This is a genomic window from Prevotella sp. TCVGH, from assembly GCF_023522295.1.
GTDB lineage: Bacteria > Bacteroidota > Bacteroidia > Bacteroidales > Bacteroidaceae > Prevotella > Prevotella timonensis.
Window position 1 is genome coordinate 1 of record NZ_QFFX01000009.1, and the last position, 57,671, is coordinate 57,671.

The 57,671-nt window shown below is 41.3% G+C and carries 51 protein-coding genes, 1 tRNA gene and 1 pseudogene (1 of these 53 running past the window's edge); 22 read left to right on the forward strand and 31 right to left on the reverse strand.

All coding sequences use genetic code 11. From position 1 onward, the window contains the following. The first annotated feature begins 1,064 nt into the window (after positions 1-1,064). On the forward strand, positions 1,065-1,334 hold the full coding sequence (gene rpsO, locus DEM91_RS02760) for a 30S ribosomal protein S15 (protein ID WP_008122789.1): 270 nt from the start codon (positions 1,065-1,067) through the stop codon (positions 1,332-1,334). Between the two features lie 85 nt (positions 1,335-1,419). Here the strand turns inward: rpsO and folK are convergent, their stop codons facing one another. The 6 genes from folK to DEM91_RS02790 all read right to left on the reverse strand — a co-directional run bounded on the left by folK (position 1,420) and on the right by DEM91_RS02790 (position 5,930). Beyond that, positions 1,420-1,851 carry a 2-amino-4-hydroxy-6-hydroxymethyldihydropteridine diphosphokinase gene (folK, locus tag DEM91_RS02765; protein WP_249857918.1) on the reverse strand — a complete coding sequence of 144 codons (432 nt, stop codon included), beginning with the start codon at positions 1,849-1,851 and terminating at the stop codon, positions 1,420-1,422. Positions 1,852-1,871: 20 nt separating this feature from the next. Beyond that, positions 1,872-3,038, reverse strand: coding sequence for a tRNA preQ1(34) S-adenosylmethionine ribosyltransferase-isomerase QueA (gene queA, locus DEM91_RS02770; RefSeq protein ID WP_249857919.1), 1,167 nt, complete (start codon positions 3,036-3,038; stop codon positions 1,872-1,874). A gap of 3 nt (positions 3,039-3,041) precedes the next feature. After that, entirely contained in the window at positions 3,042-3,749 is a 708-nt protein-coding gene (truB, locus tag DEM91_RS02775) for a tRNA pseudouridine(55) synthase TruB (protein ID WP_249857920.1), read from the reverse strand. 132 nt (positions 3,750-3,881) lie between these two features. After that, positions 3,882-4,733 carry an undecaprenyl-diphosphate phosphatase gene (locus tag DEM91_RS02780; RefSeq protein ID WP_008122796.1) on the reverse strand — a complete coding sequence of 284 codons (852 nt, stop codon included), beginning with the start codon at positions 4,731-4,733 and terminating at the stop codon, positions 3,882-3,884. A 15-nt stretch (positions 4,734-4,748) separates the two neighbouring features. After that, the gene (locus DEM91_RS02785) at positions 4,749-4,973 is read right to left on the reverse strand and encodes a DUF3098 domain-containing protein (RefSeq protein WP_008122798.1); all 225 of its coding nucleotides are present in this window, start codon (positions 4,971-4,973) and stop codon (positions 4,749-4,751) included. A 75-nt stretch (positions 4,974-5,048) separates the two neighbouring features. After that, positions 5,049-5,930 (reverse strand): cell division protein FtsX, encoded by an 882-nt coding sequence (locus DEM91_RS02790; protein WP_249857921.1) that lies wholly within the window; start codon positions 5,928-5,930, stop codon positions 5,049-5,051. A 534-nt stretch (positions 5,931-6,464) separates the two neighbouring features. On the opposite strand from DEM91_RS02790, the gene DEM91_RS02795 reads away from it, so the two are divergent. From DEM91_RS02795 to pdxT, 3 genes are read left to right on the forward strand one after another with little or no spacing between them, the layout of a single operon-like run. Continuing rightward, the gene (locus DEM91_RS02795; RefSeq protein WP_249857922.1) at positions 6,465-7,532 is read left to right on the forward strand and encodes a hydroxymethylpyrimidine/phosphomethylpyrimidine kinase; all 1,068 of its coding nucleotides are present in this window, start codon (positions 6,465-6,467) and stop codon (positions 7,530-7,532) included. An 8-nt stretch (positions 7,533-7,540) separates the two neighbouring features. Continuing rightward, positions 7,541-8,413, forward strand: coding sequence for a pyridoxal 5'-phosphate synthase lyase subunit PdxS (pdxS, locus tag DEM91_RS02800; RefSeq protein ID WP_008122804.1), 873 nt, complete (start codon positions 7,541-7,543; stop codon positions 8,411-8,413). Positions 8,414-8,417: 4 nt separating this feature from the next. Further along, complete coding sequence (gene pdxT / locus DEM91_RS02805) at positions 8,418-8,990, forward strand: pyridoxal 5'-phosphate synthase glutaminase subunit PdxT (protein ID WP_102187615.1); 573 nt, start codon at positions 8,418-8,420, stop codon at positions 8,988-8,990. A 53-nt stretch (positions 8,991-9,043) separates the two neighbouring features. Here the strand turns inward: pdxT and lpxA are convergent, their stop codons facing one another. The 5 genes from lpxA to DEM91_RS02830 all read right to left on the reverse strand — a co-directional run bounded on the left by lpxA (position 9,044) and on the right by DEM91_RS02830 (position 17,979). Next, a complete protein-coding gene (gene lpxA, locus DEM91_RS02810; RefSeq protein WP_249857923.1) occupies positions 9,044-9,826 on the reverse strand; it encodes an acyl-ACP--UDP-N-acetylglucosamine O-acyltransferase in 783 nt (260 codons plus the stop codon). Between the two features lie 83 nt (positions 9,827-9,909). Then, on the reverse strand, positions 9,910-11,301 hold the full coding sequence (locus DEM91_RS02815; RefSeq protein ID WP_249857924.1) for an efflux transporter outer membrane subunit: 1,392 nt from the start codon (positions 11,299-11,301) through the stop codon (positions 9,910-9,912). A gap of 13 nt (positions 11,302-11,314) precedes the next feature. Beyond that, positions 11,315-14,512: an efflux RND transporter permease subunit gene (locus DEM91_RS02820; protein WP_249857925.1), complete on the reverse strand. Its 3,198-nt coding sequence runs from the start codon at positions 14,510-14,512 to the stop codon at positions 11,315-11,317. Positions 14,513-14,588: 76 nt separating this feature from the next. After that, positions 14,589-15,779, reverse strand: coding sequence for an efflux RND transporter periplasmic adaptor subunit (locus DEM91_RS02825; protein ID WP_249857926.1), 1,191 nt, complete (start codon positions 15,777-15,779; stop codon positions 14,589-14,591). Positions 15,780-16,551: 772 nt separating this feature from the next. Then, on the reverse strand, positions 16,552-17,979 hold the full coding sequence (locus DEM91_RS02830; RefSeq protein WP_249857927.1) for a CCA tRNA nucleotidyltransferase: 1,428 nt from the start codon (positions 17,977-17,979) through the stop codon (positions 16,552-16,554). Positions 17,980-18,160: 181 nt separating this feature from the next. On the opposite strand from DEM91_RS02830, the gene DEM91_RS02835 reads away from it, so the two are divergent. From DEM91_RS02835 to DEM91_RS02865, 6 genes and pseudogenes are all read left to right on the forward strand, one after another. After that, positions 18,161-18,598: a hypothetical protein gene (locus DEM91_RS02835; protein ID WP_249857928.1), complete on the forward strand. Its 438-nt coding sequence runs from the start codon at positions 18,161-18,163 to the stop codon at positions 18,596-18,598. A gap of 179 nt (positions 18,599-18,777) precedes the next feature. Next, the gene (locus DEM91_RS02840; protein WP_008122821.1) at positions 18,778-19,320 is read left to right on the forward strand and encodes a DUF1599 domain-containing protein; all 543 of its coding nucleotides are present in this window, start codon (positions 18,778-18,780) and stop codon (positions 19,318-19,320) included. A gap of 1 nt (position 19,321) precedes the next feature. Continuing rightward, positions 19,322-21,406 (forward strand): annotated as a pseudogene (locus DEM91_RS12645) (BT_3928 family protein). Between the two features lie 84 nt (positions 21,407-21,490). Then, positions 21,491-22,162 (forward strand): SPOR domain-containing protein, encoded by a 672-nt coding sequence (locus DEM91_RS02855; protein ID WP_249857930.1) that lies wholly within the window; start codon positions 21,491-21,493, stop codon positions 22,160-22,162. Positions 22,163-22,183: 21 nt separating this feature from the next. After that, positions 22,184-22,777, forward strand: coding sequence for a GTP cyclohydrolase I FolE (folE, locus tag DEM91_RS02860; protein WP_008122827.1), 594 nt, complete (start codon positions 22,184-22,186; stop codon positions 22,775-22,777). Between the two features lie 90 nt (positions 22,778-22,867). Continuing rightward, a complete protein-coding gene (locus DEM91_RS02865; protein WP_249857931.1) occupies positions 22,868-23,617 on the forward strand; it encodes an exodeoxyribonuclease III in 750 nt (249 codons plus the stop codon). Between the two features lie 73 nt (positions 23,618-23,690). On the opposite strand, the gene DEM91_RS02870 is transcribed toward DEM91_RS02865, so the two are convergent. From DEM91_RS02870 to DEM91_RS02880, 3 genes are all read right to left on the reverse strand, one after another. Further along, entirely contained in the window at positions 23,691-24,374 is a 684-nt protein-coding gene (locus DEM91_RS02870) for a glycoside hydrolase family 25 protein (protein ID WP_249857932.1), read from the reverse strand. Between the two features lie 212 nt (positions 24,375-24,586). Next, positions 24,587-25,093 (reverse strand): DUF4251 domain-containing protein, encoded by a 507-nt coding sequence (locus DEM91_RS02875; protein ID WP_249857933.1) that lies wholly within the window; start codon positions 25,091-25,093, stop codon positions 24,587-24,589. A gap of 183 nt (positions 25,094-25,276) precedes the next feature. Further along, entirely contained in the window at positions 25,277-26,821 is a 1,545-nt protein-coding gene (locus DEM91_RS02880; protein WP_249857934.1) for an endonuclease, read from the reverse strand. Between the two features lie 31 nt (positions 26,822-26,852). On the opposite strand from DEM91_RS02880, the gene DEM91_RS02885 reads away from it, so the two are divergent. Next, positions 26,853-27,011 (forward strand): hypothetical protein, encoded by a 159-nt coding sequence (locus DEM91_RS02885; protein ID WP_249857935.1) that lies wholly within the window; start codon positions 26,853-26,855, stop codon positions 27,009-27,011. A 272-nt stretch (positions 27,012-27,283) separates the two neighbouring features. Here the strand turns inward: DEM91_RS02885 and tsaE are convergent, their stop codons facing one another. The 7 genes from tsaE to DEM91_RS02920 are packed head-to-tail and all read right to left on the reverse strand — an operon-like array spanning position 27,284 to position 36,306. After that, a complete protein-coding gene (gene tsaE / locus DEM91_RS02890) occupies positions 27,284-27,697 on the reverse strand; it encodes a tRNA (adenosine(37)-N6)-threonylcarbamoyltransferase complex ATPase subunit type 1 TsaE (RefSeq protein ID WP_249857936.1) in 414 nt (137 codons plus the stop codon). A 12-nt stretch (positions 27,698-27,709) separates the two neighbouring features. Beyond that, on the reverse strand, positions 27,710-29,293 hold the full coding sequence (locus DEM91_RS02895) for a bifunctional response regulator/alkaline phosphatase family protein (protein WP_249857937.1): 1,584 nt from the start codon (positions 29,291-29,293) through the stop codon (positions 27,710-27,712). A 2-nt stretch (positions 29,294-29,295) separates the two neighbouring features. After that, a complete protein-coding gene (locus tag DEM91_RS02900) occupies positions 29,296-32,667 on the reverse strand; it encodes a tetratricopeptide repeat protein (RefSeq protein WP_249857938.1) in 3,372 nt (1,123 codons plus the stop codon). Next, positions 32,648-33,478 (reverse strand): metal ABC transporter permease, encoded by an 831-nt coding sequence (locus DEM91_RS02905; RefSeq protein ID WP_249857939.1) that lies wholly within the window; start codon positions 33,476-33,478, stop codon positions 32,648-32,650. Before DEM91_RS02905 ends, DEM91_RS02900 begins: the two co-directional genes overlap by 20 nt. Before the next feature lie 2 nt (positions 33,479-33,480). Next, positions 33,481-33,873, reverse strand: a complete 393-nt coding sequence (locus DEM91_RS02910) for a hypothetical protein (protein WP_249857940.1) — start codon at positions 33,871-33,873, stop codon at positions 33,481-33,483. 17 nt (positions 33,874-33,890) lie between these two features. Beyond that, positions 33,891-35,144 (reverse strand): 3-phosphoshikimate 1-carboxyvinyltransferase, encoded by a 1,254-nt coding sequence (locus DEM91_RS02915; protein WP_249857941.1) that lies wholly within the window; start codon positions 35,142-35,144, stop codon positions 33,891-33,893. A gap of 10 nt (positions 35,145-35,154) precedes the next feature. Continuing rightward, positions 35,155-36,306, reverse strand: coding sequence for a zinc-dependent metalloproteinase lipoprotein (locus DEM91_RS02920; RefSeq protein ID WP_249857942.1), 1,152 nt, complete (start codon positions 36,304-36,306; stop codon positions 35,155-35,157). 166 nt (positions 36,307-36,472) lie between these two features. On the opposite strand from DEM91_RS02920, the gene DEM91_RS02925 reads away from it, so the two are divergent. Further along, positions 36,473-36,545 (forward strand) — tRNA-Pro (locus tag DEM91_RS02925). Positions 36,546-37,210: 665 nt separating this feature from the next. Then, positions 37,211-38,350 (forward strand): acyltransferase, encoded by a 1,140-nt coding sequence (locus tag DEM91_RS02930; RefSeq protein ID WP_249857943.1) that lies wholly within the window; start codon positions 37,211-37,213, stop codon positions 38,348-38,350. A 102-nt stretch (positions 38,351-38,452) separates the two neighbouring features. Here the strand turns inward: DEM91_RS02930 and trxA are convergent, their stop codons facing one another. Further along, on the reverse strand, positions 38,453-38,767 hold the full coding sequence (trxA, locus tag DEM91_RS02935; protein ID WP_036928313.1) for a thioredoxin: 315 nt from the start codon (positions 38,765-38,767) through the stop codon (positions 38,453-38,455). Positions 38,768-38,842: 75 nt separating this feature from the next. Further along, positions 38,843-42,550, reverse strand: a complete 3,708-nt coding sequence (gene dnaE / locus DEM91_RS02940; protein WP_249857944.1) for a DNA polymerase III subunit alpha — start codon at positions 42,548-42,550, stop codon at positions 38,843-38,845. 128 nt (positions 42,551-42,678) lie between these two features. Here dnaE and DEM91_RS02945 point away from each other — a divergent pair, with 128 nt between their 5' ends. From DEM91_RS02945 to DEM91_RS02955, 3 genes are all read left to right on the forward strand, one after another. Next, a complete protein-coding gene (locus DEM91_RS02945) occupies positions 42,679-43,371 on the forward strand; it encodes a phosphatidylserine decarboxylase family protein (protein WP_249857960.1) in 693 nt (230 codons plus the stop codon). A 69-nt stretch (positions 43,372-43,440) separates the two neighbouring features. Beyond that, on the forward strand, positions 43,441-44,196 hold the full coding sequence (gene pssA, locus DEM91_RS02950) for a CDP-diacylglycerol--serine O-phosphatidyltransferase (RefSeq protein WP_249857945.1): 756 nt from the start codon (positions 43,441-43,443) through the stop codon (positions 44,194-44,196). A 21-nt stretch (positions 44,197-44,217) separates the two neighbouring features. Beyond that, complete coding sequence (locus DEM91_RS02955) at positions 44,218-44,508, forward strand: DUF4834 family protein (RefSeq protein WP_249857946.1); 291 nt, start codon at positions 44,218-44,220, stop codon at positions 44,506-44,508. A 170-nt stretch (positions 44,509-44,678) separates the two neighbouring features. On the opposite strand, the gene pyrH is transcribed toward DEM91_RS02955, so the two are convergent. Genes pyrH through DEM91_RS02970 form a run of 3 tightly spaced genes read right to left on the reverse strand, consistent with a single transcriptional unit; the run spans position 44,679 to position 46,532 of the window. Further along, positions 44,679-45,389 carry a UMP kinase gene (pyrH, locus tag DEM91_RS02960; RefSeq protein ID WP_028901284.1) on the reverse strand — a complete coding sequence of 237 codons (711 nt, stop codon included), beginning with the start codon at positions 45,387-45,389 and terminating at the stop codon, positions 44,679-44,681. 13 nt (positions 45,390-45,402) lie between these two features. Then, the gene (locus tag DEM91_RS02965; protein WP_249857947.1) at positions 45,403-46,155 is read right to left on the reverse strand and encodes a biotin--[acetyl-CoA-carboxylase] ligase; all 753 of its coding nucleotides are present in this window, start codon (positions 46,153-46,155) and stop codon (positions 45,403-45,405) included. 2 nt (positions 46,156-46,157) lie between these two features. Next, the gene (locus DEM91_RS02970) at positions 46,158-46,532 is read right to left on the reverse strand and encodes a YraN family protein (RefSeq protein ID WP_008122860.1); all 375 of its coding nucleotides are present in this window, start codon (positions 46,530-46,532) and stop codon (positions 46,158-46,160) included. A 97-nt stretch (positions 46,533-46,629) separates the two neighbouring features. Between DEM91_RS02970 and DEM91_RS02975 the strand changes: the two genes are divergently transcribed. Then, the gene (locus tag DEM91_RS02975; protein WP_249857948.1) at positions 46,630-47,085 is read left to right on the forward strand and encodes a nucleoside deaminase; all 456 of its coding nucleotides are present in this window, start codon (positions 46,630-46,632) and stop codon (positions 47,083-47,085) included. Between the two features lie 148 nt (positions 47,086-47,233). Here DEM91_RS02975 and DEM91_RS02980 read toward each other — a convergent pair whose 3' ends face one another. Together DEM91_RS02980 and rsmI are read right to left on the reverse strand one after the other, a co-directional pair. Beyond that, a complete protein-coding gene (locus tag DEM91_RS02980; protein WP_249857949.1) occupies positions 47,234-48,091 on the reverse strand; it encodes a hypothetical protein in 858 nt (285 codons plus the stop codon). Then, positions 48,088-48,789, reverse strand: coding sequence for a 16S rRNA (cytidine(1402)-2'-O)-methyltransferase (gene rsmI, locus DEM91_RS02985; RefSeq protein ID WP_025073016.1), 702 nt, complete (start codon positions 48,787-48,789; stop codon positions 48,088-48,090). The genes DEM91_RS02980 and rsmI overlap by 4 nt, the downstream gene beginning before the upstream one ends. Before the next feature lie 157 nt (positions 48,790-48,946). On the opposite strand from rsmI, the gene DEM91_RS02990 reads away from it, so the two are divergent. The 3 genes from DEM91_RS02990 to DEM91_RS03000 all read left to right on the forward strand — a co-directional run bounded on the left by DEM91_RS02990 (position 48,947) and on the right by DEM91_RS03000 (position 51,497). After that, entirely contained in the window at positions 48,947-49,528 is a 582-nt protein-coding gene (locus DEM91_RS02990; RefSeq protein WP_028901285.1) for a thymidine kinase, read from the forward strand. Positions 49,529-49,598: 70 nt separating this feature from the next. Next, a complete protein-coding gene (locus DEM91_RS02995; RefSeq protein ID WP_249857950.1) occupies positions 49,599-50,708 on the forward strand; it encodes an AI-2E family transporter in 1,110 nt (369 codons plus the stop codon). 315 nt (positions 50,709-51,023) lie between these two features. After that, positions 51,024-51,497: a hypothetical protein gene (locus DEM91_RS03000; protein ID WP_249857951.1), complete on the forward strand. Its 474-nt coding sequence runs from the start codon at positions 51,024-51,026 to the stop codon at positions 51,495-51,497. Here the strand turns inward: DEM91_RS03000 and mutY are convergent. Together mutY and DEM91_RS03010 are read right to left on the reverse strand one after the other, a co-directional pair. Beyond that, positions 51,443-52,477, reverse strand: coding sequence for an A/G-specific adenine glycosylase (gene mutY, locus DEM91_RS03005; protein ID WP_249857952.1), 1,035 nt, complete (start codon positions 52,475-52,477; stop codon positions 51,443-51,445). The two genes, DEM91_RS03000 and mutY, sit on opposite strands and share 55 nt — an antisense overlap. A 575-nt stretch (positions 52,478-53,052) precedes the next feature. Further along, positions 53,053-53,535 carry a ferritin gene (locus DEM91_RS03010; protein WP_025071969.1) on the reverse strand — a complete coding sequence of 161 codons (483 nt, stop codon included), beginning with the start codon at positions 53,533-53,535 and terminating at the stop codon, positions 53,053-53,055. A gap of 270 nt (positions 53,536-53,805) precedes the next feature. On the opposite strand from DEM91_RS03010, the gene DEM91_RS03015 reads away from it, so the two are divergent. Together DEM91_RS03015 and DEM91_RS03020 are read left to right on the forward strand one after the other, a co-directional pair. Continuing rightward, positions 53,806-55,968 carry a helix-turn-helix domain-containing protein gene (locus DEM91_RS03015; protein WP_249857953.1) on the forward strand — a complete coding sequence of 721 codons (2,163 nt, stop codon included), beginning with the start codon at positions 53,806-53,808 and terminating at the stop codon, positions 55,966-55,968. 185 nt (positions 55,969-56,153) lie between these two features. Further along, positions 56,154-57,089: an endonuclease/exonuclease/phosphatase family protein gene (locus DEM91_RS03020; RefSeq protein WP_249857954.1), complete on the forward strand. Its 936-nt coding sequence runs from the start codon at positions 56,154-56,156 to the stop codon at positions 57,087-57,089. A gap of 76 nt (positions 57,090-57,165) precedes the next feature. Here the strand turns inward: DEM91_RS03020 and DEM91_RS03025 are convergent, their stop codons facing one another. Further along, a protein-coding gene (locus DEM91_RS03025; protein ID WP_249857955.1) for an acyl-CoA dehydrogenase family protein crosses the window boundary here: on the reverse strand, positions 57,166-57,671 show its end. The gene runs 1,222 nt beyond the window's last position; the window shows 506 of its 1,728 coding nt (coding positions 1,223-1,728); its start codon lies off the right edge, out of view — the gene reads right to left on this strand; the stop codon is at positions 57,166-57,168.

A 57,671-nucleotide genomic window follows, 5' to 3' on the forward strand; every position in this document is an offset into this window, starting at 1 on the left:
ATATACAATCCAATTATTATCGTACCAACTTTTTCCTTGCAGACTATGAAAAACACCGCGGTGGTTTGCCATGCGGCCGGAGGCGCGAAGCCTCCGAAGAGCGGCATCCGACTTGTCTCCGTGTGTTAGCCTTTGCAAACATAGTAACTTATTTCATCATTCATATTTATAACTGCTACAACATATTTTTTCTATTTTTTTAATGTTCAGAAAGTGCCATACAAGAATTGCATGAGGACACGGTTCTTACAATTAAGAAAGGTGATTAGAGATGAAAAGAACCTTGGCTCTTTTGTTTCAACAAAAAAATGTAAAGCTGAAATCGATTCACATGGCTTGCGTCCATTGCTTACCTCATTTGCTTTGTTTGTGGTAACAACAATGACCTTTCAAAGAAAGAGCTACGTCGCTTCTCACATGACCATCATCGGCAAAGACATCTGTTGCTTTTGTCCTATTATTTTACCAAAAAACGACCATCTAAAATCTTCAAAATAGAAAAATTTAATAGGCAAACGCTCTACAAAAATGGGCTGATTTTACCAAAAAAGATGTCTTTTCAAGTTAGAACATTGATTTAACGGTCTTGGAAACATACAATAGAGGTGTTATTCACATGCTTCAGCAGCATTAAAGCATGCAAATTGTTAGCTTAACTCAATGGGTTAGCAGCCAAGAAAGGGTAAAAAAGGGAATGAAAAGATGCACAATAAGCGCAACACATTAAATAACAACAAATTACAAACCTCGCTCATTTTTAGCGTATTTGCGACCAACTTTGCTGTTGGTGATTTATACGCGAGTTTTGAGAGGCGCTTTGTAAATAAAATTCAGCATTAATTATTAGTCCGTGTAGCGTGCCAGCAAGTTTACAGCTGCTGTATTGTTGTTGCTTTTAGTCGTAAAATATCATTCCATGAAAGAGGCGCAGAATAAGAGTAATTAAATGTTAAAAAGCGACTGCTTTCGGAGAAATTATGAATGACAAAAGTTGGAGTATGAATAAAAAGTATTACCTTTGCACCGCATTATTGCATTATCATTAATTTTTAACAACAAGTTCTATGTATTTAGACAAAGCAAAAAAAGAAGAGATCTTTGGCAAATACGGAAAGTCTAACTCTGATACTGGTTCACCAGAGAGCCAGATAGCATTGTTCTCATACCGTATTTCCCACTTGACGGAACACCTTAAGAAGAACCGTAAAGATCATAACACTGCACGTTCATTGACGATGTTGGTAGGTAAGCGTCGCGCTTTGCTCGATTATCTCTATGATAATGACATTGAGCGTTACCGTTCTATCATCAAAGCTCTTGGCTTACGTCGATAATTACCAAGTGCATTTAAGCTTAAGGAAAATTAAAAACTCCTCTGTAACAATGGATTACAGAGGAGTTTTTTTATGTGTCAAACATTCAAGTTATATCACTTTCGTCTAAAATTTCCAATAGAGGCTTCATCACAAAGTCTCGTTCATGCATGAAAGGGTGTGGAATTGTTAGCGCTGGCGTGTGGATATGTAGGTTGTCATACAACAAGATATCAATATCAATAACACGATCTTCGTAGACTCCATTGTGCGATTTTTCGGTTCGCCCCATAGCCGTCTCTATCTTCTGGGTTGCTTCTAACACCTCTTCAGGACTCAAGAAGGTACGACAACGAATGCAAGCATTCATAAATAGATGGTCGGACGAAAAGCCCCAAGGCTTTGTTTCGTACAATGAAGAGCAACGGTCGACAGTGCCTATCGATAGTTTTATCTGCTCTATCGCTTGTTGGATAGCTTCTTCTCGGCGCCCCAAATTAGACCCAAGCCCTAAATATACAATGTGTTCTGTGGACATAGAGCGCAGATTATTGATGACTAATCGTTCAGTATCAGCATCGAATCGCCATAACAACCGAACTTATAACCGTTCTTAACTGCCAGGTCATAAGCCTCCATCACTAATTCGTATCCACCGAAAGCTGCCGTTTCCATGAGCAAAGGTGACATACTGTGATAGAAATTGGCTATCATCGTGTCTGCCAAACCAAAATCATAAGGCGGGAAAATAAATTTACTGGTCCAGCCGTCATATTCTTTCAGCAGTCCATCGGTGCCAACTGCAGTCTCTGTTGCCTTGACAACACTTGTCCCAACGGCACACACATGATGCCCTTCCTGTTTGGTTCGGTTGACGATTTCACAGGCTTTGGCATCAATCTTCATTTGTTCCGAATCCATTTTATGTTTGGTCAAGTCTTCCACCTCAATGCTATTAAACGCACTCAAGCTGCAGTGAAGCGTGATATAAGTGTCATGAATCCCTTTAATCTCCATACGCTTGAGCATTTCTCTACTGAAATGAAGCCCTGTAGAAGGTGCTCTGACAGCTCCTTCATGCTTTGCAAAAATGGTTTGAAAGTCTTCCTGATCATGCGCATCTGCATGAGGTACTTCACGTCGATTGATGATGTAACGAGGTAAAGGCGTTTCACCCAGCGCAAAAAGTTCACGCTTGAACTCCTCATGCGGGCAATCGTAAAGAAATCGGAGTGTACGACCACGACTCGTTGTGTTATCGATTACCTCCGCCACCATCGTGCCGCTTTCATCAAAGAAGAGCTTATTCCCAATACGAATCTTACGGGCAGGCTCTACTAACACGTCCCAAAGGCGCATTTCCTGATTGAGTTCACGAAGCAAGAAGACTTCAATCTTGGCATCTGTCTTTTCCTTTGTACCATATAACCGAGCAGGAAATACTTTTGTGTCATTAAAGATAAAAGTATCACCTTCATCAAAATAATCAAGTACATGTCTAAACTCAAGATATTGCCCCTTGACATCTTTCCCTTTTTTGTCCTTTTGAAACATATCAATGGTCTGTGATTTTCGGTGTAACACCATCAATCGAGATTCGTCACGACGTGTCATTCGCGAGATTTCTTTCTTGCCGTGAGCATTCTTTATCTCATGATAAACACTATGAGGGTAAAGAGCAATGAGCTCTTCTGGCAAATTAAATTTGAATTGTGATAGCTTCATTGATTAATGTCCTTCATCTATTTCTTGTTCATTCAGCCACTCTTTGAAGTGGTCGAAATTAATACTATTCTCTATTGTCAATGCACCAACACGGGTTCTTCGTAGTTGTGTCAGATATGCACCACTGTCTAAAGCACGTCCAAGATCACGCGCAAGTGCTCTAATATATGTTCCTTTTCCGCAAACGATGCGCAGTTGTAGTTGCATGGTATTGGAGTCGAAATGAATAAGCTCTATTTCATCAATACGCACCGTTTTCGCTTGCAGTGCTACCTCTTCGCCTGCTCGCCTTAAATTGTATGCTCTTTCACCAGCAACCTTGCATGCGCTATAGGTTGGAGGTGTTTGCTGAATCTCTCCAACAAAGAGTTTTAATACCTGCTCTATGCGCTCAAGTGTGATATGCTCCGTAGGATAGGTAGCATTTACAGGATGTTCGCAATCGTAACTGGCGGTAGTAGCCCCCAATTGTATCGTACATACGTACTCTTTCGTATGCGCTTGTAACTGCTCTATTTGTTTGGTAGCCTTCCCCGTACACAGCACTAAAACGCCTGTTGCTAATGGATCGAGTGTTCCAGCATGTCCTATCTTAATGCGCTTGATGCCCAACTTTCGAGATATGACATAGCGAACGTGTGCCAATGCCCCAAAGCTTGTCATACCGTACGGCTTATCTATAGCAAATATCTCTCCTTTATAAAAGTTCATGTTGTGCGTTTTTGAGTTGACAAGTGGGTGAGTTTTTCGACTCATCGGCATGTAAGCATTCTCCAAAGTAAGCAACTCCATTTATTCATGTGTACAAAACAATATTACTAAAAAGCCTCTCAACTTAAGGACTTAATCGACCATTGCCAAACTATGTCCCATCATGAGCCAAATCAAGATGAAACCTCCGACGATGATTCGATAAACTCCAAAAACCTTAAAGCCATATTTCGTCAAGAAATTAACAAACCACTTCATTGCCAATAGCGCAACCACAAAGGCAACAGCACTACCCAACAGCAAGGTGGGGACATGAGATGACAAGGCATCTACGCCTCCGTTTTTGATGAGTTTGAATACATCAAGACAAGTAGCTGCAAACATGGTGGGCACAGCTAAGAAGAATGAGAACTCCGCTGCACGCTTTCTGGTTAGTCCTTGCGCCATACCTCCTACGATAGTTGCCATTGACCGCGACACTCCCGGTATCATGGCAATACATTGAAACACACCTATCATAAAGGCTTTCTTATCTGTCAACGAGGTTGACTCTTGACCATGATTAAAGATTCTATCGCAAAAAAGCATAAAGATGCCACCAACTACCAACATCACAGCCACGACAATGACACTCCCCAGCATTTTTTCAATCAAATGATTGGCTAACAATCCGATAACAGCAGCAGGAATAAAAGCCACCAATAGCTTCCAATAGAAATTCCAACGATGAATAAATGCTTTCACAGCTGGCGTTCCTTCAGGCACAGGGGTGTTATCTAAGCGAAAAAAACGCTTCCAATAAAGTGTCACCACCGAAAGGATAGCACCAAACTGGATAATGACAATAAAGGCATTGATAAACGGATCGTCTGCCTGCATGCCTAACAAGTCGCGGGTAATAATCATGTGTCCTGTCGAAGAAACAGGTAGAAACTCGGTCAAACCCTCAACGATTGCCAGAATAATGGTCTCAAGTAAGCTCATAAATCAAACAACGTATTAGTCTTTTGGCTTTCTGATAATTGCAAAAATAATAGATACAAAGCCCAAGAAACATACTACTGGAGCTACTTTGATACGTCGCACACTAAAGATGTCAGGATTGTATGCTGTCTCCGTAGAGCCACTTCCACTCATCAACAAAAATCCGATAATCACGACAACGACGCCAATCGCCAATAACATAAAGTTGACTTTATCGAACGCAAAATTTCTTTTATCCATCTGATAGATTTGTTTATTCGAACTTACCTATATATAATAAGGTGGAGTTCTGAATTGATTTTCAACGTTATTTTCTTAAATCTTATATAAATCTCCTGCTTTCATTCGCAAGAATTTGTTTACTGAAATGTGGGCGCAAATAGCCGTTATCACGAGTCCGAACAAGAATACGGCTGCACCAGTAATTACCATGTCGCGCCAAGTCACAACGGTCAAGATACCAGGCTCGGATAGATACAACGCATAAATACAGCCCGCCAACACTGCATTGGCTATCAAACCAGCTATCAAACCAGTCCAAACGGCTCTACTTACAAAGGGTCTGCGGATAAATCCCCATGAAGCACCAACCAACTTCATCGTGTGTATGGAGAATCTTCGGGCATAAATATCCAGTCGTACGGTGTTGTTGATGAGGGAGAAAGATACAAAGGTAAGCAACAATGCCAACACTAACATTACCAAACCTATTTTGGCAAGGTTGCGGTTCACGCTGTCTACTAATTCTTTCTGGTAATTAATTTGGTTGATTTGTGGATATTTTTCAAACTCACTCACTATCCATTTCAGAGAATCGTTGTTCGCATAAACCGATTTTAAGGTTACTTCGATAGATGCAGGGCAAGGATTTTCACCATCTGTAAACTCCGATGGGTCGCTCCCCATAGTGGATGTAATCTCCTTCAGAGCTTGTTCCTTACTAATATATTCGAGCTGTTTGATATATGGACGCTTCTGAATCACCGCACACATTCGCTGTGCTTCAGAATTTGTCATCTCATTTTCTAATATCAACTGCACAACTAAATTCTCTTTTACATAAGAGGAAAGGTTTCTTCCTGTTAAGGTTGAAAATACAACTAACCCCAACAAGATGAGTACCAAAGCTGTGCTTATACAAAGAGTAATAGCCTGTAATCCATGATGATTACTGGTCTTATTTTGTTTCTTTCCCATTCTTTTATGGATATAATGCACCAAATTTCTCGCAAAGTAACAAAAAAATTAGGGATAAAACGATGCTTTAACTACTATTAACGTGATTGCTCAATAAAAATAACGCTTACATTTCGGATTGATTTTATCCATATAAGAGTGAAGGTTGTAACACCCTATCTTAGCGATGACCAACACATAGGTTCTTTTATACCAACCATTTGAAACAAGTTCGTCGTTAGGTTCAATAAGAAGTCCTTACTTCAACCGCATTACCCATAGAGATTAAGAAGACTAAAGCAATACTCCAATTTCTGTAGGTTATCGCCCTATTAGACCTTTTCCTTTTCATCAACCTTTTTTCATGAGTTAGAGAGACTAACAAACATCCTGCTTTCAAGCCTCGTGTTTCATGTCACAGCTTATATAAAAGTACCTATTCATTGTAAATTTGCGAACTATATTTGTGGCATTCATATTTTTTCATTTCCTTTGTACGAGCAGAAAATGACAGCTTATCAAACTGTCAAATCTGCTCGTTGAGAATAATTAGCAATGAAAAATCGACATACCATACTAACGATTACAGGTTCGGACGGAACTGGAGGTGCAGGAGTACAAGCCGATATCAAAACTATTACGGCTTTGGGAGGTTATGCTGTGTCGGTAATTACTTCTATTACGATTCAAAACACCTTGGGCATTCAGAGCTTTTACGATATTCCTGCTGACATTGTAGCAGGACAGTTAACAGCATTGATTGACGACCTTGAACCCGCAGTTATCAAGATTGGAATGGTTCGCAATAGCAAAACGCTGGATGCTATCATTGAGATGTTACATCAGCATCACGCTTCCACCATTATTTACGACCCCATTGTAACCTCCAGCCAGGGTGAGCCATTGATGACACCCGACATGATTCATGCCGTGAAAGATCGTCTCTTCCCACTCTGTTCATTGGTAATTATGAAACAAGAGGATGCTGCTGTGTTCATCAACAGTGCCGAAGTAACAAAAGAAACCATGAAAGCAGGAATGACACAATTTCTGAGTTTAGGTTGCAAAGGGGTTATGTTACATAGTGGAAACATGAACGACACGCTGATATGGCGTTCAGGTGAGCAAATTAATCAACATGAATTCCCAACATTAAATCTCACAAATTCACACGGATTGGGTAGCAGCCTATCTTCCGCAATAGCCTATTACCTATCCGTATCAACAGATATTCATGAAGCAGTATGCGAGGGAAAAAGTTATATCCAACAACAGTTGAGTCACTTTGGAGCCTTAAAAGGTCGAAGTAGCGAGCTATACAACGAATTTATACAAGCCATAGAACTTCATTGTACAACCAATAATGATGTACAATTTTATGCCCATCGCTTGGGCGTAAGCAGCCGATATTTGGCACAGGTCACCAAACGAATTGGACAGAAGACACCCAAAAGTCTTATTGATGAGCATCTATTGACCAAGAGTAAATTGCTCTTAGACACCACAAGTAAGACCGTTCAAGAAGTTGCATACGCATTAGGATTTCATTCGCAATCACACTTTAGCAAATTCTTTAAGAAGGCTGAAGGAATAACACCGAGTATATATCGAATCAATAAATAATAAACAAAATGACAGAAAGACAAATTTTAAATCGAAACTTAGCCCAGATGCTCAAAGGAGGAGTTATCATGGACGTTACAACACCCGAACAAGCTCACATTGCAGAAGATGCAGGAGCCTGTGCAGTAATGGCACTTGAGCGTATTCCCGCTGATATTCGTGCTGCAGGAGGCGTGTCGCGCATGAGCGATCCACACATGATTAAGAGCATACAAGAGGCGGTTAGTATTCCTGTAATGGCAAAATGCCGTATCGGACACTTTGCTGAGGCACAAATTTTACAAGCAATTGAGATTGATTATATTGATGAGAGCGAAGTTTTGTCACCCGCTGACAATGTTTACCACATTGATAAAACCCAATTCGAAGTACCTTTTGTTTGCGGTGCCAAGAACTTAGGAGAAGCTTTGCGACGCATTGCAGAAGGCGCAACCATGATTAGAACCAAGGGCGAACCTGGCACTGGAGACGTTGTACAGGCAGTAACGCACATGCGCATGATGCAATCAGAGATGAGAAGAATAAAGGCTATGGCTGAAGACGAGCTCTTTGAAGCTGCCAAACAATTGCAAGTCCCCTACGAACTAATAAAGTATGTTCATGAAAATGGTAAGCTACCTGTCGTTAATTTTGCTGCAGGAGGCGTAGCCACACCAGCTGATGCCGCCTTAATGATGCAACTTGGAGCCGAAGGAGTCTTTGTAGGATCGGGCATATTCAAGTCTGGCGACCCTGTTAAACGGGCAGCTGCCATTGTTCAAGCAGTAACCAACTACAACGATCCGAAGCGATTAGCTGAGTTATCCGAGAACTTAGGCGAAGCCATGGTTGGCATCAACGAACACGAAATAGAAGTGTTGATGGCAGAAAGAGGTAAATAGAGTAATGAGAATAGCCGTATTAGCTTTACAAGGAGCATTTGCTGAACACCAGCAAATGCTTCACTCTTTGGGGGTAGAAACATTCCAAGTGCGAAACAAGTGCGATTGGGAAAAGCCCAAAGATGGACTTATTCTCCCTGGAGGAGAGAGTACAACCATGACAAAACTCTTGAATGAGTTGGATTTACTGATACCTATTCAAGAAGAAATCCGCCAAGGATTGCCCGTGTTTGGTACTTGTGCAGGATTGATTATGCTGGCTCGCAAAGAGAACGGAAAGCCATCAAACCGACTTTCTACCATGGATATCGACGTTTGTAGAAATGCCTATGGCAGACAATTGGGGAGTTTTCATACAGAAGAGGCTTTCAAGGGAATCGAAGGAACGATACCTATGACCTTTATCCGCGCACCTTATATCAATGAAGTATTTGGAGACGCAGAAATATTGGCAACCGTTGATGGGAATATTGTCGCTGCAAGGCAGCATCACCAAATGGTAACAGCCTTTCATCCAGAACTGGACAATGACACCAGAGTTCACGCTTACTTCTTGAATAGCATTCTGAAAAAGTAGGTCAGCAACTCGCTGAACGACCCTATAAAATTGTAACAGCTCGCTTAGGACTGTTACAATTTTCCAATAATCCCAGCCTTTGTCGCTTGTATAAAGCGCACTATCTCATCAATTTCCTCACCATTAGGCACCTGTTCTTGTACTTGTAGAACGGCATCGAATACGCTTGTCTGACCATGGAACACCAATCTATAAGCATTGGCTATATGCTTTTGCACCCTTTCTGAGATGCCATAGCTTTGTAACATCATACTGTTCAGTCCAGCATATTTAGCAGGTATGCCACCAGCAATAATATATGGTGGAACATCTTGATAGAGAGTAGTGCCTGCTTGTATCATTGCATAATCGCCAATGCGTGTATTTTCGCTTTCGATGACACTTGAACTAAAGATCACCCCATTCCCTATTTCGCAGTTGCCTGATATCTTTGTTCCATATCCCAACACACACTGGTTTCCCATTTTGGTGTCATGAGAGATATGCGATCCTTCCATGAGGAAGTTTTCATGACCTATAATGGTTTGTCCACCTTGATGAGTAGCTCGGTTGATCACTACATTTTCTCGAATAATATTATGGTCGCCAATGCGCAATTCGGTATCATCGCCTTTGAATTCAAAGTCTTGTGGAACCGCTCCTAACACAGAACCTTGATAAACCTGATTATCATTACCCATACGAGTTCCATGCATAATACTCACAAAGGGATACACCACGCAGTTGTCACCTATCACCACGTCATCCTCGATATATGCAAATGGATATATCTTACAATTGTTCCCTATCTTTGCACCTTTTGCTATTTGCGCTTTTTCACTGATGTCGCTTGCCATATCTGTTAATGATCATTGAATGAATAAATAAATTGATAAGGCTCATGAAATATTCACTTTTTGCCTTTAGTCATCTTAAACCGCTATTGTACGCCACCTCCAAGAGCCTGATAGAGATTTACAATGGCTTGCATCTTATTGAAGTCGTCTCTTATCTTCGCTGTTTGAGCATTTAAGAGTGCTTGCTGCGCTGTTATTACCTCAAGGTAAGTGCTGTTTGACTGATGCAACAGAAGTTTGGTATCTTCTACATTTTTTTGCAACACTTCTATTTGTTTCGCCTCTATCTTGCTCTTTTCATCGGAAGAATGATAAAGTACAAGTGCATTGCTTACCTCGTTTCCTGCCTTTAGAATACTATTTTGCCACGTATTATAGGCTTTTTCGTATTGTGCATTGGCAACACGCAAGCCCGCTACTATCTTCCCTTGTTGGAAGATAGGCTGTACCAAACTACCCACAGCTGATAGCAACCATTTGCCTGGATTCACCACCATGCCGCCCATACTATTGGTAAAAACGCCTGTAGGTGAGATGGATAGACTGGGATAAAATCTGCTACGAGCCGTCTGCACGTTATAGAAACATTGAGCTAATTGCATCTCCGCCGCATGAACATCAGGACGATTGTTGAGCAACTGGAGACCTATCCCTGTGGAAAAACGCTGCGGTAAGGTTTGATTTTCAAGCTTTCCACGCACAATACTCTGTGCAGGTTGCCCCATGAGGAGTGACAGTGCATTTTCTGTCTCTCGTATTTGTCGCAACAAATCTGCACGTTTTGCCTCAACAGCATAATAATTTGCCTCGGCACTCTGTACGCCAGTAGATCGGATTCCACGTCCTAAATCCATCAATACCTTCATCTTTTCCCACGTTTCTTTCGTCAATCCGTGCATGTCATCCACAATAGCAAGCTGCCTATCCAGCATCAACAAGGTATAATAGAAATTGGCTACGCCACTGATGATGTTAATCCTAACCAACTTCTGATAATCTTGTGACGCTAATAAAGCAACCTGCGAGGAACGCTTCTGACTTAAAAGATTTCCGAAAAGGTCGACATTCCAACTCGCCGCAATGGGCAGTTGATAGGTTGTTATAGCACTTCCGCCATCCCATGAAGCAATAGTTCCTTGGGGTGCGAAGGTGAACGAGGGCAGAAAAGACAATTTCGCAGCCTTGAGCTGGGCTTCTGCCATTTTCACATTCTGTGCTGCATTGAGCAAATCCAAGTTATTGGCAAGTGCTTGCTCTATATGTTTTTGCAGCTGAACATCTGTAAACACTTGACGCCATGGCATGCGACCGAAACTCAAAGTATCGGTCACTACCAATGTATCTGTTGGAGATTGAACGTCACGCACTATTCCTTCGGTCTTCACAGCTGGTCGGTCGTACACCCCATAGAGACTTTTACAGCCTGTCAAACTCATTGCAGAAATAGCAATCAAGAGGATATTTTGTATTTTCATTTCTTTCTATTTTTTACACTTCAACTTGTTTTGGCAAAGGTTTCCGTGCATATTGACGCAACTCAGCTGTCGCTTCCAAATTTTCTTCATCTTCAAATTTTAATGGCTTTATCTTCTCTTGAAGAGCTTGGAAGATGACAAACAAGACGGGAACTACAAACAACTGGCAGAACGTTCCTATCAACATACCGCCCACAGCTGCTGCACCTAAGGTTTGATTACCATTCTTACCAACGCCCATGGCAAACATCATAGGGAGCAAACCTATCACCATTGCCAAAGATGTCATCAAGATTGGGCGCAAACGTGCACCTGCACCGAGAATAGAAGCCCAAGTGATAGCCATACCTGTTTGTCGCCTTTCCAGTGCAAACTGCACAATCAGAATGGCATTCTTTGCTAACAATCCTATCAACATAATCAAGGAAATCTGCATATAGATATCATTGTTATGCCCAAACAGTTGTGTAAACAGGAACGCTCCTGCTAAACCAAAAGGAATGGAAAGGATGACAGCGAAGGGCAAAAGATAACTCTCGTACTGTGCCGCCAAAATGAGATAAACAAACAACAGACACAATCCAAAGATCATCACCGTTGAGTTACTTGAGCTGTTTTCAGACCTTGATAAACCAGAGAAATCATATCCATATCCCTGTGGCAAGGTAGTAGCCGCCACCTCTTTAATAGCTTCGATAGCTTCACCCGATGAATAACCGTCATTGACGGTTACGGTTGCGTTGATACTGGTAAACATATTGAAGCGATTCACATTGGACGGGCCATACACTCGTTTGATAGAACAGAATCCATTGATAGGAGCCATGCCAGCAGGAGTACGCACAAAGATGTCATTCATGCCCTCTGGTCGTGCACGACTATCCACATCTCCTTGTATCATCACACGATATAACTTGCCGTAAGCATTGAAGTTAGACACATACATACCTCCATAATACCCCTGAAGTGTGCTTAACACCGTGGCTGGCGATATGCCTACCTGTTTACATTTAGCCACATCAACGTCAATCATATATTGAGGATAATTAGGATTGTATGAGGTCATCGCCATTTGTATCTCTGGGCGTTTGTTCAATTCTGCCAAGTATTGCTTCGTAATGTCAAAGAACTTGCTCAAATCTCCACCCGTCTTGTCTTGCAACACCAATGACACACCATTGCTAACCGAGAAACCTGGTATCATTGGAGGCGCAAATGCCAAGATTTGTGCATCTTTTATTTGAGCCGTTTGCTTATATATCATACCCAAAACAGCCATGGCACTCTGCCCCATGTTGCGATCCTTAAAAGGCTTCAACTTAATGATAAACGTGGCTTGGTCAGAGCCTTGCCCTGCAATGAAGTTGAATCCTTGCAATTGTTCACGGCTCTGAATAGCTGGATTGCTTGCCAACATAGCATCAATCTGGTTTATTACCTCTTGCGTTCGCACTGCACTTGTGGCAGGAGGCATAGACACCGTACAGAACAATGTACCCGTATCTTCATTAGGAACCAATCCTGTTTTAGTGGTTTTCATCGTTAAGATCAGGGCAATGGCACCCACCAAAACAAACACTCCTGTAAGGATAGGTTTTCTGACGAGCTTTTCTACCCTGTTTTTGTACTTACCCAAAACCTTGTCATAACTCGTATTAAACGACGCATGGAAACGGTCTATCCTACTCATCTTACGCTCCGACCCGTCCTCATTCTTTGGTTTGAGGAAAATGGCACATAGGGCTGGCGAGAGCGTCAGTGCATTGAGGGCAGAGATGAGGATAGAGACTGCCATGGTCACTCCAAACTCTCGATAGAACGTACCTGATGTTCCGCCTATAAAAGATACGGGGACGAACACGGCAGCCATCACCAACGTAATGGATATAATGGCACCCGCTATCTCGCTCATGGCATCAATACTGGCGGTCATGGCACTCTTATAGCCCAAATCCAACTTGGCATGAACCGCCTCTACCACCACAATGGCATCGTCAACCACAATGGCGATAGCCAGTAACAGTGCCGACAAGGTGAGCAGGTTGATAGAAAAACCAAACATCTTCAAGAAGAAGAAAGCACCAATTAATGACACTGGAACTGTTATCATCGGGATGATGGTCGAGCGGAAGTCTTGCAAGAAGATGTACACCACCAAGAAAACGAGCAACAAAGTGATAACAAGTGTCTTGACAACTTCTTCAATGGAGGCATACAAAAACTCGGTTACGTCATAGTTAATCTTATATTCCATGCCCGGAGGGAAGTTTTTAGCCTGCTTGTCTAATTCTTCTTTCACCGCCTTAGCAATGACATTGGCATTCGACCCCGCAATTTGTTGCACCATACCCATAGATGAAGGGTTGTTGTTGTTACGCATACTCACCGCATACGTCAGTCCTCCGAGTTCAATCTTTGCAACATCTTTCAGCTTTAAGGTTTGTCCTGTCTGTGTACTATGCAAGATAATATTGCCAAACTCCTCTGCTGTCTTCAGTCTACCTTTATAGCGCATCACATATTCGTACGCCATATCGCTTTGCTCACCAAACGAGCCAGGTGCCGCTTCGATATTCTGTTCTGCCAATGCACCCGCAATATCGGTAGGAATTAAGCCGTATTGTTTCATGACATCTGGCTTTAACCATATACGCATAGAATAGGTTTTCATGCCTGGGCTCTGCACATCGCCGACCCCTTGGATACGCTTAATGGCAGGAACAATATTGATATTGTTATAATTGGTCAAAAACCTGTCATCATATTTACCGTCTTCTGAAGTGAGCGTGTACATAATCACCTGCGAGGTTTGACGTTTAGAAACAGTCACACCGACACGGTTCACTTCTGCTGGCAATAGTCCCTGGGCTTGAGAAACACGGTTTTGAACATTGACGGCACACATGTCAGGATTAGTTCCCTGTCGGAAGTAAATGGTAATTTGTGCACTTCCTGCATTGGTAGCCGATGATGTCATGTACTCCATGTTCTCCACTCCGTTGATACTCTCCTCAAGAGGAGCCAAGACAGAGTTTTTCACTGTTTCAGCATCTGCGCCAATATAAGTTGTCCATACCGAAATGGTAGGAGGAGCAATGTCTGGATATTGTTCTATAGGAAGCGTTGCCAATCCAATAAATCCCAAGATAACGATGACCACCGAGATAACCGTTGAAAGAACTGGCCGCTTAATAAATCTTGTTAATGTCATAATTTATAGTATGTTGTCGTTGGCTTAATCGCCAACATTTTTGCCTTGTCAACGAAACACGACACTTGAAATATCTTTATTTGAAAGCCTCCTTCATCTTACCATAGTCACCTTGTATCTCCCCCAACTTCTCGGCTTCAGCTATTTTCTTTGCATACTGTGCCTCGGTAATGGGCTTAATCTCCATGCTATCAGTTAGCTTCGTAATGCCATGGGTAACGATTCGGTCACCCACTTTCAAACCTCCAGTGACAATAAAGTTTTTCCCATCATTCTGTGGAGCAACCTTAATCTCCTGATACTTCACTTTGTTGTCCTTGCCCACCGTGTACACAAATACCTTATCTTGTACCTCTGCGGTGTAAGACTGTGGAATGACAATGGCACCTTGGCTCACCTTTGGCACAACAATAGAGCCTGCCCCACCACTCTTCAGCAGTTTGTCAGGGTTGGGAAAGCGTGCTATCATAGACAGTGTTCCTGTCGCTGGATCGATGACACCGCTCATCTTTACCACCTTACCCGGCTGATTGTAAATTGTGCCATCTGCCAGTTGTAACTTTACCGTTGGCATAGAAGCAATGGCCGCCGACACATTGCCAGCAGTCTTTGTCATTTCTAAAACATCTTTTTCGGTCATAGAAAAGTACACCTCCACAGTACTAATATTAGAAACCGTTGTCAATGGCTGTGGACTGGATGCGCTGACCAAGGCTCCTTGCTTAAAAGGAAGGCTACCAACCACTCCTGCCGCAGGACTTTTCACATAACAGAAGTTGAGCATCTCTTTTGCAGAGGCTAAACTTGCTTGTGCTTGAGCCACCGCACTCTTTGCCGTTTCGTACGTGTTCTGTGCAGATTGCAACTCGTATTGCCCTATGACATTACGCTTAAACAGTTGCTCACTATTCTCATACGTTAGCTTTGCGGTCCGCAGTTGCGACTTTGCAGAGTTGACCGCTGCCTGTGCTTGGCGCACTGAGGCTTGGAAAGTGCTGTTATCTATCACGAACAATAGTTGCCCAGCCTTCACAGTTTGTCCCTCTTGTACGAGCAACTTCGTGATGAAACCAGAAACTTTAGGACGAATCTCCACATCCTGAATGCCCTTAATGACCGCAGGATAAGTGGTCTGAGTGGATGAACCTGTACTCTCAACCGTTTGTACTGGAAATTCGTTGTCGCCAAACTTTAGATTCGGTTTACCTCCGCAGGCGGCTAAAAGCACAGCAAAAGCAGCCAACAAAAACACGTTTTTTCGTCTCATATCCTATTTATTTTTTATTATTTCTTCGTTTCTTTCTTTGTCATCCTAAATCGAATACAATAGAAAACTCAAATATGTATTCAAGTTTTTACTTTGTAAAAGTACTTGTTTTTTATGAGAAATGCCGTACCCCTTGGGTACTTTTAACAAATATTGCATTGATTCTAATAAAAAAACGAACAGTTTTATACATCATTACTCTTTACTATATGATTATCTAATAGCGTTGAACGTGAGGACAAGTAAGGAGTTTTATCCGCCAACCAACTTATTCATTGGCGTTGCAAAAAATAGGACAAAAGAACTTCTTTATAGTTCACAAAAATGGTAAAAAATCTTGATTTGCTTGTCAAATACTCGCATATTTGGAAACAGGTGCACCTTTGCTCGCAAATACGCGAATTTTACAACTCCTTAAACCTCAATAGATTATAAAAATAATGCCATATTTTCTTGGATTGAAGACATGCTTTAGTCTTTTTATCTCATTACTTCAAGCCCACTAATGTATGTTCATAATGGCCTTAGAGTGTGTCTTTAGACGGACTAACCCATTGAGTTAACAACACAAGAGCTAAAAAACGTGTCTATTGAAGCTTTGAGACACCTCCAAAAATTCTATTTTGCAGAATTGAAAACTACCAAAAAAGTTTACAAAATTAAGATTGCCTTTTCGTCAAAAATCTACACAAAAAGCAGATGAAATAGCACCTAATAAAGACCTACCTGCATAAAAAATCATAGCTGACAGTTGACGATCGCTTGAAAAGCATTACTTCTCAAGCCCCATCTTTTTGGCTTTTTCTAAAAGAAGTTTCATCAAGGGTTCGCGTTCGTTAGGCACTTTGTTATCTAATACCGCATCCTTTAACGCCTGCTTCAGCGCTCCCACCTCTTGAGAAGGCTTGAGATGAAACAGCTCCATGATTTCATTTCCATCAATACAGGGTTGCAGCAAGCGTTTGTAATCACGCTCCTTCAAGTCATCAAGCTTTGCTCTGACAATTCTAAAATTATCCAAAAAGCGCTTTTTTCGCTGTGAATTTTTGCTGGTAATATCGGCTTCGCATAAAGTCATCAAATCATCTATATCGTCTGCGGCATCATTCATCAACCTGCGTACAGCACTGTCCGTTACCTCGTCATCAGCAATTGCAATAGGTCGCATGTGCATATCCACCAGCTTTTGCACATATTTCATTTTGGCATCCAACGGGAATTTAAGTCGTCTAAAAATGCCAGGAACCATTTTAGCCCCAATAAAATTGTGGTTATGGAATGTCCACCCCACCAACGAGTCCCAACGCTTGCTGCGTGGCTTGCCTATATCATGAAACAAAGCAGCCCACCGCAACCACAATTTGTCGGTGTGCTGGCAGATATTATCCACCACCTCCAACGTGTGATAAAAATTGTTTTTGTGTGCTCTGCCATTTCTGGTGTCTACTTGATCCATTGCCACCAGCTCGGGTAAGATTAACTCTAACAAGCCACAGCGATACAATTCTATGAATCCTCGACTGGGATGATCGGTCATCATGATTTTGTTCAGCTCGTCAGCAATGCGTTCACCACTCACAATCTTTATACGTTCGGCATTGCGCCTCAATGCTTCAAAAGTTTCGTCTTCAATAAAGAACTTGAGTTGGGTGGAGAAACGAACACATCGAAGCATACGAAGAGGGTCGTCAGAGAAGGTAATATCAGGGTCAAGAGGTGTGCGTATCAGTCCGTCTTCCAAATCTAACAATCCATCGAAGGGGTCTACCAACTCTCCAAAACGTGCCTGATTGAGACAGACCGCCAACGCATTAATAGTAAAATCTCGACGATTCTGATCGTCTTCTAATGTACCATTTTCCACCACAGGCTTACGCGAATCGTGGCTGTAACTCTCCTTTCTGGCACCCACAAACTCTATCTCCATTCCCTTGAACTTAATCTGAGCCGTACCAAAATTGCGAAACACCGAGAGATAGGCACGTTTGCCTAACTTTTGTTTCAATGCAGCTGCAACCTCAATTCCGCTACCGACAACAACCACGTCAATATCATTGGATGGACGTTCCAAGAAAAGATCGCGGACATAACCACCCACCACGTAACATTCTACATCTAAATGGTCGGCAACAGCGGATATTTGATGAAAGATATCATTATCTAAAAGATGCGCCAAATCGGCATTCGAAAGATTTCGCATAAGTCAAACGAGAGACTATCCCTGTCTCTTTCGGGATGAAGCTCTCAAGGTTATTTTAATTTTAATAATGAAGACAGACAACAACCGTCTTGAATGATAAAACTTCTTAAGTGGCTGCAAAGTTACTAAAAATAAGCAACGTTTTGGATGCGTTCATGCAGAAAATTACTATTTTTGCGACATGAAGATTTTTACATGGTTGATATTGTGCGCCTTGACCATCGTCTCGTGCGCTCCATCAGAAGACGAACAGGCAGCCCACTTGCTCGCTCAAATCAAAGCTCTCTATGAACGAGGCGAATATATGCAAACACTCGACTCTATTACCGCTTTGAGAATGCAGTTCCCGAAAGCGATAAAGAGCAGGAGAGAAAGCTTGCGTCTATGGCAACAAGCATCACTGAAGTTAGCGCAACACGACATTGCGCAAACCGACTCTGCGCTTCAAGCTATCCTAAGAGAGATTCCTGGGGAAGACAACTTGTACAAAGCCAACATGATGAGAGTAGAGCGCGACTCCCTGAAAGCCAGATACGAAGCCATGTGTGGCGTGGTGAGAATGATACGAATGAGGCAGAAACAAGATACAAAAGAATATCAGCACGCAGCTAACCAGTAACCATTTCTGTCAGACATCATACGAATTGAAGAAAGATTGTTAATCAATAGGGCATCCAACGCTTTCTTCATTTTTTGTATCTACACACTTCAAGACTTCTACCCGATAACAAACACAAAATTCACTCGTCACATTCTTTGGCTATTCCAGTAGAATTGATTAAATTTGCACACTATAATATGAACCATACAAAGACAGAAGAGCAGTTTAAGGATGTACTGGCAGAATGCCGGACACTGTTTGAGAATAAGCTCCACGACTACAGTGCATCGTGGCGAATCCTGCGTCCGTCTTCATTGACAGACCAGTTGTTTATCAAAGCCAAGCGCATTCGGTCTATCGAGATGAAAAAGAAAGCCATGATAGAAGAAGGCATACGACCTGAATTCATGGCATTGATTAATTATGGTATTATTGGATTGATACAATTAGAGAAAGGCTTTGTCGACGAAGTTGATATCAATACCACGGAGGCCATGACGCTATACGACCGACATGTACAGGAAGTTTTAGAACTGATGCTCAAGAAAAATCATGATTATGATGAGGCTTGGCGAATGATGCGTGTGAGTAGCTACACCGATTTCATTCTTACAAAAATTCAAAGAATGAAAGAATTGGAGGATATTCACGGACAAGCAATCGTTTCTGAAGGCATAGACTCAAATTTAATGGATATTATCAACTACGCTGTCTTTGGCGTTATCAGGCTTAGTGAATAAAGTGAAGACTATCTTGACCAATGTGTGCCGACTGGTATTAGCCATAACCTTCATCTTTTCGGGTTATGTGAAGGCCATTGACCCATTAGGAACTCAATACAAGATACAAGACTATTTGGAAGCATTGTCATGCCAAGGAATGGTTCCAGACTGGATAACATTGGCTTCTTCCGTTGGATTATCTGCCATTGAGTTCAGTCTTGGGGTGTTTATCCTGTTGGCTATTCGCAGACGACTGGTGTCCAAGATAACGCTGACGTTCATGGTTGCTATGACCATCGTCACGCTTTGGCTTGTCATTGCCAACCCTATTAGCGATTGCGGATGCTTTGGCGACGCCATTCATCTGAGCAACATGGAGACTTTAGTCAAGAACATTGTGCTGCTGGGGTGCGCTATTATCATTGCATTATGGCCGTTGCGCATGTGGAGATTTATCTCCAAAACAAACCAATGGATTGTCTTCAACTACACCATTCTCTTCATCATCGCCTCCAGCTTGTATTGTTTATATAAATTACCTTTCTTCGATTTCCGACCTTATCATATAGGAGCGAACATCCCAAAGGGTATGGAAATACCAGAAAATGCTGAACAACCCAAGTTTGAAACAACATTTTTGCTGAAGAAGAATGGAGAAACAAAAGAGTTTACACTTGACAATTATCCTGACTCTACATGGGAATTTGTGGACAGCAAAACAACACAATTAACAGAAGGATACGTGCCTCCCATTCATGACTTCAGCATTCAGACCTTAGAAGGAGAGGATTTAACTGAGGAAATTCTTGCAGATTCGAGCTACACTTTCTTGCTCATTTCGCCACATCTGGAGAATGCAAGCGACTTGAATTTTGGCAATATCGACAGAATTTACGAATATGCACAAACCTATGACTATCCATTCTACTGTTTAACGGCAAGTACGAAAGAGAATATCCAACATTGGCAAGACTTAACAGGGGCTGAATATCCGTTTTGCAGAACGGATGAAACAACACTGAAAACCATTATTCGCAGTAACCCTGGATTGATATTACTGAAGAAAGGTATCATTATAAGGAAGTGGAGTCATCATGATTTGCCTCAGGAAGCAGAACTTCAAAAGCCGTTATATCTGTCAAAAATAGGTACGATAGAAGAGAATAGCATCCCCAAAAGAATGATGATTATCTTTTTGTGGTTCGTACTTCCCTTATTATTACTTACAGTTGCCGACCGTTTATGGGCATGGAGCAGATGGTTAAGATTTAAGCAAAAGAAAAAAGAACAGACAAAAGAGAAAACTGAAGATAGTATTTCAACTTTAAACAATGATTAGTATATGAGAAAAAAAATTGTAGCAGGAAACTGGAAAATGAACTTGAACCTGCAAGAAGGTGTAGCCTTGGCAAAGGAAATAAATGAAGTGTTAAAGGCAGAAAAGCCTAATTGCGGTGTAATTGTTTGCACTCCATTTATCCACTTGGCAAGTGTAGCCGAAGTATTAGACCAAAATGTGGTTGCACTGGGTGCAGAAAATTGTGCTGACAAAGAGAAGGGAGCCTACACAGGTGAGGTTTCAGCAGAGATGGTGAAAAGCACTGGTGCACAATACGTAATTCTTGGGCACTCTGAAAGACGCCAATATTACAAGGAAACCCCAGAGATTTTGAAAGAAAAAGTATTGCTGGCTTTGAAGAATGGGCTGAAAGTTATATTCTGCATCGGTGAGACTTTGGAGGAACGTGAGAGCAACAAGCAGAACGAAGTAGTGAAAGCAGAACTTGAAGGTTCTGTATTCAATCTTTCCGCAGATGAGTTTAAGAACATCGTTATTGCGTATGAGCCTATCTGGGCAATTGGAACAGGAAAGACAGCTACAGCAGAGCAAGCTGAAGAGATACACGCTTTCATTCGTTCTATCGTAGCAGAGAAATACGGAAACGAGGTAGCACAAGACACAACTATCTTATACGGTGGCAGCTGCAAGGCAAGTAATGCACCCGAACTCTTTGCTAAAGAGAATATAGATGGCGGCTTAATTGGTGGTGCATCATTGAAGTGCGCTGACTTTAAGGGCATCATTGATGCATGGAAGAAGTAAAAACGCTTAGCATGAAGTGAGACATGGGTGAGCAAATTTATTGCTATGTCTCGCTTCATCATTTTTATTTGAAGGAAAACTCACATGAAAAAATTCGTCACTTTATTGTTTATTTTGACATGTGCTACAATTCATAGCGAAGCACAGTCATTCTTGGATCACTTACAGAAGAAAGAGCCAGGAAAAGCGTCTGTGAAAGTTAGCCAGAGTAAAGATATAGACGAATTGGTTAACGGAAAAGTCAAAATCACCATCACTACGCTACCTCAAGCACCAACTACGGGTAAATCGAAACAAGATGACAAGCCTTCAATCCATCCTCTGACACCACAAAAGCAGGATAAGATTACGGATAAGACGAAAGAAGACAGGAATAATAAGCAGGAAAGTTCTGCCAAAGCCACCGAAAGACGAGCTACAAAAGAGGATACGTCTACCTTTGAGTTGGACATTCCTACCATAGATATGCGCAAAAAAGTAATGCGCAAAAGCTACAAAATTAATGGCTATCGGGTACAAGCATTTGCTGGAGGTAACTCGCGAGCAGACAGACTTCGAACTGAAAGCATCAGAGACAACATCAAACAAGTACTTCCAAACGAACCGATCTATGTACATTTCTACTCGCCAAGATGGATTTGCCGTGTTGGAAACTATCGTAGCTACGAAGAAGCTGCAAGAATACTAAAACAAGTCAAAGGACTTGGGTACAAACAAGCTTGCATTGTTCGAGGAAAAATTACCGTACAATATTAATCATAGAAGCACACAATCCGCATGAATCAAACAAATGAATTTCGCGAAGGTTTGGATGAACTCGCATCACATTATCAAGAAATATTACAATTATTAGGCGAGAATCCAGATAGAGAAGGATTAGAAAAGACACCGATGCGTGTGGCAAAGGCAATGCAGGTACTCACTCGGGGATATACACAAGACCCTAAACGAGTGCTATTGGATGCACTGTTTGAAGAAAAGTATGATCAAATGGTCATTGTAAAAGATATAGACTTCTTTTCTTTGTGCGAACATCACATGCTCCCCTTTTATGGAAAGGCACACGTAGCTTACATTCCTCATGGACATATTACAGGACTGAGCAAGGTAGCACGCGTGGTAGACATATACAGTCACAGACTTCAGGTGCAAGAACGACTCACTCAACAAGTGAAAGATTGCATACAAGAGGCATTGCAACCTTTGGGCGTGATGGTTGTCATCGAAGCAAAACACATGTGTATGCAGATGAGAGGAGTCGAAAAACAAAATTCTATCACCACAACGAGTGCCTTTTCGGGTGCTTTTAACCAAGCAAAAACACGTGAAGAGTTTATGAATCTTCTTCGTGGAGAGTCAAGGAAAATTTAATCAAGACATCAGATGAAGAGAATGAGTGGAACACCTCAAGCAATGAAATACAATATTCATCCTATCAACAAACTATAAAAACGTAACTTTATGAACTTCATATCCTGGAATGTAAATGGTCTTAGAGCCTGCGTAAAAAAGAATTTTCAAGAATCTTTCCAACAGCTTGATGCAGATTTCTTCTGCCTTCAAGAAACTAAAATGCAGGAAGGACAGTTGGATTTGCAATTTCCGGGCTATACTTCATACTGGAACTATGCCGAGAAGAAAGGTTATTCAGGAACGGCTATTTACACAAAACACAAACCTATTCATGTGAGCTATGGCTTGGGAATAGAGGAACACGACCAAGAAGGACGTGTGATTACGCTTGAAATGGAAGACTTTTTCTTGATCACCGTGTATGTTCCCAACTCACAAGATGAACTTAGAAGACTTGATTACCGCATGAAATGGGAGGATGATTTTCGTGCTTATATTACCCAACTCGACCAAATCAAACCAGTAATCATTTGTGGAGACCTGAACGTAGCGCATGAAGAGATTGACTTGAAGAACCCAAAGACAAACAAACGCAATGCTGGTTTTACAGACGAAGAACGCAATAAGATGACCAGATTGCTGGACAACGGCTTCATAGACACATTCCGTTACCTTTATCCAGAGCAGATTACATACTCATGGTGGTCGTATAGATTCAGGGCAAGAGAAAAGAATGCAGGCTGGCGTATCGACTATTTCCTTATTTCAGAACGGTTGAAAGAACGCTTACACGATGCAAAGATTCATACCGAGATAATGGGTAGCGACCATTGTCCCGTGGAATTGGAGCTGAAATAAAAGATAATTGGTGCTGAAATAAAAGCTAAAACAAGGAGCGGCAGCAGTCCCCAATACGATTGCTCCACTTCATTCACTGCCCTGCTGTCGTAGGTTGAAGCAAAATGTCGGCTAAGGTTGTCCCCACGGCAAAGGCATTCAAATCCACATGATGATTGATACCATCCACCCAACCGTACTGGTCACGCTGCCAAATAAAGTGTCGATGTGCGCCTTTTACTATCGGAGCTTCCTCACTGTATCGTGCTATAAAGAGAGGAAGTTTGTCAAAACGTGGCGATAGATGCGCATTATAGAAACGCGAGTCTGCATACAACAATGGATAACGACCATAATGTTGCTTCACCAACCATAGAAAAACTGCCAAACTGTCTTGCAGCTGTTGCTTGCTCCAACCCTTTACTCCAGCCCATTCTACATCAACCATCGGCAGTAAATCTTGCGGATGTTGACTCATATGAGCCTTAAAATGGTTGAACTGACGATGCACAGAACTGGTAGAAGTAAGGAAATGATAAGAACCAACATGGAGTCCCACTTCCTTGGCACCACTCATATTGCGATGATAAAACGTATCTACGTGGGTACTCCCTTCTGTTGCTTTGACATAAACAAACTGAATACAGGTGTCACTTGCCACCAAAGCCCAGTCAATTTCTCCTTGATAATGCGAAACGTCTATTCCGTCATAATGATAACGACTGCGCACATGGCTTGCCACTACTCCATCATGACTTCCTAAATTCCACCTATACAATAAGTTTCTATATTGTTCTGGAAATAAAATAATCAAAAAACAGAATAGGATAAACAGAGCGGAAACAGTGATTCCCCCTACCCTTAGCCACCTTTTCCTTTTGGATGACTCCTGATGATGATGCTTATTTGACGGTGAAATGGGCATGATTACCTAACGATTACACTCACAATGATTCGCAATGCCGCACATGATTCATAGCATGGAGACATTTATTTTTGAGTTTTATTTACGTGAACCAACTTCCCACTAAAGGAGATTGGGTCGCGTTGTTGCGACCTTACAACCAAATCTACATGACCATTCATAAAAACATCAAGCTGATACGTATACTGGTCTTCATCATTCCGTACATCAATGCTTAGTCTGGCAAATCCTTTTTTGGAATAGTGTAACTGATAATCCTGTATGGGTGCTTGAAAAACTAAACCTTTCCCACCCCCATAAGGAATGCTGTAGGCACGTCCATAGTAAGGAAGATTAGAATATAAAGTGTCACCCGAAAGCTTCAACCCATAGCGATCTTGTAAATACCTCATACGCATGCGGAGCGGCATCACATAGGTCATTTCTGCCTCCCATGTTCTACTCTCCAAGACATGAGCAACCGTTGATGCCGTATCCAAACGTTGTGCTGCCTTTTGACGACTACTCTGTTGCGTCACACCGCATCCACTGACTATCAATAAGAGTAGATATATCCAACATTGTTTTATCATAGTTGCCTCCAATTTTCGGCTAAGATACAAAAAATCTAAGACTTTGAAAACATCGCTGAACAATATTTAGACTGCTGTGCGTTCGTGTTTCATTCAGTTGAAAAGAGATAGACCCACAAGAAAAAACATCTTCTTATGAGTCTTCCACGATTACACCTGTTATTTTTTGCAGATTTTCATCCCTTATCTTTTGAGATATTTATGCCCATTTTGAATCACCACACCATGATGATGACGATTCACTCGCTTTCCGGACAGGTCGTACATCGGCCTCAAAACATCCAATTGAGTTCTATCCTTCGTTACTCGATAAATGTATGTTGGCGTTTTCTTACCCGTCAATTTCAAATTCATAATCTCCCAAGTAGGTGCACAAGCCGTTGTACTCTTATAGACAAAGGCTATCTGTACTTGCTTTCCAACAAACTCGGTCAAATCAACTTCTGTCGACACAAAGATCCACTTATCTTGGTGAGGAATATCCACCGAACAATTCCTCCAATGCATTCCGCCATCATCACTCACACAAACGGACAAAAATTCCTTCGCTCTATTCTTATATGTTTTTAAGAAATTACATGCTTGTTCAAAGGTTAAAACTGCTTGGGTGTACGAAGTTAAGTCGATGACAGGAGATATCAACCAACTTTCTGCTGCCTGATTCAGATTCCTTACATAGGCTGAAGCTTTCATGCACGACACATAATTGTTTTTATAGGGTGACCACACGTAGCGCATGTCAGCAGACAAACTTTTATCATCCACCGTAAACTTTCCGCGTCCACCTGCAAACGACTCTTGCAGTAGGGTCTCTTCTGTTACCGAAGGCTGTGGCTCTACACCCGGTTGAGGGTCAGGTGAAGGAACAACTGTCGCATGACCGCCTTGATAATGATTATAACTAAAAGCTACAGATACAGAATCTCCCCACAGATAATCCTCCAATCCAGGATAGTCCACAAAGGGGTTTCTATTGCCTTGCACCTTGTAGACAGCTTCATTTCTTGCTTTTTCTTTTTCACTCACAGGGTCTTGTTTAGCCCATTTCATCAGCATATCCATCTGCCACTTTACATACGGGCGGTACGGGTTGTGTGACATCACGTCGCTGTTCCAATTGGCAATCTGACTTTCATAACAGGTCGCCATATAAAAATACACGCGTGCCAAATCTCCTTTGTATTCATCATTCGGCTCGAAGACTGTTCCCGAATATCCCGGTAGTGTACACTTTCCTAACTTGCTATACCCATTGTTCGACTGATACGTCTCACCTTTCGTCTCTCCATAGGGATAATTGTTCCGTCGATTGTTCACATAACCATCCGATGGCATCACATGGAAAGCATCGGATTTCATGGGTGAGGCTGAATTAAACCAGCTTTTTGGCATGGTATGCTCACGATTGTACGCAGCACCCTCACTACTGCAATTGGCACCTTGCGCGCTGCTACCTATCACATAATTGGTGGTGTTCGAATAGATGTCGTACAGTTTTCCGTCTGGACGCCTGTCCGTTGTGCGATAAACCGTCCACAATTCTTTATACGACTTGACCTTTGGAGCCATGATTACCTTGTGAAATGCCGTTTTCAATGCTGCACCTTTCAACCCATCTGTACGTTGATAATAAGTTCCTGTACCATTTGGAGCCTGCGCCCAGATAACAGAGGATGTTAATAAAAGTACTCCTACAAATATTTGTCTTTTTATGTTTCTTAATTGCATCACGAATCTGAGAAATGTAAATATCAATGATATGAACGAAAAAAAAGTTGTCACCCTTACCCAATACGAACAAAGTATGAGTTACGTCTATGACAAAAGTACAAAGATTTTTACGCTTACAGAACATTACTACATACTTTTTCTTCCTTATAGGCAAACAGTTGGTGTAGCTGAAAGCACACAGACTTGAGGGAAAATAGACTGTTTTGGTGAGCAAAATAGTCTATTTTACACCACAAAACAGTCTGTTTTGAATGCTTCATGTGTTTCTTTCGTGTCTGTCGATGCTTCGAACAACAAGGGTGCAACGATGTTCTGAGGTCGTATTCACAAAAAGCTTGCGTACAAAACGACAAAAAAAATCCTAACGTTGTGCTTGTTCCGTAGGCTCAAAATAGGAGAAACAATCCGCCTAAGCCCTACGAGAACACAACGTTAGGAATGCTAACTCATCGCTAAACACTAAAAGGTGATGAATCGAGAACCGTCCTCTTGCTCCATGATGTGCACCTTTACGGCATCTTTTGGCAACAAGCCTTCTATCAGTTCGGGCCACTCTAAGAAGCAAAGTCGTCCACTATAGAAGTAATCTTCATAACCCATATCAAACACTTCTTCTACCTTTTTTATCCGATAAAAATCGAAATGGTAAATCGAGTCGTCTAACTTGTTTGAATAGTACTCATTCACAATGGAGAAAGTGGGCGACGTAATGACATCGTCTACCTGCAAACACTCACAAATAGCCTTGATAAAGGTGGTCTTCCCTGCGCCCATTTTTCCGTAAAAAGCAAATACATTGCCTTTACCCATGTTATCAATAAACTGCTTTGCAGCCTCATGAATATGATCTAATGATTCAATTTTAATATCCATATCATTATTGTTTTAATTTTTTCCTATCTGTTCTTTGGTCTTAACTCGTTTTTTCGGTGTCAGCGTAATGAGTGGCACCAACATTTCTTCCATACTAATGCCTCCATGCTGAAAAGTATCTTTGTAATAAGCTACATAATAATTATAGTTATTGGGATAAGCCAAGAAGGTGTCACCCGTAGCAAATACATAAGTTGTGCTAATATTTGGAGACGGCAATTGCGCTAAAGCAGGTTTTTTGATTGTAAACACTTCTTTGGCTGAATAATTGAGATTTTTGCCCAATTTATAGCGCAAATTCGTATTCGTATTACGGTCTCCAATAATTTTAACAGGCTTTGAAGCCCTGATACTGCCGTGGTCGGTCGTTAAAATGACTTTATAATTTGCCTGTGCCAAGAGCTTCATCAGCTCTGACATCATAGAGTGTCGAAACCAACTCTTCGTGATACTTCGATAAGCAGATTCGTTGTTTGCTAATTCTCGTACCATCTTAGACTCCGTACGTGCATGAGAGAGCATGTCGATGAAGTTGACTACCAAGACATTCAAATCGTTTTTGGACAGTTCGTGCAGTTGGTCAAAAAACTTATCTGCACCGCCCGAATCATTCACCTTATGGTAACTAAAACTGTCATGACGGCGATAACGCTCTATCTGTGTTTTTATCAAAGGTGCTTCATTCAAGTTTTTGCCTTCCTCTTCATCTTCATCAACCCATAAATCGGGAAACATTTCGACAATTTGTTGTGGCATCAATCCGCTGAAAATGGCATTGCGCGCATACTGTGTAGCCGTGGGTAGGATGCTACAGTATAGGTCATCGTCTATCTCGAACATATCACTCAAATCGTTGGCAATAGCTCGCCATTGGTCATATCTAAAGTTGTCTATGACTATAAGGAACACTTTTTCGCCTTGATCGAGCAGCGGGAATATCTTTGTCTTAAAGATATCAGGACTGAGCAGTGGACGAGTTGTTTGATGAGGAGCCACCCAATCTAAATAATGTTTGCTTATATATTTGGCAAAGCCTTGGTTGGCATCCTCCTTTTGCATTTGCAACATTTCTGTCATGTTACTATTTGCAGCACTCAATTCCAATTCCCAATGTACCAAACGCTTGTAAATACCTTTCCAGTCTTCCAGCGTTTGGCAGTCCATCATCTGCATGGCAATAGCTTGAAAACTTTGCTGATACCCAGATTGTGTGACCTCGGTTACAATTTCTCGCCGATGGATATTCTTTTTAAGCGTTAGAAGGATTTGGTTTGGATTAACAGGTTTAATCAGATAATCAGCAATTTTCGACCCGATGGCTTGCTCCATGATATTCTCCTCTTCGCTCTTCGTCACCATTACTACTGGTGTTGCAGGGTGAATCTCCTTGATTTGTTGTAAGGTTTCAAGCCCTGTAAGACCGGGCATCATCTCATCGAGCAACACCAAGTCGAAGGTTTGTTCCTGACAAGCCTCGATGGCATCCGCACCATTGCTCACTGTGACCACTTCGTAACCTTTCTTTTCCAAGAAGAGAATATGCGCACGAAGCAAGTCAATCTCATCATCTACCCACAATAATAATCCGTTACTCATCTCTAAAATCCTTCTAAATCATAATATTCATCACCAAAATCTATCACTTTAGGCTCTGCTTTTTTCTTCTTCTTTTTATTCTTATCCGTAGTTTTATCTGCGGTCTTTGGCTTGCCTGTCTTGTCTTTAGCGGTTTTGCCATCCTCAAAATAGATAATCGTCTCACCCACTCGTTGCGGTTGTTGTTTACTCGGAACTTGCTTAGGCTTTGCTTTAGTGGGCTGAACAGACTGGGTTGGCACTTTTTGGAGTGACTTTTTCGCATTCGCAGGCAACTGCTTTGTCGACTTTGTTTTAGCAGAGTCGGCAGGCAGCGGCGTCTTTGAAGTTGTACGAGGAGCCAATGGAATCACCGTTTCTCCACTGTTGCTTTCCTTTTTAGGCTGCTCTACTGGGACGATTGTACCGCCTTGAGTATTCGATGACTTCGCATATTCCTCTGGAAGGACATAAGTACCATTGTCCAAAGGTTTGTTTTCCAAACCGTTGTCAATAAAGGTAGCATCATCGAGCAACCTATCTACCTCTTCAAGAGTGGGCTTAGGCTGTGCCTGTGTCTTTACCTCTGTGGGCTCGGTCAATAGCTGGAAAGTACTAATCTTTAATGGAGCAAAGTGCTTGGTATAATATTTATCGTAATCATCGTAACTGAAATTCGTTCCCAACAGTTCAAGATTCACATCACTGATGACAAAAGTACGGACGTACTTCAATAGGGATGCCAGCTCTCTCTGCTTGTGAAAAGCACGTGCATACTGCAAAGCTTCATCGAAATTGAGGAATCCTGCTATCTTCATGAGATGCAGGCCAAAATCGTCTTGCGTTATGACAACATCGAAATTACGAACCACATACTGGGTAAAGTTGTATTTGGCGACACGATATAGCAACTGATTTTCATTCACAGAATCAGGATGATAAGCAATCATAAACGTAAAATTGGTGTTGCGCTCGTTACTGAATGTTCGCTTGGCAATTGAGTCGCTATCACTTAACACCGCAGCCCGACGCGACCACACATCTCCTATATCGAACTTACCTCCACGCAACTTCCGACCCGCCTGCACGCCGTTGATAATCATACCCGCTAAAGGACTGAGTTTACTCTCTGGATATTTTTCCACCAAAGTATGAAGATCTGCCAAGCATTGAGTAGCATCACCACGATTCAACTTACCCAATCCACCAATAAAAAGGAATTTATCACGGTTTGCACCCAGTGGGAAACGTGTCTCGGAAATATGCGTATTCGCCAGCACCTCATCGTATCGGTCGGCTTTGAAAGCGTTGTATGTGGCAGCATAAATCGAGTCTTCAATGTGTACACCCAACTTTGCATTCTCCTGAAAATAAGGGTCAGTGAGCAAAACAGTCCACTCGCTCTTCGGAAATTGCATCTTTAAGCGCTGCACATAACCGTTTGCCACTGCCGGTTGGTGTAGCCTCGAATAGAGCAAGAATAAATGATAGTAAGCCAAATCCATGTGCTCGTACGTTGGATATTGCTCTACCAACCGTCGCAAGGCTTTCTCTCCAAGGCGTAAGTTATCTAATTTATCCTTGAATATCACCCCTGCATGAAACAAACCATCCATAATCAGTTGGTTGCTGGCAGCCACTTGGTCTGGGGTAAAGGGTATTTGAGCCAAATAAAAAGCACGCTGATGAGGGTCGTTCTGCGCACTATCAGGAACCTGTTGCAAAGAGTCTTCCATACTCTCTTGCTGCCGAATGGAGTCAAGTTGCAATTCTGATAGTTCTTGTTGCTGTCCTAAAGAGACAACAGTCTTGTTGATACGTTGCCAATTATCCACATTTTCTCGCTTTCCCCACAAACGTTGAAATGCCGTTTTGCCTTGGTTAACTGCCATGGGATTATAAAAGTACCACTCTCCAGACTGCTGTCTGTTGACATTGGGCAATGTGTTACGCTTCGTCATCCTTTCCTGTGGGTCAAAGGGAGTATTGAAGTCGTCTTGTGATTCCTGTCTTGTTGATTGCATCGCCAACAAGTCTGCTTCTTCTTTTTCTTTCTTTTTCAACGCCTTGATTACCCTGTCTATTGCCGCATTACGTTGCGCTTCGGGCATTTGAGCCAAGACTTGCAGCGAATCTTGCAGCTGCACTGCATTCGTATAAGACACCAACTCATCCAGTATTTCGGAGCGTCGAGCCAATTGTCCATAGTCTTCACGGTCCTTATCTAAAAGACCTATTGCCTCTCCATAACACCGTTTGGCATCGCCATACTTCTCACGATTCCAATACAAATCACCCAATTTCAACAGTAACACGCCCTTCTCGATGCCAGAACGTGTAGCACGCTTGTTGCCTTCTTCGAACGCATCAATGGCTCTTAACGTATCTTTCTGACCCAAATAGATGTTACCAATGGCATAATACACCTGATCTAAATAATCTTTGTTATTGTCATTGGCAGCCATGCGATGCAGCTTACGAATCATCTGATGCCCCTGCGTTCCAGCCATCACTTTGGTCATGGCTATCCGTGCATTAAACTCAATCTGATAAGGCGGATGCAACCTGATGACTCGTCGATAAGCCTGATAGGCAAGTTCTTTTTGATTGATAGCCTCGTACAACTGTCCTAACAAGAAATACTGCCGTGCTTTCTGTCGACGACGCATCTCGTGTTTGATAACTTTACGAAGATAGGGAATGGCTTTTGCATACTCCTTCGTATGGATATAATAATCGGTATAAGTATAATCCCATTCCTTTTGGGCTTGCCAATGCACTGAGTCTCGCTCCATATTGCGAATAACATCCTCCGCATCGTATAACCATCCTTGTTCTATATAGCTTTTTGCCAACCATGCACGTGCCCTTCCATAAATAGAAGGTTGCGTTTGATAAAGTCTACTCATGTAAGAAAAGGTAGATACAGCTTCATCAAAAGCCCCAGAATGAAATTGAGCACGCCCCATCAACATCCATGCTTTCCACAAAAACGGATTATACTCTTTCCGATTGAGCCATTCTCTATCTTTTGCAGTCTTACGCTTTCCTGACCGCCATTCGGGTCTTTTCTTGATGCTATGCAGTTTGATAGCCTTCTTACTTTTCTCCACCGCACGTTCAAAGTTCGCCTTTCCCAGCTCTCTACTGCTTTTACTTCCCACAGGATAAAGCGGAAGAAGTTCTGTAAAATTGTCCTGATGACCATTCTCTTTCTCTAAAGAGGCATCAATATAAGCCACAGTTCCATTGTAATACGTATTATAGCGCGCATTAAAAGCATGCCACCACCTGCTCCGCGCAGTGTTTTTCTGCGTGGAACAACCTGATGCTAAGAATAAAAGTATGATTATCTGAATCAGGAAAGCGACATATCTAAGCTGCCATAACCTCATTATTAATAAACTTATTCCTTAACACTTTTATTGCTTTGAGCAAACCATAAATCAAGATACTCACAAAGATAATGGCGGCACCTGACGGAATATTCAGCATGTAACTAATACTTAGTCCTATCAAACAATCTATCCAACCAAAAAAGATACTCCACAAAATCATTCGTTTGAAACGATATGTAAACAGATTAGCAGTCATCTGTGGAATGGTGAGCAAGCTAATAGCCAGCACAATGCCCACCATTCGAAGGGTGGCAACAATGGTCATGGCAATTAAAATCATCATGAGATATTCAATAGCAGTCACTGGCAATTGCTGCGATTGTGCAAAACGACTGTCGAAAGCAACGCTGAGAATGGCTCTAAATAGTAAGGTAAACACAACTATCACAAAGACCGTGAGTACCAACAGAAACAGAATATCTGCGGAACCTATCGACAAAATGCTACCAAACAGAAAAGAAGGGAGGTCGGGAAGGAACCCTGGTGTAAGGTAACAACAAATGATTCCTACACTCATCCCAAGCGTCCAAAACATAGCAATGGCAGAGTCAATACGCACATTGTACTGGTTGGACATCCATTGAATGCCACATGCGCTAAAAATAGCAAATGCCAAAGCAGACAAAATAGGGTTTACTCCCAAGAGAACTCCCATCCCTACGCCTCCGAACGAGGCATGAGTGATGCCACCACTAATGAGGACTAATCGACGTGCCACAATGTAAGTTCCGATAAAACCACATAAGATACTTGCCAATAAAGCGCCAATCAGTGCATTTTGAAAGAAAGTATAGCTCAGTATTTCCATTCTTAACTATTGCTCATCAACATTATTACCTCATCTTTGAGCTGATTAGGAAGATTGATACCACGCAGGATAAGACTTCTATTCCAATCTTTTACCTCCTTCTGCCGCATCGTTTCAAGTACTTCTGCAAACTCCTTCACCTCTTCATCTGTATAAGCATCCGCTGCCCTTCCCTGATAACAATCCAACTCTTCATCATTAAAATATTCTATTTCTTTGGTTGCTGCCTCCATCATGCAGACTTGCTCGCAACGGTTGTCGATGCCATCACAGGTAGCACACGAATGTGCAGGCAATGCCACCTCTTCGTGATGGTCGCCCGACTTTGAAGCAAAAAAGCCGAACAAAGCAGCTACAACGCCTATTCCTATTAACAAAAGAACGAGAAAAATCATGTGGTTACTTTTTAGAATTACTTGCTTTCTTCAATTTCAAACCCAACACTTCGCAAATCATTCCAAAACTGTGGGTAAGATTTGGAGACCACTTCTGGATGATTGATGCGCAATCCGGGGAACTTAATTGCCGCTGGTGCAAAAGCCATCGCCATTCGGTGATCCTCATAGGTGTCTATGGGTTCGAAGGAAGGTTCACACCTTTCCCCATTCCATACAAGTTCACTCTTATTTTGTTCTTTGATGACATACCCCAACTTACGCATTTCTACCTTCAACGCCTCCAGTCGATTGGTTTCTTTGATGAGCAGTGTAGACAGTCCAGTAAATAGAAAAGGAATATCTAAAACGGCACAACAGACCACAAAAGTCTGTGCCAAATCAGGGCAATTCACAAAGTCATATTCCAATCTGGGCAGATTTCGTACATGTCGTGTAATCCGCATTCCTGCCGAATGGGTATCATCAGCCTCCTCCACTTCTGTCTTGACGCTTAGCAATGAAAAGAGATAGCGCAACACCGAATCGCCTTGTTTGGAACCATCCAATAAGCCTGGCAGGAAAAAGGTATTGTCACGATGCGTGGAAAGTGCCAATATCTCGTACCAATACGATGCTGCACTCCAATCGCTCTCTATGTAATAGGTACAGGGAGCATAAGGCTTGGGACGTACAGCAATGGTATCTATATCGGTCCACTCAACCTCTGCCCCAAACTGTTGCATCACCCAAAGCGTGAGATCTATATAAGGGCGCGAAATCATGCCATTGGTCAACTTGATGTTTAAGCCTTTCGGAAGGACAGGACCTAACATGAGCAAGGCGGATACATACTGCGAACTCACATTGCCAGGCATCTCGATATCACCACCATCCAACTGTTTTCCATGAATGCGAAGAGGAGGATAACCGTCTTCGCCCATGTACTCGATATCAGCACCTAAATAGCGAAGGGCATCTACCAAAGGTCCTATAGGACGATGTTGCATTCTTTCTGTTCCTGTAAGCACATGTTCCCCCTCGGATATGGAAAGAAATGCAGTGAGGAAACGCATGGCCGTTCCCGCCGCCTTGATATCTATCACTGGTGGCATGTGCATGATAGCGTTCATGATGACTTGTGTATCATCACAGTCGGAAAGATGATGTGGCTGAACCTTTCCACCCGATAAAGCATGGATAATCAAAACTCGATTGCTCACACTCTTCGAGGATGGCAATTGAACGGTATGATCAAAATAGCTCGGAGCCGTAATCTTATATTGTGTCATCTTATCTTTTTTATCGTATCGTTTGAATAGGCAATTGATATACCTCGTCGTCCTCGTGTCTCAAAGCTCGACTCTTAGAACAATTTTTCTTTGGACCTGGTATCAATGGACTGTAATACAAGACTTGCCGAATACGGTTTTTCTGTTCCTTTGTAAATCGGAATCCATACCCAATGGCATAGTCCATAATGTTGTCGGCATCGAATGTTTCGCCCGCACAATTGTTCCTCATCACCAATCTTTTCATGTCCACCTGCCGCTTGCCCATAGAACGAAGGTAATCGTTAAGCCACTCATTATAGTTCACTTTGTTGTATGAAGGCGTATCGTTACAGTAGTCTGTATCGAAACAGTCGTCGATAGCCTCATAATTTCCACCTACTTTCTTCTCCGTGAAAGTGTGATGCAGCCCCAAGTAATGCCCCAACTCATGCGCTAAGGTAACATTCACATCAGTAGATAGATATTGATAGCCCCTTTTGCCTTTATCGCTTAACTGATAACGAGTCGACTCTGAATTGATAAAGGTGCTATTGATTGAAGTACAATAGGCAAAGCTAAGATTCTTCTTTGTAAGGTATGAACGCTGTATCGTTTCCAAACCTTCCAACGAAGTACTACCTTTGACAACATAAGGTAGATGACTAATGCCTAATGTCTGCGTATTTTTTTCAGAACTGAAATGATACAAAAATACGTTGATGTATTCATTGGGTTCCCAAAGGTATTTGACATACTTCCTATTGTTGTCGTTCATAAACTCTTGTACATCAATGGGATACTTCCCTGTGTATTTGATATAATCAACACCGGGTGTCTTCAAACGATGCCCCTCCTCATCATATTGAGCAAGAAAGAAGCGGACACGAATATTTTCACTCTCTCCATAAATATGCCCCTGATACAACTCATTGAGATGAACTACCAACGATTGGATGCGAGACACAGGTACATGCTGGGTCGGATCATCAATATCTTGATAAAGAACATGAAATATGAGGGGCAATTGATAGATATAATCATCATTGAGCGTTGCCTTTGTATCATCATCGTCTTCATCTACCACCTGCGAATAATCCTTCTTTGCAAGCCCGTCATTGTCATCATTACAAGCCCCCAAGACGCTACATAGCAGTAGAAATAAATAGATATAATATTTCATGAACGTGGGTACATTTGGTTGAATGCAAAGTTACGAAATTATCAACGAATGACAAGAGGAATTCAAAGTTATCTCGTTAAATAATCCTTTTTAGAATAAAAATCAAAACATATATTTGCAGATATCCATAAAAGTATATATCTTTGCAGCACTTTAAGAGTTAGTTCGGGATTTGGCGCAGTTGGTAGCGCACACGTCTGGGGGGCGCGAGGTCGCTGGTTCGAGTCCAGTAATCCCGACAAAAGCAACAAGCTGTGATAAAATTATCACAGCTTTTTTGTTGTATAAACACTCGATATTATTTTGAATTATCTTGACAAATGGCATTAAATGCTTCGATTATTTTCGACAACCAAATCTTTTGTCGGAAATATCGCCTTATTTTTAATAGTTATCTAAATTATTGGATTTCAACCCGTTTCATCGTTTTCTACTTTTATAGCATGCTCCCTTCTAAGTTAAAGCATTGGGATAAGGGCATTAACCCATGGAGATTGGCAGACTAAATGGTGCAAACAACCGCTCTATTGTCATGACATAACACGGTGAAGAGATGAAAAAACGCAAAAAAGTCACTGTTTTTTGCTTTTTTGTAACATGGTTTAGCATCTTTTGGTTGTATAATTTGCGTTTTCACCTTTTTACACTACCCCTTGAAATTCTATTTTCAAGATTTTGAAGTGCTTGTTTTTGTGATTTTTTATTGACACAACAAAATATCAAAACGAATGGAATAACAAGCAACACATCTTTGGATGCGGCATCTTAATATTGGCAGTTTACACACTATATGCTATAAAAAAAGAACATTGTTGTCACATTAATGTTTTAATTTATATATTTGCAAGAATTTTATGAACAGCAAACACCCTATAAACCCCATCATCCCATGCAGCAAAAAGCTATGGCAAGCGAACATAACACCAGACGTTCTGTCAATTTCGACCTACTGAAAGTAATGGCCATGTTTTCCATTATTGTGATTCACTATTATAGTCACTATGTTTTCAAAGTTCATCCATACTTTGCAGTGTCTACTGATTATTTAACTCCTCCCTTAGTTCTCAACTACATCTTTTCGGAGATATTCTACCTTTTCAGCCATATTGCCGTAAATTGTTATGTACTTGTGACAGGCTATTTTATGATAGACAAATCGTTTAAGTTAAGTCGTTTGTCCCTATTATGGATAAAAGTGTTTTTCTATTCTGTTGCCATTTTCTTAATATTTGTTTACTTTGGATTAGAGAAATGGAATGTCGGTAGCATGAACAAGGTTCTATTTCCCATTACATCACAAATGTATTGGTTTATTACCAATTACGTTGCACTGCTCATTTTTGCTCCCATACTCAACGCTTTTGTTCGTCAAACAAACCGAAATCAATATATATACGTACTCATTGGCATGGGTGCAATTAGTATAACCATTTACAAATTTCCACTTGGCGATGTTTATGGTGGGAGTTATGGTTTGCTATGGTTTGTCTACTTATACCTCACAGCAGGATATCTTAAACTGCATACTCGTGCTAAGGGACACTATGGTTGTAAAGCTATAATTGCTGCAAGCATTACAATGATAGTGCATGGGCTACCTGCCCTTTGGTTGTTGATACAACATAAAAATGGGCTAAAATCATTTGGCTTTCATTATAATGGGCTTGTATTTTTCTTTAGTCTTTACTTTTTTCTTTGGATAAGAGGTATCAATATGCAAAGTAACAAGATAGCAAAACGACTTTCGCAAATTACTCCTTACACACTTGCGGTGTATTTGCTTAGCGACAACCCTATGGTTAGAAAGATATTATGGCAATATTGCAGAACATGGAATGATAATTTCAGTCAAGTGTTGTTTCTTCCCAAAATGCTGTTTACCTGTATGGTCATTTTCCTTACATGCATCATGATTGACTACTTGCGTAACAAAGCATTTAAATGGTTAAGAATTGAGCGTGGGGTAAAGACCTGTTCGGACAGAATAGAACAGCTTATAAAACGATGTGTGAGCAATGATAGCAATGTAACAATGACAAGTTGAGAAAACATTTGCTCCCCTGCTTTCTCTATTCGAAACAAAAACAAAGACGTCCTAAAGACAAAAGTTTCCTACCTTAAAAAAGTAGGAAACTTGAGATATGGTTTACAACAGTGCCTTGAACTTTGCGTCTAAGGTTGCCTTTGATGCAGCACCCACAAACTTATCAACCAATTCTCCTCCCTTAAAGAAAAGAATAGTGGGAATGCTACGTACGCCAAATTCCATGGCTAAGTCGTCATTTTCTTCAACATCGCACTTGCCAACCACAATTTTTCCGTCGTAATCTTCTGCCAATTCAGAGATCACTGGACCCACTGCACGACAAGGACCACACCATGTTGCCCATAAATCTACAACTAATGGCAAATCACCATTCTTATAATTCTCAAAGTTTTTTGATGTAATTTCTACTTCCATTTGTTTTCTTTTTATGTTCGGTTATTATTTACAAAAATAGATGTTTATACTGAAACCTGCAAATAATACAGCATATTAATTTACCAGATAGCTCATATCTGGATGACTTTCAACATATCGTATCAATTCATGACTGAGACTGATATTTCTTAAATTAGAGTGCAGCAGTACACTTGCATTGCGTTTCTTGTCAACTATTTGGAAACATAGTTGGGTACTACCTGGACTATCTGCCAACATGGCGGTAATGTCGCTGACCATGACATCATCTATCGTGTCGCTATTCATCACAATGGTAAACTTTTCTATACGCTTATCCTTCACCGTTTGTAGATATTGCACGTCCTGAATACGGAGGTCATAGAAGTCGCTGTCGCGAAAACGCTGCGTACACTTACCTATTAAATAAATAGTACTACCTACAATCATCATGCCCTTCCATTTTCCCCATTCTTCTCCAAAGAACGCTAATTCTCCCGAACCGCTGAAGTCCTCAATGGTAACAAAACCGCAGGGCTTACCCGTCTTAGTGAACTTGTCCTTTACGTCTGTTATCATTCCTCCAAAAACGATATTGGATTTTTTGGACAACTCTGCCCTATCTGCTAATTCGCAGCACTGTGTATTACACATTGTCTTAAGGACAATGCTATATTCGTCTAAGGGATGAGCCGACAAATAAATGCCAACGAGTTCATGCTCCTTATTTAATCTTTCTATATTACTCCACAATTCGGGCTTTGGAATGGCAGGTGTGGCTATCTCTACCGCATTTTCACCACCGAAGAGCGAATGTTCCAATTCCGATTTCTTCGTTTGATACAGCTGTCCATAGCGCACCAACGTCTCCACAAACAACTCACCTTTGGCGTTTGCTGTAAAGTAGCTTTCACGAGGAAGACCAAAGCTATCAAAACCACCACTCAATGCCAAACTTTCAAAAGCCTTTCTGTTCACATTCGTAAAGTCCACTCTCTGCACGAAATCGAAGATGTCTTTGTAAGCTCCATGTGCTTCACGCTCGTCAATAATGGCTTTAGCGGCAGCATTACCCATGCCCTTGATAGCTGCTAACCCAAAGCGAATCTCTCCATGGTGATTTACGCCAAACTTCTCGTAACTCTCGTTTACGTCGGGTCCAAGCGTTGCTATGTTCATTGACTTACACTCATCCATGAGCTTAGACACCTCGGTAATCTGATCCTTACGACGACTCATAATGGCTGCCATGAACTCTGCAGGATAATGAGCCTTAAGGTAAGCCGTTTGAAATGCTACCCAAGAATAGCATGCAGCATGCGATTTGTTGAACGCATAAGATGCAAACTTTTCCCAATCTGCCCATATCGCATCAAGTATTTTAGGGTCGTAACCATTCTTCTTCCCCCCTTCAATAAACTTAGGCTTCATGGCATCTACTATTGCCTTCTTCTTCTTACCCATCGCTTTACGCAGCGCATCACTCTCACCACGTGTAAAGTTAGCAAGCAATCGGGAAAGGAGCATCACTTGCTCTTGATAGACAGTAATGCCATAAGTATCCTTCAGATACTTTTCCATAATAGGAATGGGATAGGAAATAGGCTCAAGACCTTTTTTACGAGCAATGAACGAAGGAATATTATCCATAGGTCCTGGACGATAAAGGGCATTCATCGCTATCAAGTCACCAAACTTCGTAGGACACAGTTGCCGCAGATAGTTTTGCATACCAGATGACTCAAACTGGAATGTACCAATAGTTCGTCCCTCTTGATACAGCTGATACGTCAGCTCATCATCAATCGGAATGTTATCAAGATCAATATCAATGCCTCTCGTTAATTTAACATTCTTTACCGCCTCTTTCAACTCAGAAAGTGTTTTCAGCCCTAAAAAGTCCATTTTAATGAGACCTGTTTCTTCTATTACATGGCCATCATACTGAGTACAGTTCGTCTTTTCATCCTTAAAATCAGGATCATCGGCTGTTGAGACAGGCACCCAATCACTTATAGGGTCTCTACAAATAATAAATCCACAAGCATGGATACCCGTTCCTCGCACCGTTCCTTCCAACATTTTGGCATATTTTATCGTGTTGCTCTCACGTATGTCGGTAGACGCCTCCGCATCTCGCAACTCTGGTGTACACTTAATGGCATTGATTAAGTTCATTTTCAATCCATCTGGAAGACGGTCAGGAATAGCTTTGCACAAAGCATTCGAACGATTGAGAGGAAGTTTTTCTACGCGAGCCACATCCTTAATCGAGTTTTTGGTCGCCATACTTCCATAAGTGATAATATGCGCACAATTCTCGTGTCCATATTTGTCCATCACCCATTTTAGCACTTTGCCTCGCCCGTCATCATCGAAATCGGTATCAATATCAGGCAATGAAATACGGTCGGGATTTAGGAAACGTTCAAACAGCAAATCATATTTCAACGGATCTATCTTGGTGATTCCCAAACAGTACGCCACTACAGAACCAGCAGCCGAGCCTCGTCCCGGACCTACCATCACGCCTAACTCTTCACGGGCTGCACGAATAAAGTCTGAAACAATTAAGAAATAGCCCGGGAAACCCATCGTCTTCATGACATGTAGTTCAAAACGAATACGGTCGTCTATCTCTTTTGAAAAAGAATCACCATAAATTTTTCTGGCTCCCTCATAAGTTAACTGCTCCAAATAATCAGCTTCAAACTTAATGCGATACATCTTTTCATACCCACCTAAATGTTCTATTCGCTTTAGTGAATCGGCTTCCGATAGCGGATTCTCGCCATTCTCATCGGTGGTAAACTCTCGATACAAGTCTTCTTTGCTAAACTTCTGTTCCCATTCTTCTTCGGTACCAAATGATTTTGGTATGGGAAAGTTAGGCATAATGGGATCATGGTTGATAGAATAGGCTTCAACTTTATCAAGAATTTCTAAAGTATTCGTCAAAACCTCTGGCAAATCATCGAACACTTGGTTCATCTCAGCCCGAGTCTTAAACCACTCTTGCTTAGAATACAGCATACGAGTAGGGTCGTCTAAATCCTTTCCAGTGGACAAACACAACAGGTGGTCGTGCGCTTCTGCATTGTCTTGGTCGACGAAGTGTACGTCATTGGTGCAAATTACCTTAACGCCATACTCTTTAGCTAACTCCAATATCACCTTATTAGCACGTTGCTGTAACGGATAAGCCTCTCTATTGGCACGGATATGCGGGTCTTTTACTTCATGCCGTTGTATCTCTAAATAATAGTCTTCGCCAAACACACGCTTATACCATTCTATCGTTTCCCGCACTCCTTCCATATCGCCTTTTAAGATTTTACGAGGAACTTCACCAGCAAGACATGCCGAGGAAACAATCAAGTCTTCGTGATACTTTTCCAAATCTGCGCGATCCGTTCGTGGACGCATGTAATAACCATCAACCCAAGAACGACTTACCAACTTAATGAGATTTTTGTAACCGTTGTAGTTCTTTGCCAATACGATAAGGTGATAGCCACTCATATCGCCCATTTCTTTAACTTTATCTTGCATGGTACGACGTGCTACATACATCTCACAGCCAAAGATGGGCTTAAAGGGTTGCTTTCCTTCAGCTTTGAGTTTTTTGTTCACACTATTGGTATAATCGAAAAATTCCTTAATGCCAAACATATTCCCATGGTCGGTAATTGCCATACCTTGCATACCATCGGCAACAGCCTTATCTACAAGGCGTTTGATAGGGGATTGACCATCCAAAATAGAGTAATATGTATGGACGTGAAGGTGTACATAATCATTCATCTGTTCATCATTTTTGAAGCGTAAAGATACTCAATATCACAGAACTGACCAAAAGAATAACTTTATTATTTGTGGAATTTACAAAAAACATTTACCTTTGCCAATACATTCCACTCATCTATCACCGCATGATAAAGAGAATTAAGAAATTAAAGAAAATCCGAATACATCGAGAGGGAACCGACACACTTATTTGGGGTTTCATCGCCATTGCAGCCATAGATTTGCTCTTGTGGCGAGCATTTGACACAAAAATTCCCTTTTATGTCTTTACTGTTGTCTTCGGTATTATATACGGCATCGTACTCAATTTTTTCCAATGTCCTGTGCGTTTCTTCCCTTCGGAGGATACAGAAAACATTGTAGTAGCACCTGCAGATGGAAAAATCGTCGTCATCGAAGAAGTAGAAGAAAATATTTATTTCCACGAACGACGTCTCATGATTTCTATCTTTATGAGCCTTTTCAATGTTCATGCTAACTGGTTTCCTGTCGATGGACATGTAAAACTTGTACACCATCAAGAGGGAAATTATCATAAAGCTTGGTTACCCAAGGCCAGTGAAGAAAATGAACACAGTGATATCATCATTACCACACCTGACGGGAAAGATATTTTGTGTCGCCAAATAGCAGGAGCAATGGCACGCCGCATTGTAACATACGCAAAAGAAGGAGAAGATTGTTATATTGATGAACATTTAGGTTTCATCAAGTTTGGCTCGCGCGTTGACGTCTATCTTCCAATTGGCACTGAAGTTTGCGTGAAGATGGGACAAAAGACTGTTGGAGATCAAACCATAATAGCCAAACTGAAGTAAACTATCCTTACCCAAAACAGCCTTTGTACAAAAGGATTGGATCATCAATTTTTAATAGATTGAAAAAATATGAATCATTTTATAGCCTCAAATATTCCCAATGCACTTACCTGTAGCAACCTTATTTCAGGCTGCATCGCTACGCTTTGTGCTTATTCGGGTAACACACAGATGGCACTGATATGGATACTGATTGGTGCCACGTTCGATTTTTTTGACGGCATGTCTGCACGACTACTCAAAGTATCCTCCCCCATTGGGAAAGAACTTGATTCGCTTGCAGACGTTGTGACCTTTGGGGTAGCCCCATCAACGATGATTTACTACACGCTAAGTGTTATTGACTATCCTTCTTTCCTTCAATCTCCACCGCAATATTCATTTGACATTTATCGAACTGTGATTCCTTATTTGGCGTTTCTCATGGCAGCTTTTTCTGCCTTGCGACTTGCAAAATTCAATATTGACCAACGCCAGACCGAATCGTTCATCGGCTTGCCAACACCAGCCAATGCGCTCTTTTGGGGAGCACTCATCTTGACTAATCCCTATTGGATAGAAAATAATTCATGGTCACTCTTTTGCATTTTAGCACTCATGCTCACGAGTTGTTATCTTTTGGTTTGCGAACTTCCCATGTTTGCCTTGAAATTTAAGCACTGGACTTGGAAAGGTAACACCATTCGATACAGTTTCATGATTCTCACGATCATCGTACTTTGCTTATTTGGCGTATTGAAAGGCTGGTGGATAGTCATTGCCTGCTATTTCCTTATCTCCCTATATCTTTATATCACAGGCAAATCTAAACGTATCTCCAAATAAGACTCAACAAAACGCATCCTTATGATTTTCAAAATCATTCTTATCCTATTTCTTTTAGGATTGCTCTTTATAAGTTTGTCAGCTATCAGAGTAATCGCCTTTTTTAGAAAGGGTATGCAACAATTTAAGCAGCAAACTCAACAGCAAAATACACAGCAACGGCAGCAACAACATAGATATTCCAACGGACAGGTTGTGGTTGACCACCGCAATGCAGAAGAGGCAAATAAAAAAATATTTAAGAAGAACGAAGGTGAGTATGTTGACTTTCAAGAAGAACCCATCCATGACGAGAAAGAACAACAACCCTGATGCTTAAGCGGAGTTACGTATTCTCCCCAAAATAGCCCCGCACTTCTGATTCAAAAATCCTTCGCTTCTGCTTCAAAAGTTCGACACTTTAAGAAAAACTGTAGCTTTCTGTCAAGACTATGAGATGTATCCAAGACGATACACCTCATAGACATTATTAAAAAAACACTTTAATCATGCACCAAAGTGCCAATGGCTTCGCCACTGATGACTTTCTTCAAATTGCCATATACATCCATATTAAAGACATAAATGGGCAGATGATTCTCCCTGCACATGGTGGTTGCCGTTAAATCCATCACCTTGAGATGACGGTGATAAATTTCATCAAACGTTATTTCATCAAACTTCTGAGCTGTTGGGTCTTTCTCTGGATCAGCCGTGTACACACCATCTACGCGAGTTCCCTTAAGCATCACGTCAGCTTCTATCTCTATTCCACGAAGTGAACTACCCGTGTCAGTAGTAAAATAAGGTGAGCCTGTGCCACAAGAGAAAATACAAATAGTACCGTTCTCCATAGCCTCAATGGCTTTCCACTTATTATAAAACTCCCCAATGGGCTCCATACGGATGGCTGTCATCACTTTTGTTTTCACTCCAATAGCACCCAATGCAGAGCTTAAAGCCAACGAATTGATGACCGTAGCGCACATTCCCATTTGATCACCTTTTACTCGATCGAAGCCTTTTTGCGACCCACTCAACCCTCGGAAAATGTTACCACCACCAATCACAATACCTATTTGCACGCCCATGTCGTGAACTTCCTTGATTTGTCGAGCATAGTCCGACAGACGTTCTGCATCAATACCATAGTTTTGCTTGCCCATAAGGCTCTCTCCACTCAACTTTAACAAGATTCGTTTGAACTTTACCATATCATTTAATATTTTAATAATTTTTCTTCTTCGTATGAATAAATGCTACTTCTTTGAACGAATAAGTACGCAAATGCCCTTGCTCATCTCTTAAAAGTAATTGCCCTTGCTCATTCACCCCTTCAAGAATAGCCATAAAGATTCCATTAGAATCTTGGTAGAGATGCGCTTCCCCTTTGCGATACAGCGACTCATGATAAGGCTTGACCACATATTTTTGAGGGTCAACTGAAAGCAAGCCAATCTGTCTTGCAAATGAATCTATGAGCTGCTCTAACAATTTTTCTCGATTCACTTCATGCTTTAGAATCTGAAAAAGTGAGATCGGATTAGGTGCATCGCTCAAGAATCTGGATTGATTAACATTCAAACCAATACCGAAGATGCTATTTTTGATGCCTTGCGAATCAACAGTATTCTCTATTAAGGTCCCACACAGTTTGCTATCTCGCCAATAAATATCATTTGGCCACTTCAATGAAATATCATCTACATACTCATCCAAGACCCGTTTAATAGACAATGCACCTGCCATAGACAACAAAAATTGGCGATGAATGGGGACGTGATGCGGATGAATTAAGATTGAGAACAATAGATTTTTACCTGATTCGCTCTCCCAAGTGTGATGACCTTGCCCCTTACCACTGGTTTGATAATCCGCTACCACAACCACCATGTCTTCTTGAAACATTGAGGCATGCTCGGATAGGTAAACATTGGTAGAGCCAATGGTATCCAACTGTATGAGCTTGCGGGTCATCATCGTCACAGAAGAACAGGGTTAAAAGCATCCACAAGATGTTCTATTTGCATGGTAGTATCACTTGTTCCTACCACGGAGATGATATCGAACCTTAATTCCTCTTGTATGTGATGGAGTTTGACATAAGCATCGGCTGCAAAACCTATATTTCTCATCTTTTTTAGGTCAACCGCCTCTGAAGGCAAAGTAACCTCATCGTCACGCCGTGTCTTTACTTCTACAAAGACACACGTGATTCCATCGGGCGTCAGCGCAATGATATCAATATCACGACTCCCTTGCTTCCAATCACATTCACGAATGGTATATCCCTTCTGATGCAAGAAAGCAACGGCTTGCTCTTCCCCCCATTTACCTAATTCATTATGCTGTGCCATATCAAGGTAATCATTGTCTTATTTGCAAAAATACGCTTTTTCTGGTTCACATCAAAAAGATTATATTAAATTTGTATGCAAACAATCGTGATACACTATGGCAACAGAAGAAGAACTGAAACGAGATGAATACTTTATGCGAAAGGCTTTAATCGAAGCGCAAGCCGCTTTCGACGAAGGCGAAATTCCTATTGGTGCTGTTGTTGTGTGCAAGGGGCAAATCATCTCCAGAGCACACAACCTCACAGAGAGGCTACACGATGTGACGGCACATGCAGAGATGCTCGCCATTACAGCCGCAACTAACCAATTGGGAGGGAAATATCTCACCGATTGCACCTTATATGTGACCATTGAACCATGTCCTATGTGTGCAAGTGCGTGTGGATGGGCACAATTATCTCGTGTCGTGTATGGTGCCAGCGATGACAAACGGGGATTCAAACGATATGCCCCGAAAGTGTTGCATCCCAAAGCTGAAGTTACAAATGGCGTACTCAGAGAGGATTGTATGGCACTCATGCAACTTTTTTTTAAGAGGAGGAGAGATTGAAAATCTTTAACTAATCAACGTTGATGCACACCTATTATTATATGTGTACGAAAAAGCAAATCCTCTCCAACTGCTCATACAGATGAAGAGGATTTGTTTTTTATAAAAGACACTGCTCTATTCGGGAGAAATGCCCGTCAAGAAAGTGCTATTTCACTAAGATAACCAAATATTTACTGGTGCTCCAGAAAATCTCAGGATTGGTAATTTTCAATGTATATTGCTTATTAGCGTCACGTTGCAAGATGTAACTGCTTGAAGGATGCATTGTCAATAGCTTTGCATACTTAGAGTATAACTTGATTTCTTTATCGACACGAATGTCAATTTTCGTGAAGTAATTTTTATTGAAGTTGGACTGCAACACCTTATCACCTTCAATAATGCGCTGCTCTTTCAGCTCTTTACGAGTACCAAAAACAAACCAAGCGGTGTTCAACTGCTTGTCCTGACTGTTGATAACCTGCGATTTTTTAGAACTTTCGTTAGCTAAATTGTTTACATTCGTGTGTAAATTGTTGATGGCCTCATCCAATTCGGTAATGTGAATATCTTTGGCATCAAGCTCGGCACGCATTTGTTGAAGTTGTTTGTCTTTTTCTTCCAACTGCTTTGAAAGACTTTCCAAAGTGTTTTTAAGGGCATCTCCCTTCACAGAACTCTGTTTTAACTGGTTGCGTAACTTAGCAATTAATTCTCGATTATGTTTCATCGTTTTAGCAATGAACTGAATGTTTTCTCGAATTTGTTGCTCTTTGTTGGCTCCTTCCCCACCTTTGGCGATGGTGACACGATTTTCAGCGGCATTAATCTCATTAAAACCGTCCTGAATTTCGTTGAGGGTTCCCATCATGTCGTTAATTTCATTGTCTTTTTGACTAATGACCTGTCTCAATGAATCGGTTTGTGCTCTTTCTGCAGAATCAGCAGATTGCTTATTGCCTTGACATCCTACGAAAGCCAAAGACAGTATGGCAATAAGGGTTACACTTAATAATTTTTTCATATCTCTTCTGTTTTTGATTTCTTGTTCTTTGTTTTACCTGCTACTACAATGACAATTTCGCCACGTGGCGCAGTATTCTTAAAATGGTTAATTACTTCTTCCATGGTTCCTCTGACACTCTCTTCGTGCACCTTAGAGATTTCTCGAGCTACGCTGACCTGACGCTCAGGACCAAAGAGGTCGGAGAATTGTTGCAACGTTTTCAATAATCGGTAGGGCGATTCATAAAATATCATCGTTCGAGCCTCATCTCTCAAAGATTCTAAATGCGTCTGTCGACCTTTTTTTGGTGGCAGAAAGCCTTCGAAACAGAAACGGTCACAGGGCAATCCTGATGACACTATGGCAGGTATACACGCTGTTGCTCCAGGCAATGTTTGGACGGTAATACCCGCTTTAGAGGCTTCTCGAGCCAGCAGAAAGCCAGGATCGCTTATCCCTGGTGTACCTGCATCACTAATGAGAGCAATAGTTTGACCCGCTTTCAGACGCTCCACAATTCCTGCAGTGGTTCCGTGTTCGTTGAATTTATGGTGTGACAGTAAACGATTCTGAATATCATAATGTTTCAGAAGTTTGCTCGACGTACGAGTATCTTCAGCCAAAATGAGGTCTACCTCATTCAGAATACGAATTGCTCGCATTGTCATATCTTCCATATTCCCAACTGGCGTGGGTACAATATACAATACTCCCATATATGGGACAAATATAGTTAAATTATCAACACAAGCAAAAAAACGTTCAATTTCTTTGCATTTTTTAAATCCTATTCGTATTTTTGCAATAATATAAGTACGCTCCTAAGAAGAATTTTTGACTGATTAGCAGTGGTTTTGCTTATTTATATTTATAATGATAGACTATGTGACTGGCGAATCTCATCGCCCTGGAAGAATAGAGGTTATTTGCGGATCAATGTTTTCTGGCAAGACAGAAGAATTGATTCGCCGTATGAAACGTGCTAAGTTTGCAAAACAACGAGTTGAAATCTTCAAACCTGCAATGGATGTACGCTATTCTGCAGAAGATGTAGTGAGTCATGACCAGAATACTATTCCGTCCACACCTATAGATACCTCATCATCTATCTTATTATTGGCATCAAACATCGATGTCGTCGGGATTGATGAAGCACAATTTTTAGACCAAGGACTCATCGATGTTTGCAATCAATTGGCCAACAAAGGCGTTCGAGTGATTGTGGCAGGCCTTGATATGGACTTTCAAGGGAAGCCCTTTGGACCTATTCCTGGATTATGTGCGATTGCTGACGAAGTTGTGAAAGTACATGCCATCTGTGTGAAGTGTGGAGCTTTGGCATACATTAGCCACCGATTAGTGGACAATGATAAAAGGGTGCTCTTAGGTGAGAAGCAAACCTACGAACCACTATGTAGAGAGTGTTATCAAAGAGCTTTGCAGGAAGAACAATGATATTTTATGACTTACCTGTGGTTTGCAATCTTTTGAAGTTTAGAAAATCAATGTACACATATTTTATATTATGAAGAAACAAGAAATCACTTTTGATAGGTTTATCAGAATTTCAACCACCATATTACTAATCATAGTGGTTTTCTACCTTGTCAATTATCTTAGCGGTGTATTACTTCCCTTTTTTATTGCTTGGCTTTTTGCTTATCTCTTATACCCGCTTGTAAAATTTGTGCAATATAAAATGCATGTTAGAGTGAGAGCCCTTGCAATCATCATCACCATGTTAGCTGTGCTTGGAATCATGGCTGGTGTGGTTTATGCTATCATTCCTTCGATGATTGAACAGATAGATAAACTCAATAATATTCTAAATAATTGGATTAGTCAGACAACTCATAGCAACGACTTCGGTACCTATATCTCACAATGGGTAGAAAAAAACCAAGCTGGAATCGAGAAATTCATGAAGAGTAAAGACTTTAGTGAGCTGGTGAAGACTACCATGCCCAAGCTATTTAGTATTGTAGGACAAACGGCAAGCATTATCATCAGCGTGGTAGCCTCATTGATTACCTTACTTTATACGTTCTTTATCTTACAAGATTATGAATTCCTAACGGATAACTGGATTCGCATTTTCCCCAAAAAGAATCGACCATTTTGGTCAGAGTTGATGCAAGATGTTGAGCGTGAACTTAACAATTACATCCGTGGACAAGGCTTAGTCTCCCTCTGTTTGGGAATCCTTTTCGGAATAGGTCTAACCATTATTGATTTTCCTATGGCCATTGCTTTGGGCATTATGATGGGGCTGATGAATTTGGTACCTTATCTACACACCTTAGCTCTCGTGCCAATGGCATTCCTTGCCATGCTAAAAGCCGCAGATACAGGTCAGAATTTCTTGATTGTATTTGGTCTCTCGCTCCTTGTATTCCTCATTGTACAGGTGATTAGCGATACTGTTCTCACCCCAAAAATTATGGGAAAGGCCATGAACTTAAATCCAGCTATCTTACTTCTGTCGCTCTCTATTTGGGGAACACTGCTTGGATTCATTGGCTTGATTGTTGCGCTGCCATTGACAACCCTATTGATAGCGTATTGGAAAAAATATGTGACGCAAGAGAAACAACAGGAGGTATTGCCGCAAAATGAAGCAACAACCGATCAATAGACTTGAGTGAGTGTTCGAGTTACAGCACACGAAGGCTCACTCTACAATTGCTATCCACTATCTTGGCATGACAAAAGCTACCTTGATCCACACCCCCATCAATGCAGCAATAACAAGTTTATTTCGGAAGGATGGCAAACTTTTGGTATTTAGAGAATGAAATGGCAACCATAACTTCTGTGTTTTTATATTTGCTGGTCTACCCAAAACTAACTATATTTGCATGCCGTCAACGACAATCAGCCCCTGTGTAGAACCTAAGTGGTGATACACAGTGCTTAAAAAAGTTAGTTCCACGCCACTGAACCCAACGTAATGAAGAAACTCGTATTATTTTTTCCCCTGTTATGGGTTGTCCTATCGCTTTCAACCTCCTGCAAATTTGCACCGTCTTCTGACCTTGGCGACACGGTAGCCGCATCGGTTTTCGAACCAGAAGATACTGCTTTGTCGCACAAAAGCTTATCAAAGGATGTGTCGAAAACGGTAGACAGTGCCGATATTTTTGTGATTGGTGAGGGTTCTACCCGCCAATTCCTCCAGTTAATTTCCTACCCTTCGCGACGCGACACCATGACATACGCCAAACTTCGTCCATTGAAAGTTAAAGGAAGTGCGCAATTTGGACGTATCGTTCGGATTGGCTTTATGTTCGGAAAAGACAGTGTAAAATTGGTAAAGACGGTGGAGGAGGTTCAAATAGACTCATTAGAAACTAAGAAAAGCCACGCCCATCACGCAGGAAGCGATGCCAACAATATTTCTATGAGCCGCGGCAAGGCATATTGATCCAATTCATCTTCGGGAATCCAAATATAATCTTCTGGCAACGAAGGTCTTTGGTTCAACTCCACCAGATAAAAGTCGGCTGTCAAAACTCGATGCGTCAACACATGTTTCACCCCTTTTTTAATTAACGATAGGGGCGCTGAAAATACGGGCAAATCAGCATTTTCTATCAGTAAAGGCTCCCACAACCCTTGCCAAATATCTCCAGCTGAACGCTTGTGAAAGGCTGTCATGCCCTGACACCTGAGATAAATATATGAAAAATGACGTTTTTTGATTTTCAATTTTCTTAGCTTCACAGGTAGTTCGGCTGTCTTACCGCTTCGCAAAGCCTCGCAGCTATCTGCCAAATGACAGATTAAACAGCGAGGAGACGTGGGAGTACACTGTATGGCTCCAAAGTCCATAATGGCTTGATTATATGCCGAAGGGGCTGACGTAGGCAAGAGCGACTGTGCCAACTCGGCAAACTCTTTCTGTCCTTCAGTCGTATTAATCGGAGTCGAGATACCAAAATAGCGAGACAAAACCCGGTAAACATTCCCATCGACTACCGCTACTGGCAATCCAAAAGCAATAGAACCAATAGCCGCTGCCGTATAGTCGCCCACACCTTTCATGGCTTTGAGTTCGCTCATGGTATTCGGAAAATGCCCCAAGGCTACCACTTGCTTGGCTGCCTCATGGAGATGACGTGCCCTACTATAATATCCTAAACCTTGCCACAGCCGCAACACCTCGTCTTGAGTGGCTGATGCCAAGTCCTCGACATGGGGAAAACGGTGCATGAATCGCTCCCAATAGTCCCACCCTTGCTGCACTCGTGTCTGTTGAAGGATGATTTCACTGAGCCAAATGGCATAAGGGTCGGTGGTCTCACGCCACGGCAAACTACGTCCGTACTCTTGAAACCACTTCAAAAGAGTTACCGCAAAAGGATTGGTACTTATCACATCTTCATGTTCCATGGAATCATTCATGATTCGTCATATTTTTCTAACACAGGAAAACAAGCTCAAAAGTTCACCAATGACAGTTGAAAAGGCGAACCATTTTATTATGAAAAATCTTAACAACAGCACGCTCATAACTTCAATATTTTGAACCAAACCTGTTGTCGGTGAGAAATACGCGAGTTTTGAGCAAGAAACATAAGTTTTTATAAATCAATACGTTAGCGTAATACCACATATTTTCACTCGCATTAGAGCTATCTTATAAGGGCAAAATAGTTTATTTTCCCTCCCTATTTGCATGCTTTAATCGTACTGAAGCATGAGAATAACAAGCTTAGGTTAATGAGTTAACGACAGAAAGTCATTACATTAACCACTCTATTGTAATGTTACAGCAAGTTTTTCCCAAATTTTCAACCGTTCTTTTGCTCATTTAATGAAATTCTGATTCTATTTCGCAAAAATAAAAGTGGCTGTTTTTTGTCATTTTACTTTACAATTGTTCGCCGAAAAAACAAAAGAAAAGGAGGAAAAGGATTGTGTTGCCAATCGCAATTCCCCCTACATATTATTGCTATATGGGTGAATATTTCACTTACTTAAGCGCGTGAACCGTATTGCTGGTCAAGGTTGAAAATAGCGGAATCGCCCATACGCTTAATTCTATCTACAATGCCACTGGCTGTCGCTTCCTCTTCTACTTGCTCGCGAACAAACTGCCACAAGAAGTCTTGGCTGGCATTGTCGTGTTCCGAAATTGCCAATTCAAGCAACTTATCAATCAGTTGACTCACGTGGCACTCATGCTTATAAGTGTCTTCAAATGCCTCTAATGGAGTAGACCATTTTTGCTTTACGGCAGGTATCTGATTGACTACAGCCTCTCCACCACGCTTAATGATGAAGCTTGCCATTTGGTATGCGTGATCCATCTCTTCAGCAGATTGTTTCTTCATCCAAGTAGAAAAACCTTCAAAGCCTTCTTTCTCCATATAGAAAGACATAGAAAGATATAGATTGGCTGAATATATCTCAGCAACGATTTGCTCATTGAGAGCATCTTGTAATTTTTTTGAAATCATAAGTCTAATATTTATATGTAATGTATTTATTGCAAATTTACAAAAAAAAATGCAGAACTGTATGGCTTTACCGCTATTTTTGAGCTTTTGTAACATTTGTAAATCTAATTACAAGTTATTAACATTGTTTCTTTGGAAAATGCTGCGCAACAAGGTGTCAATGCCCCATTGAAAGAAAGATAAGCAACCGATTGGCAGACATCATTATTTTTCTGTACCTTTGCATTATCACGATTCACAGTCAAAAGACGTTGGTGGCAACAGAAAACGATGGAAGAAAATACAGAACTAAAGCTTGCTTGGGAGTTTGTAGAGCATACCGAGCAAAGCATTTTCCTTACAGGTAAGGCAGGAACAGGCAAGACAACCTTTTTGAAGATGGTGAAAAAGCACAGTGGCAAACGTTTAATCGTTGTTGCTCCTACTGGTGTTGCTGCCATCAACGCTGGTGGTGTTACCATTCACTCGTTTTTTCAGTTGCCGCTATCTCCCTTTGTACCCAATGCAACCGTGCGTGAAAGATATAACTTTGGTAAAGAGAAGCGCAAAATTATTCGAACACTTGACATGCTGGTTATCGATGAAATTAGTATGGTTCGCAGTGATTTACTGGATGCTATTGATGCGGTGCTACGAAGATACAGACAGCACGACCGTCCTTTTGGTGGGGTACAGCTGCTCATGATTGGCGATTTACAACAGCTTACACCTGTGGTAACGCCAGCAGATGAAGTCTTGCTACGACCTTATTATGATACCCCCTACTTTTTTGGCAGCCATGCTCTACAACAAACTCCGTATGTGACCATTCAACTTCAAAAGGTATATAGACAACAAGATGAGACTTTCCTGAATATTCTCAATCATTTACGCGAGAACACGTTATCGCCAACTGATTTACAGGTACTGAACGAGCGTTATCAACCTCACTTTCAACCCCGACAGGAAGAGGGATATATCCGTCTGACCACTCACAATAACAAGGCTGATAGCTATAATGACTTGCGATTGGAACAGTTATCTGCAAAAGCCTATCATTACATGGCAAGCATTAAAGGAACATTTCCAGAATATTCCTATCCTACAAGTGAGTCGTTAGTGTTCAAAGTGGGTGCGCAAGTGATGTTCATTAAGAACGATAGTTCAGCAGAGCATTTGTTCTATAATGGTAAGATTGGACACATTATCTACTTAGACGACAGTCATATCGAGGTACTCTGCCCAGGCGATGAGCATTCTATTGTCGTAGAAAAACAAACGTGGGAAAACACTACTTATAAAATTAATGAAGGGACAAAGGAGATAGAACCAACGGTGCAGGGAACATTTAGTCAGTATCCCTTGCGCTTGGCATGGGCGATTACCATACACAAAAGTCAAGGACTTACCTTCGAGCGTGCCATTATTGATGCGGGTTCATCGTTTGCATCTGGGCAGGTATATGTGGCATTAAGTAGATGTAAGACATTAGAAGGGCTGGTATTGGCCTCCCCCATTACAGCAGAAGCCATTATAAACGACCAAGGGGTGGCGGATTATATTAACCGACAAGACGAGGAAGCACGCAAAAGTATTGAACAATTGCCAAGATTAAAGGACGATTATGAGCGTTTTCAACTCATTGAATTGTTTCAGTTTATGGATATATGGCGAACTGAAGAGATGCTTTGTCGTTTGCTCATAGAGTTCTTCCACAACTATTCTAAACTCATCTTAATCCACAAATCCACCGTCAAAGAGCTACAGGAGAAAGTAACTATCATTGCATACAAATGGACAACGTATATCAGTCAATTAACGATTGAACAGATTCACGACCCACAGTTCCTTGAAAGAGTAGTTGCCAGTGCTAACTATTTCAAGAAGACACTAAAGCACTATTTAGAGGACTTGATTGAGCAAACCTTGGAAGTAAAGTCGAACAATAAAGTTGCCATGCGCCGTTTGGACAATTACCTCACAGATTTGAGAGAAATGTATTTAGCTAAAAAATACCTATTGCAAACGGTCATCACCAACGGATTTACCACAGAAAACTATTTACGCGCCAAACAAGAGGCACTGCTCATGGCATTGGACGAACTTTCGCCAACTCCCCAGCGACGGTCGAAAAGCACCAAAAAGAAAAAAGAGAAAAAAGAAAATACAAAGGATATTACGCTTCAACTTCTTAAGAGAGGACTCACACCCTTACAGATTGCGACAGAGAGGAAGCTTACTACTTCTACTATTTATACGCATTTGGGATATTTTGTAAAACAAGGAGTCATCGACATCAACGATTTCATGGAGCAAGAACATATACAAAATATTCAGCAAGTAATCCAAAAGATAGGTGTTGACAACGGGAGGACTGCGATCAAAGCACTTTGCCTACCAACAGTTACTTATGAAGAGATTAACCTCATGATTGCTGCTTTTCATCGCTCATGAAGACAAGCGAAAGAATAAGAGATGTTAAAAGCCGTTAGAAGACTGGATAAGGAAACTCCCTAACATAAGAACCCTCTGCAATGAGATGCTTTCCTACTATCTAAAAAGAAAACTATCCCTTTGTACCTTTCAAGAAGATTATTTACCTTTGTATTCATCAAACAGAACTATTAAATCATAAAACAATGAAGAAATACGCACTTACAGTTTTCATTTTGACTGCATCTTTGTGCATCCAAGCACAAAATCTATTCGTAGCAACTTACAATCTACGTTATGACAACGAGGACGATCGACAGGAAGGCAATGGCTGGACTAAGAGATGTCAAGTGATATGTGACTTTCTAAACTTTGAACAACCTGACATATTTGGCACTCAAGAAGGTCTGAAACATCAATTGGAAGATCTAAAAAGAGGCTTAGACCAGTACGATTATATCGGCATCGGTCGTGAAGATGGAAAGGAACAAGGCGAACATTCGGCTATCTTCTATAAGAAGGACAAGTTAAAATGCTTGGACAACGGCAACTTTTGGCTTAATGAAACGCCAGAGAAGCCTGTTCTCGGTTGGGATGCTGCATGTGTTCGGATTTGCACATGGGGAAAGTTTCATGATTGGAAGACGAACCTTACCTTCTATTTCTTTAATCTTCACATGGATCATGTGGGTGTTGTTGCACGGCGTGAGGCTGCAAAATTGGTGATTAAAAAGATTAAAGAGATTGCTGGCAACAATGCCCCTGTCATTCTTACAGGCGACTTTAACGTCGATCAGCATGATGAAATTTACAAAATATTCAGCGAGTCAGGCATCTTGAAAGATTCATATGTGGCAGCAAAACATCGATTTGCAGAGAATGGAACATTCCAAGATTTTGATTCGAGTATGAAATCAGAAAGCCGAATCGATCATATTTTCGTATCAAACAAGTTCGAAGTGAACAATTATGCCATTCACACAGACGCTTATTGGACAGCAAATGAGAAGATGCCTAAGTTGAAATCGGGAAATGCACCTAAAGAGTTAGAATTCCAACAGTACACGCATCGTCTTCCTTCTGACCACTATCCTGTACTTGCTAAAATAAGGTACGAGAAGTATGGCACCTGCAAATTCTAATTCGTCATTTATCCTACTTATCAAAAAAGGCTGCACCATGTAAAGATGTGCAGCCTTTTTTGATAAGTAGACATTATTATTCTGTTACTTCTTTCTCACTGGTACGATAATAAGTGAGCGCACTCGGAGTGAAGTTTTTAATAAAGAGGCTGTGTCCTGCATTTTCTTCTTCGGCATGGCGCACGAACACATGAGCACTCTTAGCAAATAAGTTTTCTGCTTTTGTGGCATCATCAAGTATTAGCAGTGACATCACAAGATTGGCAGTCATGTTGTAAAGTCGACGTGCTAAGAAGTCTTGTGTCTCTTGACAGTTGGCATCTTTCACAAAAGCAATAGACTCCTCGTACTGACTGAGCATCGCTTCAACCCTTTGACGCAAAGGAGTCAAAGCTTCACTCACTGGCTGTTCTATCATTTCTCGCATGATATTGAGATAGGTACCGTTCATAATATAACGAATGGCAGCCACTACTTGCATTTGCGTTGTACCTTCATAGATAGAGAAGATGCGTGCATCACGATACAAACGTTGGCACTTGTATTCCATTATAAAGCCCGAACCGCCGTGTACACTAATGG

Bases quoted from the DNA above. Each gene is read 5' to 3' on its own strand.
- rpsO (WP_008122789.1), top strand. From the start codon at position 1,065: ATGTATTTAGACAAAGCAAAAAAAGAAGAGATCTTTGGCAAATACGGA.
- folK (WP_249857918.1), bottom strand. From the start codon at position 1,851: ATGTCCACAGAACACATTGTATATTTAGGGCTTGGGTCTAATTTGGGG.
- queA (WP_249857919.1), bottom strand. From the start codon at position 3,038: ATGAAGCTATCACAATTCAAATTTAATTTGCCAGAAGAGCTCATTGCT.
- truB (WP_249857920.1), bottom strand. From the start codon at position 3,749: ATGAACTTTTATAAAGGAGAGATATTTGCTATAGATAAGCCGTACGGT.
- DEM91_RS02780 (WP_008122796.1), bottom strand. From the start codon at position 4,733: ATGAGCTTACTTGAGACCATTATTCTGGCAATCGTTGAGGGTTTGACC.
- DEM91_RS02785 (WP_008122798.1), bottom strand. From the start codon at position 4,973: ATGGATAAAAGAAATTTTGCGTTCGATAAAGTCAACTTTATGTTATTG.
- DEM91_RS02790 (WP_249857921.1), bottom strand. From the start codon at position 5,930: ATGGGAAAGAAACAAAATAAGACCAGTAATCATCATGGATTACAGGCT.
- DEM91_RS02795 (WP_249857922.1), top strand. From the start codon at position 6,465: ATGAAAAATCGACATACCATACTAACGATTACAGGTTCGGACGGAACT.
- pdxS (WP_008122804.1), top strand. From the start codon at position 7,541: ATGACAGAAAGACAAATTTTAAATCGAAACTTAGCCCAGATGCTCAAA.
- pdxT (WP_102187615.1), top strand. From the start codon at position 8,418: ATGAGAATAGCCGTATTAGCTTTACAAGGAGCATTTGCTGAACACCAG.
- lpxA (WP_249857923.1), bottom strand. From the start codon at position 9,826: ATGGCAAGCGACATCAGTGAAAAAGCGCAAATAGCAAAAGGTGCAAAG.
- DEM91_RS02815 (WP_249857924.1), bottom strand. From the start codon at position 11,301: ATGAAAATACAAAATATCCTCTTGATTGCTATTTCTGCAATGAGTTTG.
- DEM91_RS02820 (WP_249857925.1), bottom strand. From the start codon at position 14,512: ATGACATTAACAAGATTTATTAAGCGGCCAGTTCTTTCAACGGTTATC.
- DEM91_RS02825 (WP_249857926.1), bottom strand. From the start codon at position 15,779: ATGAGACGAAAAAACGTGTTTTTGTTGGCTGCTTTTGCTGTGCTTTTA.
- DEM91_RS02830 (WP_249857927.1), bottom strand. From the start codon at position 17,979: ATGCGAAATCTTTCGAATGCCGATTTGGCGCATCTTTTAGATAATGAT.
- DEM91_RS02835 (WP_249857928.1), top strand. From the start codon at position 18,161: ATGAAGATTTTTACATGGTTGATATTGTGCGCCTTGACCATCGTCTCG.
- DEM91_RS02840 (WP_008122821.1), top strand. From the start codon at position 18,778: ATGAACCATACAAAGACAGAAGAGCAGTTTAAGGATGTACTGGCAGAA.
- DEM91_RS02855 (WP_249857930.1), top strand. From the start codon at position 21,491: ATGAAAAAATTCGTCACTTTATTGTTTATTTTGACATGTGCTACAATT.
- folE (WP_008122827.1), top strand. From the start codon at position 22,184: ATGAATCAAACAAATGAATTTCGCGAAGGTTTGGATGAACTCGCATCA.
- DEM91_RS02865 (WP_249857931.1), top strand. From the start codon at position 22,868: ATGAACTTCATATCCTGGAATGTAAATGGTCTTAGAGCCTGCGTAAAA.
- DEM91_RS02875 (WP_249857933.1), bottom strand. From the start codon at position 25,093: ATGATAAAACAATGTTGGATATATCTACTCTTATTGATAGTCAGTGGA.
- DEM91_RS02880 (WP_249857934.1), bottom strand. From the start codon at position 26,821: ATGCAATTAAGAAACATAAAAAGACAAATATTTGTAGGAGTACTTTTA.
- DEM91_RS02885 (WP_249857935.1), top strand. From the start codon at position 26,853: ATGAACGAAAAAAAAGTTGTCACCCTTACCCAATACGAACAAAGTATG.
- tsaE (WP_249857936.1), bottom strand. From the start codon at position 27,697: ATGGATATTAAAATTGAATCATTAGATCATATTCATGAGGCTGCAAAG.
- DEM91_RS02895 (WP_249857937.1), bottom strand. From the start codon at position 29,293: ATGAGTAACGGATTATTATTGTGGGTAGATGATGAGATTGACTTGCTT.
- DEM91_RS02900 (WP_249857938.1), bottom strand. From the start codon at position 32,667: ATGAGGTTATGGCAGCTTAGATATGTCGCTTTCCTGATTCAGATAATC.
- DEM91_RS02905 (WP_249857939.1), bottom strand. From the start codon at position 33,478: ATGGAAATACTGAGCTATACTTTCTTTCAAAATGCACTGATTGGCGCT.
- DEM91_RS02910 (WP_249857940.1), bottom strand. From the start codon at position 33,873: ATGATTTTTCTCGTTCTTTTGTTAATAGGAATAGGCGTTGTAGCTGCT.
- DEM91_RS02915 (WP_249857941.1), bottom strand. From the start codon at position 35,144: ATGACACAATATAAGATTACGGCTCCGAGCTATTTTGATCATACCGTT.
- DEM91_RS02920 (WP_249857942.1), bottom strand. From the start codon at position 36,306: ATGAAATATTATATCTATTTATTTCTACTGCTATGTAGCGTCTTGGGG.
- DEM91_RS02930 (WP_249857943.1), top strand. From the start codon at position 37,211: ATGGCAAGCGAACATAACACCAGACGTTCTGTCAATTTCGACCTACTG.
- trxA (WP_036928313.1), bottom strand. From the start codon at position 38,767: ATGGAAGTAGAAATTACATCAAAAAACTTTGAGAATTATAAGAATGGT.
- dnaE (WP_249857944.1), bottom strand. From the start codon at position 42,550: ATGAATGATTATGTACACCTTCACGTCCATACATATTACTCTATTTTG.
- DEM91_RS02945 (WP_249857960.1), top strand. From the start codon at position 42,679: ATGATAAAGAGAATTAAGAAATTAAAGAAAATCCGAATACATCGAGAG.
- pssA (WP_249857945.1), top strand. From the start codon at position 43,441: ATGAATCATTTTATAGCCTCAAATATTCCCAATGCACTTACCTGTAGC.
- DEM91_RS02955 (WP_249857946.1), top strand. From the start codon at position 44,218: ATGATTTTCAAAATCATTCTTATCCTATTTCTTTTAGGATTGCTCTTT.
- pyrH (WP_028901284.1), bottom strand. From the start codon at position 45,389: ATGGTAAAGTTCAAACGAATCTTGTTAAAGTTGAGTGGAGAGAGCCTT.
- DEM91_RS02965 (WP_249857947.1), bottom strand. From the start codon at position 46,155: ATGATGACCCGCAAGCTCATACAGTTGGATACCATTGGCTCTACCAAT.
- DEM91_RS02970 (WP_008122860.1), bottom strand. From the start codon at position 46,532: ATGGCACAGCATAATGAATTAGGTAAATGGGGGGAAGAGCAAGCCGTT.
- DEM91_RS02975 (WP_249857948.1), top strand. From the start codon at position 46,630: ATGGCAACAGAAGAAGAACTGAAACGAGATGAATACTTTATGCGAAAG.
- DEM91_RS02980 (WP_249857949.1), bottom strand. From the start codon at position 48,091: ATGAAAAAATTATTAAGTGTAACCCTTATTGCCATACTGTCTTTGGCT.
- rsmI (WP_025073016.1), bottom strand. From the start codon at position 48,789: ATGGGAGTATTGTATATTGTACCCACGCCAGTTGGGAATATGGAAGAT.
- DEM91_RS02990 (WP_028901285.1), top strand. From the start codon at position 48,947: ATGATAGACTATGTGACTGGCGAATCTCATCGCCCTGGAAGAATAGAG.
- DEM91_RS02995 (WP_249857950.1), top strand. From the start codon at position 49,599: ATGAAGAAACAAGAAATCACTTTTGATAGGTTTATCAGAATTTCAACC.
- DEM91_RS03000 (WP_249857951.1), top strand. From the start codon at position 51,024: ATGAAGAAACTCGTATTATTTTTTCCCCTGTTATGGGTTGTCCTATCG.
- mutY (WP_249857952.1), bottom strand. From the start codon at position 52,477: ATGAATGATTCCATGGAACATGAAGATGTGATAAGTACCAATCCTTTT.
- DEM91_RS03010 (WP_025071969.1), bottom strand. From the start codon at position 53,535: ATGATTTCAAAAAAATTACAAGATGCTCTCAATGAGCAAATCGTTGCT.
- DEM91_RS03015 (WP_249857953.1), top strand. From the start codon at position 53,806: ATGGAAGAAAATACAGAACTAAAGCTTGCTTGGGAGTTTGTAGAGCAT.
- DEM91_RS03020 (WP_249857954.1), top strand. From the start codon at position 56,154: ATGAAGAAATACGCACTTACAGTTTTCATTTTGACTGCATCTTTGTGC.